Origin of the sequence: Mycobacterium sp. 1245852.3, assembly GCF_001669335.1 — a bacterium.
GTDB classification, from domain to species: Bacteria; Actinomycetota; Actinomycetes; order Mycobacteriales; family Mycobacteriaceae; genus Mycobacterium; species Mycobacterium europaeum_A.
In genome coordinates this window covers 1-45,436 of the sequence record NZ_LZLL01000508.1, presented here as the reverse complement: position 1 = coordinate 45,436, position 45,436 = coordinate 1, and the positions used below count along the sequence as shown (strand labels likewise).

The 45,436-nt window shown below is 67.9% G+C and carries 31 protein-coding genes; 17 read left to right on the top strand and 14 right to left on the bottom strand.

Annotated elements, in window-relative coordinates; genetic code table 11:
- The 7 genes from A9W96_RS22875 to A9W96_RS22845 form a co-directional block, all read left to right on the top strand.
- Nucleotides 1–1,331, top strand: a 1,331-nt coding sequence (locus A9W96_RS22875) for a VWA domain-containing protein (RefSeq protein WP_067143297.1), incomplete at its 5' end; no start/stop codon positions are given.
- Between the two features lie 268 nt (nucleotides 1,332–1,599).
- Nucleotides 1,600–3,027, top strand: a complete 1,428-nt coding sequence (locus A9W96_RS22870) for an amidase family protein (protein ID WP_197499610.1) — start codon at nucleotides 1,600–1,602, stop codon at nucleotides 3,025–3,027.
- A 67-nt stretch (nucleotides 3,028–3,094) separates the two neighbouring features.
- Nucleotides 3,095–3,763, top strand: a complete 669-nt coding sequence (gene nadD / locus A9W96_RS22865) for a nicotinate-nucleotide adenylyltransferase (RefSeq protein ID WP_082972548.1) — start codon at nucleotides 3,095–3,097, stop codon at nucleotides 3,761–3,763.
- Nucleotides 3,760–4,155, top strand: coding sequence for a ribosome silencing factor (rsfS, locus tag A9W96_RS22860; protein ID WP_066867105.1), 396 nt, complete (start codon nucleotides 3,760–3,762; stop codon nucleotides 4,153–4,155). The genes nadD and rsfS overlap by 4 nt, the downstream gene beginning before the upstream one ends.
- Entirely contained in the window at nucleotides 4,152–4,826 is a 675-nt protein-coding gene (gene gpgP / locus A9W96_RS22855; RefSeq protein ID WP_067143291.1) for a glucosyl-3-phosphoglycerate phosphatase, read from the top strand. The genes rsfS and gpgP overlap by 4 nt, the downstream gene beginning before the upstream one ends.
- Entirely contained in the window at nucleotides 4,816–5,640 is an 825-nt protein-coding gene (gene octT / locus A9W96_RS22850; RefSeq protein ID WP_066867109.1) for a diglucosylglycerate octanoyltransferase, read from the top strand. Before gpgP ends, octT begins: the two co-directional genes overlap by 11 nt.
- A 5-nt stretch (nucleotides 5,641–5,645) precedes the next feature.
- Nucleotides 5,646–6,479, top strand: coding sequence for a DegV family protein (locus tag A9W96_RS22845; protein WP_067143288.1), 834 nt, complete (start codon nucleotides 5,646–5,648; stop codon nucleotides 6,477–6,479).
- 20 nt (nucleotides 6,480–6,499) lie between these two features.
- Here the strand turns inward: A9W96_RS22845 and A9W96_RS22840 are convergent, their stop codons facing one another.
- From A9W96_RS22840 to A9W96_RS22805, 8 genes are all read right to left on the bottom strand, one after another.
- On the bottom strand, nucleotides 6,500–9,400 hold the full coding sequence (locus A9W96_RS22840; RefSeq protein ID WP_067143286.1) for an RND family transporter: 2,901 nt from the start codon (nucleotides 9,398–9,400) through the stop codon (nucleotides 6,500–6,502).
- On the bottom strand, nucleotides 9,397–9,864 hold the full coding sequence (locus A9W96_RS22835; RefSeq protein ID WP_197498087.1) for an MmpS family transport accessory protein: 468 nt from the start codon (nucleotides 9,862–9,864) through the stop codon (nucleotides 9,397–9,399). Before A9W96_RS22835 ends, A9W96_RS22840 begins: the two co-directional genes overlap by 4 nt.
- 137 nt (nucleotides 9,865–10,001) lie before the next feature.
- The gene (locus A9W96_RS22830; protein ID WP_067143304.1) at nucleotides 10,002–11,060 is read right to left on the bottom strand and encodes a dihydrodipicolinate reductase; all 1,059 of its coding nucleotides are present in this window, start codon (nucleotides 11,058–11,060) and stop codon (nucleotides 10,002–10,004) included.
- 69 nt (nucleotides 11,061–11,129) lie between these two features.
- Nucleotides 11,130–11,780, bottom strand: coding sequence for a GAP family protein (locus A9W96_RS22825; protein WP_067143301.1), 651 nt, complete (start codon nucleotides 11,778–11,780; stop codon nucleotides 11,130–11,132).
- A gap of 31 nt (nucleotides 11,781–11,811) precedes the next feature.
- Complete coding sequence (locus A9W96_RS22820; RefSeq protein WP_082972546.1) at nucleotides 11,812–13,548, bottom strand: AMP-binding protein; 1,737 nt, start codon at nucleotides 13,546–13,548, stop codon at nucleotides 11,812–11,814.
- A gap of 11 nt (nucleotides 13,549–13,559) precedes the next feature.
- Nucleotides 13,560–14,678, bottom strand: a complete 1,119-nt coding sequence (gene pe / locus A9W96_RS22815) for an acyltransferase PE (RefSeq protein ID WP_066877419.1) — start codon at nucleotides 14,676–14,678, stop codon at nucleotides 13,560–13,562.
- A gap of 56 nt (nucleotides 14,679–14,734) precedes the next feature.
- Nucleotides 14,735–17,758: an RND family transporter gene (locus A9W96_RS22810; RefSeq protein WP_082972545.1), complete on the bottom strand. Its 3,024-nt coding sequence runs from the start codon at nucleotides 17,756–17,758 to the stop codon at nucleotides 14,735–14,737.
- A gap of 118 nt (nucleotides 17,759–17,876) precedes the next feature.
- The gene (locus tag A9W96_RS22805) at nucleotides 17,877–19,298 is read right to left on the bottom strand and encodes a condensation domain-containing protein (protein WP_066877449.1); all 1,422 of its coding nucleotides are present in this window, start codon (nucleotides 19,296–19,298) and stop codon (nucleotides 17,877–17,879) included.
- A 295-nt stretch (nucleotides 19,299–19,593) separates the two neighbouring features.
- Here A9W96_RS22805 and A9W96_RS22800 point away from each other — a divergent pair, with 295 nt between their 5' ends.
- Nucleotides 19,594–30,627 (top strand): type I polyketide synthase, encoded by an 11,034-nt coding sequence (locus A9W96_RS22800; RefSeq protein WP_067143269.1) that lies wholly within the window; start codon nucleotides 19,594–19,596, stop codon nucleotides 30,625–30,627.
- A gap of 2 nt (nucleotides 30,628–30,629) precedes the next feature.
- Here the strand turns inward: A9W96_RS22800 and A9W96_RS22795 are convergent, their stop codons facing one another.
- Genes A9W96_RS22795 through A9W96_RS22785 form a run of 3 tightly spaced genes read right to left on the bottom strand, consistent with a single transcriptional unit; the run spans nucleotide 30,630 to nucleotide 33,330 of the window.
- Nucleotides 30,630–31,052, bottom strand: coding sequence for a PPOX class F420-dependent oxidoreductase (locus tag A9W96_RS22795; protein WP_066880991.1), 423 nt, complete (start codon nucleotides 31,050–31,052; stop codon nucleotides 30,630–30,632).
- Between the two features lie 3 nt (nucleotides 31,053–31,055).
- Nucleotides 31,056–32,162, bottom strand: a complete 1,107-nt coding sequence (locus tag A9W96_RS22790; protein WP_066867127.1) for an acyl-CoA dehydrogenase family protein — start codon at nucleotides 32,160–32,162, stop codon at nucleotides 31,056–31,058.
- Between the two features lie 7 nt (nucleotides 32,163–32,169).
- Nucleotides 32,170–33,330, bottom strand: coding sequence for an acyl-CoA dehydrogenase family protein (locus A9W96_RS22785; RefSeq protein WP_067143266.1), 1,161 nt, complete (start codon nucleotides 33,328–33,330; stop codon nucleotides 32,170–32,172).
- A 189-nt stretch (nucleotides 33,331–33,519) separates the two neighbouring features.
- Here A9W96_RS22785 and A9W96_RS22780 point away from each other — a divergent pair, with 189 nt between their 5' ends.
- The 3 genes from A9W96_RS22780 (at nucleotide 33,520) to holA (ending at nucleotide 36,961) form a co-directional block, all read left to right on the top strand.
- Nucleotides 33,520–34,383, top strand: coding sequence for a ComEA family DNA-binding protein (locus A9W96_RS22780; protein ID WP_067143263.1), 864 nt, complete (start codon nucleotides 33,520–33,522; stop codon nucleotides 34,381–34,383).
- Between the two features lie 50 nt (nucleotides 34,384–34,433).
- Complete coding sequence (locus A9W96_RS22775; protein ID WP_067143260.1) at nucleotides 34,434–35,930, top strand: ComEC/Rec2 family competence protein; 1,497 nt, start codon at nucleotides 34,434–34,436, stop codon at nucleotides 35,928–35,930.
- Between the two features lie 62 nt (nucleotides 35,931–35,992).
- Nucleotides 35,993–36,961 (top strand): DNA polymerase III subunit delta, encoded by a 969-nt coding sequence (holA, locus tag A9W96_RS22770; RefSeq protein ID WP_066862704.1) that lies wholly within the window; start codon nucleotides 35,993–35,995, stop codon nucleotides 36,959–36,961.
- 26 nt (nucleotides 36,962–36,987) lie between these two features.
- Here holA and rpsT read toward each other — a convergent pair whose 3' ends face one another.
- Nucleotides 36,988–37,248 (bottom strand): 30S ribosomal protein S20, encoded by a 261-nt coding sequence (rpsT, locus tag A9W96_RS22765; protein WP_066862701.1) that lies wholly within the window; start codon nucleotides 37,246–37,248, stop codon nucleotides 36,988–36,990.
- Between the two features lie 144 nt (nucleotides 37,249–37,392).
- On the opposite strand from rpsT, the gene A9W96_RS22760 reads away from it, so the two are divergent.
- From A9W96_RS22760 to A9W96_RS22745, 4 genes are read left to right on the top strand one after another with little or no spacing between them, the layout of a single operon-like run.
- Entirely contained in the window at nucleotides 37,393–39,081 is a 1,689-nt protein-coding gene (locus tag A9W96_RS22760) for a circularly permuted type 2 ATP-grasp protein (protein WP_067143257.1), read from the top strand.
- Nucleotides 39,068–40,045 (top strand): alpha-E domain-containing protein, encoded by a 978-nt coding sequence (locus A9W96_RS22755; protein WP_066862695.1) that lies wholly within the window; start codon nucleotides 39,068–39,070, stop codon nucleotides 40,043–40,045. Before A9W96_RS22760 ends, A9W96_RS22755 begins: the two co-directional genes overlap by 14 nt.
- Nucleotides 40,045–40,884, top strand: a complete 840-nt coding sequence (locus A9W96_RS22750; protein ID WP_066862692.1) for a transglutaminase family protein — start codon at nucleotides 40,045–40,047, stop codon at nucleotides 40,882–40,884. Before A9W96_RS22755 ends, A9W96_RS22750 begins: the two co-directional genes overlap by 1 nt.
- Before the next feature lie 41 nt (nucleotides 40,885–40,925).
- Nucleotides 40,926–41,660, top strand: a complete 735-nt coding sequence (locus A9W96_RS22745; protein WP_067143252.1) for a hypothetical protein — start codon at nucleotides 40,926–40,928, stop codon at nucleotides 41,658–41,660.
- Here the strand turns inward: A9W96_RS22745 and A9W96_RS22740 are convergent.
- A complete protein-coding gene (locus A9W96_RS22740) occupies nucleotides 41,639–42,481 on the bottom strand; it encodes a ribonuclease Z (protein WP_067143299.1) in 843 nt (280 codons plus the stop codon). The genes A9W96_RS22745 and A9W96_RS22740 overlap by 22 nt on opposite strands.
- Before the next feature lie 167 nt (nucleotides 42,482–42,648).
- On the opposite strand from A9W96_RS22740, the gene A9W96_RS22735 reads away from it, so the two are divergent.
- Nucleotides 42,649–43,077 (top strand): CBS domain-containing protein, encoded by a 429-nt coding sequence (locus A9W96_RS22735; protein ID WP_066862712.1) that lies wholly within the window; start codon nucleotides 42,649–42,651, stop codon nucleotides 43,075–43,077.
- 90 nt (nucleotides 43,078–43,167) lie between these two features.
- Here A9W96_RS22735 and A9W96_RS22730 read toward each other — a convergent pair whose 3' ends face one another.
- Entirely contained in the window at nucleotides 43,168–43,770 is a 603-nt protein-coding gene (locus A9W96_RS22730; protein WP_067143251.1) for a type II toxin-antitoxin system PemK/MazF family toxin, read from the bottom strand.
- A 140-nt stretch (nucleotides 43,771–43,910) separates the two neighbouring features.
- Here A9W96_RS22730 and lepA point away from each other — a divergent pair.
- The coding region (lepA, locus tag A9W96_RS22725) for a translation elongation factor 4 (protein ID WP_082972550.1) at nucleotides 43,911–45,436 on the top strand (1,526 nt) is incomplete at its 3' end.

Genomic DNA, 45,436 nt, shown 5'->3' with positions numbered 1-45,436 from the left:
CGGTGGACGCCGGTCGGGTGATGGCGACGCTCGGCCTGGGCGACCGCATGGTGCTGCGCGAGGGCCTCGCGTGCGCCGTGCTGCGCCGCCCGGATCACCGCGAGACCTATGACGCGATGTTCGATCTGTGGTTCCCGGCGGCGCTGGGCGCACGCGCGGTGGTCACCGAGGAGGAGGCCGACGACTCGCGCGACGACGGCGCGTTGCCGCCCGACGATGTCGAGGCGATGCGCCAGATGCTGGCCGATCTGCTGACCGAGAACCCCGACCTCGCCGACATGGACGAGCGCCTGGTCGCGATGATCGCCCGGATCGTCGAGGCCTACGGCAAATACAGCTCCAGCCGCGGCCCGTCTTTCTCGTCGTATCAGGCGCTCAAGGCGATGGCGCTCGACGAACTCGAGGGCAAGCTGCTGGCCGGACTGCTCGCCTCGTACGGCGACGAACCCACACCCAGCCAGGAAGAAATCGCCAAAGCTCTTGCCGCGCAGCGCATCAGCCAGCTGCGTAAGCTCGTCGACGCCGAGACCAAACGGCGCACCGCGGAGCAGCTGGGCCGCGATCACGTCCAGATGTACGGCATCCCACAGCTTTCCGAGAACGTGGAATTTTTGCGCGCCTCCGGTGAGCAGCTGCGCCAGATGCGCCGGGTGGTGGCGCCGCTGGCCCGCACGTTGGCAACCCGGCTGGCGGCGCGCCGGCGGCGCAGCCGGGCGGGGACGATTGATCTGCGCAAGACGCTGCGCAAGTCGATGTCCACCGGCGGGGTGCCGATCGACGTCGTGCTGGCCAAGCCACGTCCGGCGCGCCCGGAACTGGTGGTGCTCTGCGACGTGTCCGGTTCGGTCGCCGGCTTCAGCCATTTCACCCTGTTGCTGGTTCACGCTCTGCGCCAACAGTTCTCACGTGTACGGGTGTTCGCCTTCATCGACACCACCGACGAGGTGACCCACATGTTCGGCCCGGAAGCCGATCTGGCGGTGGCGATTCAGCGGATCACCCGCGAATCCGGCGTCTACAGCCGCGACGGCCACTCCGACTACGGCAACGCCTTCGCGTCGTTCGTGCAGGCGTTCCCGAATGTGCTCTCACCGCGCACCTCGCTGCTGGTGCTCGGCGACGGCCGCACCAATTACCGCAATCCGGAGATCGAGCTGCTGAGTCACATGGTGACCGCCAGCCGGCACGCGCACTGGCTGAATCCCGAGCCCAGGCACCTGTGGGGCAGCGGTGACTCGGCGGTGCCGCGCTATCAAGAGGTCATCCCGATGCACGAATGCCGGTCCGCCAAGCAGTTGGCCGCGGTGATCGACCAGCTGCTGCCCGTATAGCCTCGGCACCGAAGCGCTCGCCGCATGGCCATATGCTCCACTGCGGCGGAGGGCGCTCATCTTCCCGGGCGCCGGTCGCGGTGCGTTGCCGGGCGCCCGCGGCGCGGATCACGACCGCCCGCACGATCTCAAGCACCCTAGTCATCAGGCCGAGCCACGAAACCGACGTCAAAATCGACCCCGACTTCGCAAGTGTGCCCGCCCAATCGTCATTGCAAGTCGTCAAGTGCAACGGCGACGATTAGGGCGAGTCGTACGTGCAGCACCCGTGACGAACAAAGGAGTTTCGCCAGTGCGGCTATGGCAACTGCCCGCGACCGAACTCGCCAGCTTGGTCCGATCGCGCGAAGTCTCGGCGCGCGAGGTCGTTGAGGCGGCCTTGGATCGGCTCGATGACGTCAACGGTGCGATCAATGCGGTGGTTGATCATCACCGCGACGAGGCATTGGCCGCCGCAGCCATGATCGACGAACGGCTGCGCCGCGGCGATGAGGTTGGACCGCTGGCCGGTGTGCCGGTAACGGTGAAGATCAACGTCGACCAGGCCGGCTACGCCACCACCGACGGCGTGACGCTACAGCGTGACCTCATCGCCACAACCAACAGCCCCGTCGTCGACAATCTTCTGAAGAGCGGTGCGGTGCTCATCGGCCGGACGAATGCGCCCGCATTCTGCCTCCGTTGGTTCACCTCGAATCAATTGCACGGGGAAACCCGCAACCCACGGAACGCGGACCTAACCCCTGGTGGCTCGTCGGGCGGGGCCGCCGCGGCAGTCACGGCGGGCATCGGCGCGATTGCCCACGGAACCGACATCGCAGGTTCGATCCGCTATCCGGCGTACGCGTGTGGGATACACGGGTTGCGCCCGACACTTGGCCGCGTCCCCGCGTTCAACGCCTCTCTCCCCGAACCGACCATCGGCGCCCAGCTCGGGCGAGTTTCAGGCCCGTTAGCGCGCAGCGTCGCCGACCTCCGGCTGGCATTCGCGGCGATGGCGGCTCGAGACGCCCGCGACCCGTGGTGGGTGCCCGCGCCCCTGTCAGGTCCGCCCCCTGTGGCCAGGCGAGCGGCTTTCTGCGTGGCGCCGGACGGGCTTGGCACCAGACCTGAAGTGGCGCAAGCGGTCCGCGACGCGGCCGAGCGGCTCAAAGCCGCGGCGTGGGACGTGGACGAGCTGGCCACCACCCCGCCACTCGCCGAAGCAGCCGATGCGCAAACCAAACTCGCGTTCCTTGACGGGTACGACGACAAGCTTGCGGCCGCCCAACGGGAGGGCGACCCGGGCGCGTTGAATGTGCTGGCGCGTCTGCGCGAGCAAGCCGTCGCTTTCGACCTGACCGCGTTCTCCAAGTCGCTGAGTCGCCGAGCCACACTTCTGCGTGACTGGCTGACGCTGTTCGAGAATTACTCTGTCCTGGTGATACCGGTCAGCGCCGAGCTGCCCTTCGCGAACCATCTCGATATGCAAGGCGACGCCGCCTTCGCGCGGGTATGGGCCGCACAGCTCACCCAGCTCGGTTTGCCCTACCTCGGGCTGCCGGCACTGACCGTGTCGACCAGTCTGCTCGGCAGCACGCCGGTCGGCGTGCAGATCGTTGCGGGCCGCTACCGCGAGGACCTGTGTCTGGCCGCCGGAGAAGCGATCGAAGCTGTGGGTACACCAGTCTCACCGATCGACCCGATGCCGGGATAGGGTCGCAGCGCCGCCGCCCGACCAGGGAAATCGGGCCGTAACACCGGCTCAAGTAAGCTGGCAAATCGTGCAAAAGCAGCTTCGCAGGTTAGGGGTGATGGGTGGGACGTTCGACCCCATCCATTACGGCCACCTGGTTGCCGCCAGTGAGGTCGCCGACCTGTTCGACCTCGACCAAGTGGTGTTCGTGCCCAGCGGCCAGCCCTGGCAGAAGGACCGGCACGTCTCGGCCGCCGAGGACCGGTACCTGATGACGGTGATCGCCACGGCGTCCAATCCCCGTTTCACGGTCAGCCGGGTCGACATCGACCGCGCCGGCCCCACCTACACCAAGGACACTTTGCGCGACCTGCACGCTCTCAACCCGGACTCCGAGCTGTACTTCATCACCGGGGCCGACGCGCTGGCCTCCATTCTGTCGTGGCAGGGCTGGGAGACGGCGTTCGAGCTGGCCCGCTTCATCGGGGTCAGCCGGCCCGGTTACGAGCTGCGCCGCGAACACGTCACCGGCGTGCTCGGTGAGCTGCCCGACGACGCGCTGACCCTCGTCGAGATCCCGGCGCTGGCCATCTCCTCGACCGATTGCCGCCGCCGCGCGGCGCAGCGCCGCCCGCTGTGGTACCTGATGCCCGACGGCGTCGTGCAGTACGTCTCCAAGCGCCGGCTCTACCGCGACGACGTCGTGCCGCCGGTGCCGGCCAGCGAAACACGCCTGAGCGCAGGGGATCACCCATGAGCGCCACCCAGGAGGCCATCGACATGGCCACGGTGGCCGCCGGTGCCGCCGCGTCGAAGCTTGCCGACGATGTCATCGTCATCGACGTCTCCGCGCAGTTGGCCATCACGGACTGCTTCGTGATCGCCTCGGCCTCCAACGAGCGACAGGTCAACGCCATCGTCGACGAGGTCGAGGAGAAGATGCGCAAGGCCGGTTACAAGCCGGCGCGTCGCGAGGGAACCAGGGAAGGCCGCTGGACGCTGCTGGACTACCGCGACATCGTCGTCCACATTCAGCACCAGGAGGACCGCGACTTCTATGCCCTCGACCGGCTGTGGAGTGACTGCCCGGTGGTGCCGGTAGACCTCGATGAGGGCCGCGCCAACTCCGATGAGTCGGGTGCGTCATGAGGGTCCGTCGTCTGATCATGTTGCGGCACGGGCAAACCGAGTTCAACGCCGGCAGCCGGATGCAGGGTCAGCTGGATTCCGAACTCAGCGAACTCGGCCGGGCCCAGGCCGTCGCGGCCGCCGAGGTGCTGGGCAAACTGCAGCCGTTGCTCATCGTGTCGTCGGATCTGCATCGCGCCTACGACACGGCGGTCAGGTTGGGGGAGCTGACCGGCCTGCCGATCCGGGTCGACCAGCGATTGCGGGAAACCCATCTCGGCGACTGGCAGGCAATGACGCACACCGAGGTCGACGAACAGGCCCCCGGCGCCCGGCTGGCCTGGCGCGAAGACGCCACCTGGGCACCGCACGGCGGTGAGAGCAGGGTCGACGTCGCCGCTCGCAGCGTACCCTTGGTTGCCGAACTGGTGACCGGCGAGCCGGAGTGGGGCGAGCCCGACGGGCCCGATCGCCCGGTGGTGCTGGTGGCCCACGGCGGGCTGATCGCCGCTTTGTCGGCCGCGCTGTTGAAGCTTCCCGTCGCCAATTGGCCGATCCTGGGTGGCATGGGCAATGCCAGCTGGGTGCAGCTGTCCGGCCACAACGACGATCCGGCCGACGAATTCGACAGCATCCGTTGGCGTCTGGATGTGTGGAACGCTTCGGCGCAGGTGTCCAACGATGTCCTCTGAGCGGCCGCCGAAGCCCACCCTGCTGATATTCGCCGACTCCCTGGCCTACTACGGCCCGACGGGAGGGCTGCCCGCCGACGATCCCCGGATCTGGCCGAATATCGTCGCTGCGCAGCTGGGTTGGGACGTCGAGCTGATCGGCCGCATCGGCTGGACGTGCCGCGACATCTGGTGGGCGGCGACCCAGGACCCGCGGGCGTGGGCGGCGCTACCGAGGGCGGGCGCGGTCATCTTCGCGACCGGCGGCATGGATTCGCTGCCGTCGGTATTGCCCACCGCGCTGCGCGAGCTGATCCGCTATGTGCGGCCGCCGTGGCTGCGGCGCTGGGTTCGCGACGGCTATGGCTGGCTGCAGCCCAGGCTCTCGCCGGTGGCCAGATCGGCGCTGCCACCACACCTGAGTGCGGACTACCTCGAACAGACCCGTGGCGCAATCGATTTCAACCGGCCCGGTATTCCGATCGTGGCGTCGCTGCCGTCGGTGCACATCGCCGACACCTACGGCCGGGCCCACCACGGCCGCGCGGGCACGGCGGCCGCCATCACCGAATGGGCGCAAAACCACAACGTGCCCCTGGTCGATCTGAAAGCCGCTGTCGCCGAACAGGTGATGAGCGGTCGGGGAAACCCGGACGGGATTCACTGGAACTTCGAAGCCCACCAGGCGGTCGCGGAGTTGATGCTCAAGGCGCTCGCCGAGGCCGGCGTGGCAACGATGCAGCGGGGGCACCTCCCGCTTGCGGGGGACGCGCAGCGCGATGAGGAGGCGCCGCGCAATCAGGCCGGCGTGCCCAACGAGAAGCCCCGCGGGTAGCGCTGGTGACCGTCATGGTGGTGACCGACTCGTCGGCACGGCTGCCGGCCGACCTGCTTGAAAAGTGGGGAATCCGGGTCGTTCCGCTGCACATCTTGCTCGACGGCGCGGATCTGCGTGACGGTGTGGACGACGTTCCCGATGACATCTACAAACTGGCGGCCACCACCGCGGCGGCCACCCCGGCCGAACTCGCCGACGCCTATCAGCAGGCGCTGGCCGACAGCGGCGCCGACGGCGTTGTGGCCGTACACATTTCGTCGGCGCTGTCGGGAACGTGCCGGGCCGCCGAACGCACCGCGGCCGACTTGGACCCGAACGTGCGGGTCGTCGACTCGAAGTCGGCCGCGATGGGCACCGGCTTCGTCGCGCTGGCCGCGGCGCGGGCGGCGGCCGACGGTGCAAGCCTCGACGCCGTCGCGGACGCCGCGCACGCGGCCGTGGACCGCGGGCATGCCTTCATCGTGGTGCACCGCCTGGACAACCTGCGCCGCAGCGGACGCATCGGCGGGGCGAAGGCGTGGCTGGGCACCGCGCTGGCGCTCAAGCCGCTGTTGCGTATCGATGACGGCAAACTCGTTCTGGCCCAACGGGTCCGCACCGTCAGCCATGCCACCGAGGCAATGATCGACCGGGTCTGCCAGGTCGTCGGCAACGATGCCGCCGCCCTGGCGGTGCATCACGTCGACAACCCGGATGGCGCCCGGGAGGTGGCCTCAGCGCTGGGCGAGCGGCTGCCGGCGTGCGAACCGGCGATCATCACCGAGCTGGGACCGGTGCTCGCGCTGCATGTCGGTGCGGGCGCCGTCGCGGTGAGCGTGGCGCTGCCGCCGGAGTAGTTGCGGGCGCCACTAACCAATCAGGCGCTCACCGGCCGTCGTACGTTATCCCCACGGGGGTGCACCACCTGCGGCCACCAGAACCACCGTCCGAGCAGGGTGGCGATCGAGGGCATCAGCAGCGTGCGCACCACCAGCGTGTCGAGCAGCAGACCGATGCACACGGTCGACCCGAACTGACCGAGCACCCGCAGATCGCTGCCCAACATGGACGCCATGGTGAAGGCGAACACCAGACCCGCCGCCGTCACCACACCGCCGGTACCGGCCATCGACCGGATGATCCCGGTCTTGAGCCCGCGATGGATCTCTTCGCGGAACCGGGAAACGAGCAGCAGGTTGTAGTCGGATCCCACGGCCAGCAGGATGATGACCGACAGCGCCATCACGATCCAGTGGATCCTGATGCCGAATAGGTCCTGCCAAATCAGCACGGACAGACCGAAAGACGCCGCGATCGAGCTGGCCGCGGTGCCGACGATCACCAGTGCGGCCACCACGCTGCGGGTCAGCAGCAGCATGATCATGAAGATCAGCGTGAGGGCCGACACCACGGCGATCATCAGGTCGTATTTCTCGCCGTCTGCCATGTCCTTGAACGTCGCGGCGGTTCCGCCGAGATACACCCGGGCATCCGAGAGCGAGGATTGCTTCAGCCCCTCCTGCGCGGCGGTGCGTTCGGCATCGACCCGCGCGATACCCTCCGGCGACATCGGGTCGCCCTGATGGGTGATGAAGAACCGCGCCGACTTACCGTCCGGTGACAAGAACATCCGAAGACCCGTCTGGAAATCGGGGTTGTCGAAGGCTTCCGGCGGCAGGTAGAAGAAGTCGTCGTTCTTCGACGCGTCGAAGCTCTGCCCCATCACGATGGCGGTATTGCTCATCGCCTCCATCTGATTGATCATCGCCTTGAACGTCTGGTAGAGCGTCAGCGTGATGCCCCGGGTGGTCTTCAGCGTGGTGATCAGCGTGGGGAACAACGCATTCAGATCATGGGTTGCTTTGGCGGTGTGCTGGATGTCGCCCGTGAGGTAATGGAACTGCTCCGCGAGCTGATCGAAGCCATCCAAAGTGTCGAACAGGGACCGCAGCCCGTAGCACAGCGGGATGTCGTAGCAGTGCTTCTCCCAGTAGAAGTACGTGCGGACCGGGCGGAAGGTGTCGTCGAAGTCGGCGATGTGGTCGCGCAGGGTGTCGGTGATCTGCGACGTCACGGCCGTGGTCTTCGCGCTGTCGTCGGCGGCGTTGGCCAGATCCAGCGACACCTCGTATTGGCGCTGCGTGGTGTCGATCTGGGTTTGCAGATCATCGGCCATCTTGAGGATGTCGTTCATGCGCTCCTTGAGAAAGCTCATGTTCTGCATCGTCGTCTGGCTTTGGACGCTGTTCTGGAACGGGATCGAGCTGTGCTGGATCGGAATGCCCAGCGGCCGGGTGATGTCCTGGACCATGGCGATGCCCAGCGTGCGCATCTCGTTCTTGGCCACCCGGTCCAATACCAGCATGTCGGCCGGGTTGCGCATGTCGTGGTCGGACTCGACCATCAACAGGTCGGGGTTCATCCGCGCTTCGGAGAAGTGCCGATTCGCGGCCTCTTGCCCCTGATTGGACGGGGCTGACAGCGGCAGGTAGTGGCGGTCGTTGTAGCTGGTGTGGAAGCTCGGCAGGGCGATCATGCCGACCAGCACGATGGCCGCGCTGACGGCCAAAACCGGTGCGGGCCAACGCACCACGGCGGTGCCCACCCGGCGCCACAGCCGACCACGCTTGGCCTGCCTTTCGAACAGGTGGAAGCGGCTGCCGACAAAAACCACCGCGGGGCCCAGCGTGATACCGGCGAGCACCACGACCAGCATGCCGATCGCCACGGGCGCGCCCATGGTGTTGAACCACGGCAGCCGCGAAAAGCTCAGGCAATAGGTCGCGCCCGCGATTGTCAGGCCCGAACCCAACACCACCGGGGCGACGCCCTTGAATGTGGTGTAGTACGCCTCTTCTCGATCCTCGCCGGCGGCCAGCGCCTCCTGGTAGCGGCCGACGAGGAAGATGCCGTAGTCCGTTCCCGCGGCGATGGCCAGCATGGTGAGGATGTTGGCCGCGAAGGTGGTGAGCCCGAATGCGTTGTGATACGCCAGAACCGCGACCACCCCGCGCGAACAGGCCAGCGCGACAAAGGTCATGAACAGCTGCACGAGCGTGGTGACGATGGACCGGTAGACCAGCAGCAACATGATCGCGATGGCACCAAGGGTGAACAGCGTGATCTTGGCCAGGCTGGCGTTACCGATGATGTGCATGTCGTCGGACAGCGCAGCGGGACCGGTGACATAGGCCTTCACACCGGGCGGCGCCTTGTTCTCGTCGATGACCTTGCGCACGGCGTCCACCGACTCGTTGGCCAGCGTGGTGCCCTGGTTACCGGCGAGGTTCACCTGCACATAGGCGCTCTTGGCGTCGGCGCTCTGCGCGCCCGCGGCCGTCAGCCGGTCGCCCCAGAAGTCCTGAATGTGCTGAATGTGCTTGGGATCCTGGCGAAGTTGCCGGATCAGCTTGTCGTAATACTGGTGCGCGTCGGGGCCCAGCGGATGCTGACCCTCCAGCACGATCATGACGGTGCTGTTGGAGTCGAACTCGTGAAAGTTATGGCCCAGGCGCATCATCGCCTTCATCGACGGCGCGTCGAGCGGTGTCATCGGCGCCGAGTGCGCCTCGCCGACTTTCTCCAGCGTGGGCACGATGACGTTCACCAACACGGTGATCGCGACCCAGCCGATGATGATCGGTATCGCGAAGATGCGGATTGCGTGGGGGAGGTAGGGCCGATGGCCGCGCTCGGCCTTCGACAACCCCCTGGTGCCGATCGGGCCGGTGTCGGCGGCGCTCAGGTCGCGCTCGGTCTGATTGTGCACGTCGCTCATGCGGACTTCACCAGGCAGAAGGTCTGGGCGTTATGGCCGGCGGAGTTCTGGTTGTCCCGGACAATGCCGTCCACGGTGATTTTGCAGCTGATCGTGCTGCCGTCGCTCTGCGCCATGATGTTTGCGCTCACCGAGGGCAGCGTGGTCGAGATGGTGGTCGACCAGGGCAGGGCAGCGTTGTTGACCTGATGCGTGTTGGCGTTCTCGTCCCAGTAGTTGATGTTCGCCGTGGTGCCCGGGGCACCGGAGATTTCGTAGACGACGACCTTCGGGTTGAACTGCACGATTTCGATCCCCTTGCCGGCGTTTGCGTTGAGATCTTCCGAGCCGAAGATCTTGTGCAGTCGCGACACGATGAGCGCCGACAGTGACAGAACGACCACCAGCACCAGCGGGATCCACGCTCGTCTCAATACGCGGCTGAGAAGGCCGGGGCGGGTACCCGAGTCTGGACTAGCCACCACCTGACCGCCTTCCGCAAAGCTCACCAACCGTCGCCGACGACACCACTGTCAACGGAACATTTGCTCAGTTGGGGATATTAACCTTAGTGCACGCAAGCGTTCCTCCTGGGGCCACCACCTGTGGCGTACGGCATACGCTAGTGCGCGAGCCGACCGGTGACCGGCGGCAAATCCGCCAGCGTGACGATTCCCGGCTCGGCGGCCACCACCGCCGGGACGGCATTGGTAACCGGCATCGCGGTGTAGATCATTCCCAGCCCCATGAATCCGGGCTCTGTCCAGTCTTTGGGCGGCAGGCAGTGCAACACGGTTCGCATGTTGGGCAGCCCGAACACCTGAATGACGTGCCCGTGCTCCAGGGGCTTGGGCGGGACGACGTGACTGCCCATGGTCCAGTTGAACCCGACGCTGACGACGTTGCGGTCACCGACCCAGCCGCGGTGGTAGCCGTAGACGCTGCCGACCGTTCCGGCGGGGATCTTCATGAAGCCCAGATCGGAGTCGTCGGTGGCCGCGGTGAAGGTGACGTCGAAGGTCATCTTGTCCAGCTTCGCCCCGATCGCGTCGGCCATCATCGCCGCCGACTCCGCGAACACCTCGCTTTCGCGCCGGACGTTCTCGGCCAGCCCGGGGGTATCCGGATCCTGCGAAAAGCCCATGGCCGTCTGGGTTTCCGCCGATTCATAGGTCGAGCAGTCCACCGACTCGGTGATCCGGATCTCGTCGACGCGCTCACACGATGCGGACAGCACCATGCCCACCATGTTCGTCATGCCGGGGTGCGCACCGCTGCCGAAGATTGTCGAATTGCCTTTCCGGCAAGCATCTTCGATGCGTTTGCGGTCCTGCGGTGTCTGCTTTCCGCCGGTGATCCACGCGGCGCTGGTGCACACGTTGACTCCAGATTCCAGCAGCCGCACCAGCTCATCGATGTTGGGCCACAACGGGTTATAGCAACACGCGTCGGCGCCCAGGGCCAGCAGCGCATCGATGTCGTTGGTCGCCCGCACCCCAGTCGGCTCCGGCCAGCCCGCCAGGTCGGCGGCGTCGACGCCGACCTTGTCGGCGCCGTGTGCGTACACGCCGGCCAGTTCCAGGTCGGGTCGCCCGATGATGGCGTGCAGCGAACGCCGACCGATGTTCCCGGTCGTCCACTGGATCACGCGTAGCGGACGGTCGGTGCTTACCTTGCTCATCGCGGCTCCTTTGCCGGTGCGGATTGGACTCATTATCTTCTCAGCGGCGACGCGTCGGTTGGCGAAGGGTCAAAGGCCGGCCGCGCCGACCGCGAGGAAAGCGCAACCGGCCGCGGCGAGCAGGAGCGCAACGTCGACGCGCCGACGCGAGCGAATCCAGTCATGCAGCGCCGCCACCCGCGTGGCGGTCGCCTCGGGCGCCAGCAGGTGGGCCAGCAGCGGAATCTCGATCAGGGCGAAGGACACGGCGTTGAACATCAACAGCACCGCGACCTGCGTCAGGGCCGTCGCCCCGGAGGCCAGAATGACGGCCAGCGCGGCAAGGTAGTCGACCGACGGCAATGCGATGCCGAGACCGGCGATGCCGGCGACCGCCAGCGAATGCCGGCTCAGCAAACGTTGGACCGGCGAGGCCAATCCCGTCGGCCGCGCACCCAACCGCGCGGGGAGATTCGCGGCCACGACCGCCGCGACCGTCAGCGCCAGCAGGCCGACCACAATCTGCACCTTGGGCAACGCGAAGTAGTTCGAGCCCAGCATGGCGCGTCGGAAGGCGAACAAGACAACCAGCCCCACCGCCGTTCCCATGGCGAAACCGCCGGACAGGAACGCGAGCAGTTGCAGCGCCGGTCTGGGCCTGTTCAGCATGACCACGGTCATTCCGACTCGGAACGGTTCGACGCTGACGGCCAGCGCCATCACCAGGACGGTCACCAACATCGGCATCGTGGCGCGCGCCCGTAGCCCCGGCTCAGGCGTCCAACCGGGCGAATTGCTGCCGGCGGTACTGCTCGACGCAGGCGGCGCGCCGGATCTTGCCGCTGGTGGTGGTGGGAATCGAGCCGGGCGGCACCAGCACGAGGTCTCCCACATTCACACCGTGCGCATTGGAAATCGCCGAGGTGACGTCGCGTTTGACGGAGGTCAGCGAGTGCATGGCCGCCTCGGTGGAGTCGCCTCGCTTCTTGTACTCGATGACGGTGACGAGCTTCTCGGTGCTGTTCACCGGAACCGATATCGCCGCGACCCGACCGCCGGTGATCTCCTGGACCGTCGCCTCGATGTCCTCGGGATGGTGATTTCGTCCCCGGATGATCAGCAGGTCCTTGATGCGCCCGACGATGAACAGTCCACCCTCGTGGATGAAACCCAGGTCACCGGTCTTCAGCCATGGCCCGTCGGGCGTACCCGGCGACGGGTCGACGAGCGTCGCGCCGAAGCAGCGCTGTTCTGCCGGCGGCTTGCGCCAGTACCCCTCGGCCACGTTGGCGCCGCACACCCAGATCTCGCCGACCACCCCCGGCGGGCACTCGCTGTCGGTGTCGCCGTCGACGATTCGCAGTGCCGGGGATTGCGGCAGCTCGTATTTCACCAGCGACGAGCCGGCGCCAGCCGCGCACGGCTTTGCCCGGCCCGCGGACAGCTCGTCGATATCGAAGTGAACCGTCGCCTCGTCACTCCAGGTGCCACTGGCCACGAAGACGGTTGCCTCCGCCAAGCCGTAGGACGGACGCATCATGTCGTCCCGAAAGTTGAAGTGCGCGAACCGATCGACGAAGCGGCTCAGGGTGGTCGGCTCGACGCGTTCGGCGCCGCTGATGATGCCCAGCACCCCGCCGAGGTCGAGTCCGGCCAGGTCACGGTCGCTGGTCTTGCGGGCCGCCAGGTCGAAGGCGAAGTTGGGGGCGGCCGACCACGAAGACGTGTTCGCGGCCAGGGATCGCACCCATCTGGCCGGCCGCTCCAAGAACGCGACGGGACTCATCAGCTCACCGCGCCAGCCGCCCAGGATCGGCGCGCACACGCCCAGCACCAAACCCATGTCGTGGTAGAAGGGCAGCCACGAGACGATCGTGGTGTCCGACGGGGCTTTTCTGCGGGAGTCGGCGAAGAAGCTGCGCATCAGCTGCTCGAAATTCACCTGCAGGTTGTGGTGCGAAATCATCACACCGGTCGGGGTTCGGGTCGAACCCGAGCTGTATTGCAGATACGCGACGTCGGGCAAAACGGTTGCCGGAACGGCGGTTTGGCGATCGGCGTCCAGATTCATCGAATCGATTTCGACGATCTTCGGGACATCATCCATGCGCGCCCGATCGACGTACTCGGCGACATCTTCGGCGACCGCGGACGTGGTGAGCACGATCGACGGTGACGTATCGGCGAGGACGGCGCTGACCCGCTCGTCGCTCGAGCCGCGATGCGGCAGCGGAAGCGGAACCGCGATGAGCCCGGCCTGCATCGATCCCAGGAACGCCGCGATGTAGTCGAGGCCCTGCGGCGCCAGGATTACCGCCCTGTCACCGACCGAACCGTGCTGGCCGAGCTCGCCCGCCACGTTGAAGGTCCGGCGGGATAATTGCGACCACGTGAGGCTCTGCGCAACGCCGTCGGCGTCGTCGGAGTAATCGGTGAACGTGTACGCCACGTCGTTGGGCCGCAGGCTGGCACGCCCGTGCAGCATGGCAAGAATCGATGATCCAGACATAGGCGCGTTGTCTAGCCGGTGCCGTGGGACAACACCGAAGTGGCGCCGCTGAGGATCTGGGAAAGGGGATCGGCGCCGCCGCCGAAGGTTGCCTGGTTGGCCGGCGCGGTGACTTCCGCCGGGTCGAAGCCGTGCACCGGGTCCACCTGGACCGGGGCCGTCGCCGGGTCGTCGTTTCGCGCGTAACCCGCATTCACCCGGGGAATCAGGATGGCGTCCAGCTTGTCCAGCGTGCCTTCGTCGATCCCGATGTATTTGAGCGGCATGACGAGCGGAAGGTGCTTCTCCGGGACCATGATCGTCGTGTCTTTGGCGCCCCTGGAGTTGATCGTGGTCCTGATGTTTTGCGGGGGCACCATGCTCGGGTTGGTGAAAGCCACCGCCGTGTGACCGGTGGCCAGCCCTAGCAGCGTGTTCGCCAAAGCGAACATGTTGTCGGGCCGGTCGGGGAAGTCCGCGATCGAGTCGTACGCCGCCACGAATCTGTTTGTGTCGTACTGGCTTTCGTACTGAGGCGGCATAGTGTAGTCGAGCGCGGGAACCACACTGCCGACCGGAAACATGGCGGTCAGGAAGCTCTGCCCGAAGGCGTGATGCCCAATGGGGTCACCGAACGTGGCGAAGTTCAGTCTGTCCGGCGGGGGAGCGGCCGGGTCATTCGCCAGCCGGGCCTGTTCGCCGTCGACCACGAACCCGCCCTCGGACAAGCCGATCGCCGTGCCCGGGCGGCCGGTGCGGATCGCGGCATCGAGGTTGTTCACCCCCACGTCGACCGACTCGCCGACGCTTGGGCCGTCCAGACCCAGTCCGGGCAACAGCCCCTCACCGATCTTGCCGATACCCGGGAAGAGTCGCTCCAGCACGTGCCCCTGCACCTGTCCTGCCGGGTAGCGGACGATTTCGCGCTGCTGGCCGGGGAACCACTGGGCGCCCTCCTGCCGGATGTACTCGTCGTAGGGGATGCCTAGGACGTGAGCGCCGCCGAGGGCGAATGCCGTCTGGTCGCCCGGCGCCCCCGGGGTCGGCGGCCCGCCGATCGGCGCGTCGTCAGCCGTCGCGGTATTGACGCCGAAACACCCTGTGGCAGCTACGGTTACCAGCGCCGTAACACCTGCGAGCAGTTTCTTCATCCCAACTCCTACCGCTCGAATCCGCCTCGTAGTCTCACACACATCCCCTACGGGTGCTAACCGGGCTGCGCCTCGGCGCGTCCCTCCGGTAACCGCGGCGCCGGCCGCCGGGCTCCCACTGGCGCGCCCGCTCGGGAGGGCCACCAATTCGCCCGGCCGACCAGGGCGGCGATGGCGGGAACCGTGATGGTGCGCACCAAGAAGGTGTCCAGCAAAATTCCCACCCCGATCACGAAACCGCCCTGGACCACGGTGCTGATGCTGGAGAACAACAGGCCACACATCGAGGCGGCAAAGATCAGACCCGCCGCAGTGATCACCCCGCCCGTCGAACCCAGGGTCCGGATGATGCCGTAACGCATGCTGCGCGGCGACTCCTCCCGCATGCGCGAGACGAGCAGCATGTTGTAGTCGGCACCCACCGCGACCAGCACCACGAATGCCAGCGGCGGCACACTCCAATGCAATTGCTGACCCAGCAGGTATTGCACCACCAGTACCCCGATTCCCACCGCCGACAAATACGAAATAACCACGGAGGCAACGAGATACAGCGGAGCGACGATCGCGCGCAGCAGCGCGATCAGGGTCACCAGCACCACCAGCAGGGTCACCGTGATGATGAACCGGATGTCGTGCTGGTAGTAGTCGCGCGTGTCCTTGAGCGCGACGGTGTATCCGGCCATCGACACCGTCGCGTCCGCGAGCGCGGTGTTCGGCTGGGCCCCCCGCGCGGCCGCTTCGATCGCGTTGACCTGATCCATGGCCTCGGTGCTGAACGGATTGAGTTTGGTCTGAACCAGGTAGCGCACCGAGTGACCGTCCGGCGAGATGAATGCCTTGGCTGCCTTCTGGAATTCCGCCAAGTGCAGGAGCTGGGGTGGGATGTTGAATCCGGCCATGGCCGGTTGCGCCGCGTCGCGTTTCAGCGACAACAGAAACGCCGCTGAGTCGTTGAGCCCGCTGCCGAGCTGTTTGACTTGGTCGACGACCTGAGCCACCGCGTCGGCGATTTGCCGGCTGCCACCGGCGAAACGGTTAGCGCCATCTTGCAAGGTGTTCAGGTTCGACTGCAGACCACCGGGTTTGTCCATCCCCAGCGAATGCAGCACGGTGGTGAGCTTTGCCAATGCGGCGCGCAGGCGGTCTGCCGACGCTTTCAGCGCGTGCTTGTCCGGGTATTCCTGCAGCTGGTGCGCCAAGTCATTGATGGCGTCGAGGTCTGCTTGATCGCGCGAACCGACCAGTTGCTCGAATGTCCCGCGGGTGGCGCTGCACGAGGGGTCGACGTCGCATCGGGGGTTGCCCTGTAGCGCCCCCAGCACCGGGCCGATCCAGGCGAACATGTTCTTGGCCGCCGAGAAGTTCCAGCCCATGTTGTTGCTGAGCGCGTTGACATGGTCCACGAGCTGGGCCGCGAGATCGACCTCTTTCACCAGCGCGTCGCCGGTGTACTGGTTCTTCGTCGACGAGAAGGCGGTCTCCAGCTCCTGGACGCCGGCGGCGAGCTGGATGACCTGGCCCCGCATGTTGCCGAGGTTGTCGGCCAACGTCCCGGCCCCATCTACCAGCCGGTTGAGGTCGCCTGTGTGGTCTTTGATCAGCGTGGACCCGCCGGCCAGCAGGGTGCCGATAGCGCCCGCTTGATAGGTGGCCCTGAATTGTTCGGGCACGTTGCCGGTGGGACGCGTAATGCCGCTGACCGCAGCAACATTCGGCAATTGACTGACCCGGTCCGCCATTTGCTCCAAGTCCGCGAGCGCCTTCGGCGTGCGAAGGTCGTGCGGGGACTGGACCAAAATGTACTGCGGGATCGACTGATTCACCGGGAAGTGACGATCCAGCGCGGCATACCCGATGGAGCTCGGGGCGGACGCCCGCAGCGCCTTGCGATCGTCGTAGTTGTATCGCACCAGGCCGGCACAGCTGGCCAGGATGATCAACACGAGCACGCTGGCAACCAGGTTGACCCTCGGTCGTCGCACGATGCGGATGCCCGACCGCCGCCAGAACCGGGCGGTCAGCTCGCGCCGCGGCTTGACCAAGCCGCGCCGTCCCGCAAGCACCAGGACTGCCGGCAGCAACGTCAACGCGGCGAGGAATGCCACACCGATCCCGATCGCCGACGACGCGCCGACCGTTTTGAACACACCCATCCGGGCGAAGCTGATCAGCAGGAAGGTGACACCGACGGTGGCCGCGGATGCGGCGATCACCTTTCCGATCGAGAACATGGCGCGCTTGACCGCCTGATCGGGAGTCGCGCCCGACCGCAGGTAATCGTGATAGCGGCTGATCAGAAAGACGGCGTAATCGGTTCCGGCTCCGGCCATTATGGCGCTCAAGAACACAACGGACTGGTTCGAGACGCCCGAGCCGGTCAGTTGGGAGTAGCCCGCTACCACCGCCTGCGCGATCACCAGGGATATCCCGATCGTCAGCAACGGCAGCAGCATGGTGACCGCGCTGCGGTAGATCACCAGCAGGACGATCAGGACCATCACCGCGATCGCCAACTCGATCGGCATCCGGTCCCGAGCGCCCGCGTCGGTGAGGTCGGCGACGGTCGCCGCGGGGCCGGTGAGGTTTGCCGTCAGCGATGTGCCGGTGAGCGCCCCCTTGACGATTTCGCCGATCCGGTTGAAGGCGGCGTACGAGCGGGGCGTGCCCAACTCACCAGCGACGCCGACCGGCAGCACCCACGCCTTGTGATCCTTGCTGGTGACGACGGAGCGCAACGCCGGCGTGCTGGCGAAGTCCTGCAGCATCACGACATCTCGCGTGTCGCGGCGCAGCGCGTCCACCACTTTGCCGTAAGCGGCCTCGTCGGCCGGGCCAAGCCCCTTGTCGTCGGTCAACACCACCAACAGCAGGTTTTCTGAGCCCGACTCGTGAAACGCCTCGGTCATCTTTCGAGCGGTCACGCTCGAGGGCGCATCGCTGGGCAGGATGGCAAGCGGATGCTTCTCGGCCATCTCGCCCAGCGACGGAAAAGTCAGGGGTAGCGCGGCGGCGATCGCAATCCAGATCCCCACCACTGCCCAGGGCCACCGCACCACGAAATCGGCTAGCCGTCGCATATCGCCCTCATCCCCGCTCGGCGCCGTCGGGCGTGCCCGCCGGGGACTCTCGGCCGCACCCGCCCGAGCCCGGTCACACCACGCAAATTCGCCTCACGAGCCATCGAAGTGCTCCACGCTACGCGACGCGTCCCCAGCTCCCGCTGCCGGCGACCCGCACGCAGACCGACTTCATCGCCTCCAGGTAGCGGACAACCGATTTCCGGGCGACCGGGTTGTCCGGGTGCATGATCGCCATGAACGTGCCTTCCCCGTAGCGGAATATGTAAATGGTCAGCTGGTATGAATATCGGCCGTCGGGATAGATTCCGATGTTGTTCGCCAACCCCATGTCGGCCGCGGCGAGAATGGCATTGAGCGGAGCGGCGCCGCCATGAAAGAAATTCGACACCGGAAAGTTTGGTTGCGGCCAGCGCAACCACGGCGCGAGTTCCAACACGCGGTAATAGGGAACTTTCGCCATATCCAGATTCGAATCGAAGGACGCCTGCGCCGCCCACGCGGCATCGCCGAACGAGGCGGCAGCTATGGGCACGGTGATGGGGATCAAACCGGTGAACCAACCCTGCGTCATGAAATTGTCGGTGGCTTTGCGGGAATCCCTGGGAGTAAGCCCGTAATACGTGAGGGCACCCGTGAATTCGTGCTCCACCAAGGCGAGGCAGGCGAACAGGCCGCCGACAAACCGTGCGCCGGCCGCCGCGCAGGCCGATTCGAACCGTTCGGTCTGTGCCGCGTCCATCAGGAGTTCGGACGTCATGTCGCTGCTACTGGAGTCCTGCGGGTCGCCCAGCGGGAGCGGGAACTCGGGAAAGCCGCCATCGTTGTTTTCGGCGAAGTCAATCCACGCGCGCACCTCGGGGGAATCTACGGTCAGCGTTGACGTGTACTCGCGTTCGCGGGTGCAGAAATCATCGAAGCTGCCGGCATCGGGAAGGGTGAGGGCCTGCCCGCCGCCGCTCAACGCGGTGTACATGCCGTTGGCCTCCATCATCGTGGTGCCAATCAACGTCGCGTCCCCGTGGACATGATCCATGGCGGCAAAGAATGTGAAGCGGTCTTCGCTTTGAATGATCCCGAAGGTGAAGCAGCCCCACTCCAGCGGATTCGGAATGGCCACGACGTGAGCGTGTATTTCGTCGGGAGTCATCTCACCGTGCTCGATCGGGGCGAATTCGATAGCGTCGGCATCGTCGACGGTATGCCTGATGAATTCTCCGTCACCGGTGTGCTCGAACCAGCTGCGGAACGTGTCGTGCCGGCGCAGATACGCGTTGACGGCGTGGTTCATGGCGGCAACGTCACACGTCCCGGGCACTTCACAGGTAGCGATGATCTGGCGGGAGAAATTCAGCCCCGCGGCGGTCCGTTCACAGTAATTGCGAAGATGCTGGCTCTGCATGTAGCTGACCGGCACGGAGCTGACCGGCGCGTGCCTGACCTTTTCGGTCGCCGCGGCCGTCGGGTGCCAGGAGATCACCGACCCGGGCGTCACCGTCCAATCACCGAGTGCGCCGATCGTAATCTTCCCGATGCGCAAAACTTCGTCCTCCTCGGTTGCAACGACCACGGCCACCCTGGCGGCGAGACCAAGATAAACCCTCCGAGTGATCGCCGTCGCAGGCGTGCGCGAGCCACCGCCTACACTCGCTCACGGATCCGGCAGGCCGTTGTGGCGATCGAACGGCCGGACGGGGACGCAGGGCGGCAGTCACACCGGCTGTCGTTGCGCGGTGCGGCGCTGCGGGGACGGCGCCGGCCTCCGGAAAAGATCTTCCGAGCGCAACCGGCGTCCCGTGGGGATCGATCGTGACCGGCCAGGAGAGGACAAGCGCATGGCATCCGTCGAAGGTCTGGGCAAGCCGGCATCGGGCTTTGCGATCATCGGTTACGCGGCGCGATTCCCCGGAGCCGCCGATGCCGACGAGTTCTGGGATCTGTTGCAGCACGGCCGCGACGCGATATCCGAAGTGCCGCAAGACCGCTGGGACGTCGACGAATTCTTCGACCCCGAACCGGGGGCGCCCGGTAAGGTCGTCACCCGTCGTGCCGGCTTCGTCGACGACGTAACGGGATTCGACGCGCCGTTCTTCGGCATGTCGACCCGCGAGGTCAGGCTGATGGACCCGCAGCACCGCATCCTGCTGGAAACGGCATGGCGCGCGGTCGAGCATTCAGGCACTGCGCCAACCGATCTGGCTGAGACCAACACCGGGGTCTTCGTCGGTTTGGCGACGCACGACTACCTGGGAATGGCATCCGACGAGCTGACGTACCCCGAAATCGAGGCCTACATGGCCATCGGGACCTCGAACGCCGCGGCCGCCGGCCGGATCAGCTATCGGCTGGGACTGCAGGGTCCGGCCGTCGCCGTCGACACGGCGTGCAGCTCGTCGCTGGTGGCGATCCATCAGGCGTGCCAGGCGCTGCGCCTCGGGGAATGCGACCTGGCGCTGGCCGGCGGCGCGAACGTGCTGCTCACCCCGGCGACCATGATCACGTTCTCCAGCGCGCACATGCTCGCCCCTGACGGCCGGTGCAAGACATTCGATGCGGCCGCGGACGGCTACGTGCGCGGCGAGGGCTGCGGCGTCATCGTGATCAAGCGCCTGGAGGACGCGATCCGCGACGGCGATCGGATCCGCGCCGTGATCCGCGGCAGTGCGATCAACCAGGACGGCGCCTCGGGTGGCCTGACCGTACCCAATGGCGTTGCCCAGCAAAGGGTTATCGCCGATGCGCTCAAGCGGGCCGACCTCGAACCACGCGACGTCGGATACCTGGAAGCGCACGGCACCGGGACGTCGCTGGGTGACCCCATCGAAGCGCAGGCCGCGGGCGCGGTGCTCGGCGCCGGGCGCGAACCCTCCCGGCCGCTGCTGATGGGTTCGGTGAAGACGAACATCGGACACCTGGAAGCGGCCGCGGGCATCGCCGGGGTGATCAAGGTCATCCTCTCGCTCGAGAACGAACTGATCCCGCAACACCTCCACTTCGAGAACCCCTCGCCCCACATCCCCTGGGACCGGCTCGCGGTGCAGGTCGTCGAGCAGCCCACCGCCTGGGAACGCAACGGAGAGCCGCGCATTGCCGGCATCAGCTCGTTCGGCTTCGCCGGCACCAACGCTCACGTCATTCTCTCCGAAGCTCCCGAGCAAACGGAACCCGTTTCCCCGGCACCGCTTCCGGTCGAGCATTCCGGGCACCGCCGGTTCAGCATCCTCCCGCTTTCGGCGCGAACGCCCGCCGCGTTGGCGCGGCTCGCGGCCGACTACCGCAGCTGGTTGAGCGCGCACCCCGAGGCCACCCTCGCGGACGTGTGCTTCACCGCCGGGGCGGGTCGGGCACACCTGGAGCAGCGGGCCGCGCTGGTGGTCAACTCGCGAGAATCCGCGCTGGAACTACTCGGCGCTCTGGCGGACGACCGCCCGGCACCGGGGTTGTTCCGCGGAGAATCGCAGGAGCCACCGAAGACCGCGTGGCTGTTCACCGGTCAGGGCAGCCAATACCCCGGCATGGCTCGAGAGTTGTTCGACAGCGAGCCGGTGTTTGCCGAGACGCTGAATCGGTGCGCCGCCGCGGTTGCCGACGTTCTCCAAAGGCCTTTGCTGGACGTTGTTTTCGATGCGGACGGCCAGGACGGCGAAGCGACGCTGCAGCAAACGTCCTACGCGCAACCCGGACTGTTCGCGGTGGAGATGGGCCTGGCCCGGCTTTGGCAGTCGTGGGGCTTCGAGCCCGACGTGGTGCTGGGCCACAGCGTCGGCCAGTATTCGGCGGCCTGCGTGGCGGGCGTGTTCAGTCTCGAGGACGGTGCCCTGCTGATGGCCGAACGCGGTCGTCTGTTCGGCAGCCTGCCTTCGGGTGGCCGGATGGTCGCGGTCTTCACCGCCGCCGAGCGGGTCGAGCGACTCACCGACGAGTTCCCCAGCCTGTCGGTGGCCGCCTACAACGGCGCCAACACCGTGTTGTCCGGTCCGGTGGCGGACCTGGAGCGGGCGGTGGCCGCAGTGTCGGCCGACGGTGTTCGGTGTGACTGGCTGGACACCAGCCACGCGTTCCACTCGGCGCTGCTGGACCCGATCCTCGACGAATTCGAATCGTATGCGGGGCGGTTCGACTTCAAAGCGCCGCAACGAATCCTGATCGACAACCGCACCGGAGCGGCGCTGGGCCGCAGCGTGAAGCTCGATGGCGCTTACTGGCGCCGTCACGCGCGCCAGCCGGTGGAATTCGCCAAGAGCGTGCGCACCCTCGCCGAGCTGAGCTGCAAGGTATTGCTCGAGATCGGCCCACGACCGGTGCTCACCGCCTCGGCCCTGAGCGCATGGCCCGACCCGGCCACCGCACCGCGGGCGATCACGTCGCTGCGCCGTAACACCGCCGACCACCGGCAGATCACCGAAGCGGTTGCCGACGCGTATGTCCTGGGCCACCTGCCCGACTTCGCGGCCTTCGGGCAGGCGCACGCACGCAAGCTGGACCTGCCCACCTATCCCTTTGAGCGGCGTCAGTACTGGTTCCGCGACGACCGCGAGCGCCCCGACCAACGCCGCGACGTCGGTGGGCCGCGCACCGAAGCGGTCCGCCTTCTCGAGGACGGCCGGATCGAGGAACTCGCGACGCTGCTCGACGGCGCGAGCGGCGATCATCAGACCCTGCAGGTGCTCACCAAGCTTGCGGCACAACACAATCAACAGCGCACCACCCGGTCCATCGAGAACGACCGCTACGAGATCCGCTGGGACACATCGACCGCCGAGCCGTCACCGGCAGACGGAGTGTCGCGGTGGGTCATCGTCGCCGACGGTACCGACGCGGTCCAGCCGTTGGTCGACGCGCTGACCGCACGCAACGACCGATTCGAGGTCATCGGGTTGCCGGTGTCCGACGCGGACGAGGAACACCTCGTGGGCGTGTTTCGCGCTGCCGCCGCGGACGATTCGACGCTTCGCGTCGTGCATGCCGCGGCCTTGGAGGCGGGGACCACGCCGTCGATGCGCTCACTGTTGCGGATGCAGCACCGGATCCTCGGCGGGACACGGCGGCTGTTTCATGCCGCGGTCGCCGCGCAGTTGCGCAGCCCCATCTGGGTCGTGACGCGCGGCGCGCAGCGCGTCACCGATACGGACACGGTGGCGCCGCACCAGAGCAGCCTGTGGGGCTTCAGTCGCGCCGCATCGCTGGAGCTGCCGCAGGTATGGGGCGGACTCGCGGACTTGTCAGCGGGGACCGCCGACGAATGGACTGCGCTCATCGACCGGATCGCCCCCGCGGACGACGCGGCGATCAGGGAAGACCAGCTCGCGCTGCGTGATCGGGCGGTCTACGTTCCCCGGTTGGTTCGGCGCATCGAGACCCCGAGCGGCACGTCGCTGCAATTGCGAAATGACGCAACGTATTTGGTGACCGGCGGGCTGGGTGCGATCGGGCTGGAGATCGCCGGGCACCTGGCCGCCAACGGCGCCGGGCATCTGGTGTTGACCGGTCGGCGCCCGCCGACCGATGCGGTCCGACAGCGCATCGACGCACTCGGTGAGGCGCACGGCTGCCAAATCCGGGTCGTGGCCGCCGATGTCGCCGACGCGCACGACGTCGCACGCCTGCTGGCGGGCGTGCAGGCCGAGTTGCCGCCGTTGGCCGGCATCGTCCATGCCGCGGGGGAGATCGGTACCACGCCCCTGAGCGCCTTGGACGATGCCGAGGTCGATCGCGTCTTCGCCGGAAAAGTCTGGGGCGCCTGGCATTTGAGCGAGGCGGCGACGGACCTGAAGCTCGACTTCTTCCTCAGCACGTCCTCGATCGCCTCGGTGTGGGGTGGATTCGGCCAGAGCGCCTACGGCGCGGCGAACGCCTTCCTGGACGGGCTGGCGTGGCGGCTGCGCGAACAGGGCATCCTCGGCGTGAGCGTCAACTTCGGGCCGTGGGCGGCCGGTATGGCCGACGCGGAATCTCGTGCGCGACTGGATCAGCGCGGGATCCGTACGCTGGCACCGGCCGATGCGCTTGCGGGGTTGTCCGATGTGGCGGCGGCCGCCGCGGCGCGGGGCGCTGCCCACGGAGTAGTGGCCCGAATCGACTGGACCCGCTTCTTGCCGCTCTACCAGCAAGCGGGTCGGCGGGCGTTCCTGGCGGAGCTGGAGCGCGAGGTGCCCGCTGCGGTGCCCGCGGCGACGCCGGCCGGGAACACCCCGTTGGTCGACCGGCTCACGGCCGCTCCGGTACAGCAGCGCAAGAAACTGTTGACCGATTATCTGCGTGATGCGGTCGCGGAGGTGACCCGCGTCGACGCCGCCGAGATCCGCGAGGACGCAGGGTTTTTCGATCTCGGCATGGATTCGTTGATGGCGGTCGAATTGCGTCGGCGCATCGAGGAAGGGGTGGGTAAGCAGGTCCCGGCCACCCTGGCGATGGATCACCCACGGCTGTCCGACGTGGCCGACTACCTGCTCGGCGACGTGCTCGAGCTCCGCGATCAAACGTCCTCGAAAACGCGGTCCCAGCCGGCAACGGTGGTGACGACCCGCACGGACGAACCGATCGCGATCGTCGCGGTGTCCTGCCGTTTCCCCGGCGCGCCCGACCCGGAAGCGTTCTGGCAGGTGCTGTCCGAAGGGGTCGACGCGATCCGGGAGGTCCCGGAGGACCGATTCGACATCGACGAGTTCTACGACCCGGATCCGGACGCCCCAGGCAAGACCTACACCCGGTTCGGCGGATTCCTGGACGAAATCGACGGATTCGATCCCGAATTCTTCGGCATCTCGCCCCGCGAGGCCGTCTGGATCGAGCCACAGCAGCGGCTGATGCTCGAAACGGCGTGGGAGGGCCTGGAACGCGCTGGGTATTCGCCGGCCGCATTGCGCGGCAGCCGAACCGGAGTCTTCACCGGTGTGGCGGCCAACGAGTATGCGCATCTGCTGTCGTCGGAGTCGGTCGACAAGATCGAACCGCACTTCATCACCGGCAATGCGCTCAACGCCATCTCCGGTCGGGTCGCCTTCGCGCTGGGACTCGAGGGACCGGCGGTGGCGATCGACACCGCATGCAGTTCGGCGCTGGTGGCCGTCCATCAAGCCTGCCAGGCGTTGCGGTCCGGCGACTGCGACATGGCGCTGGCCGGCGGAGTGAACGTCCTGCTCAGTCCTGTGACGGTCATCGCGGCCTCCCGCGCGCGGATGCTTTCCCCGGTGGGCCGATGCAAGACGTTCGACGCCTCCGCCGACGGTTACGTGCGCAGCGAGGGCTGCGGAATCCTCGTACTGAAGAGGTTGAGCGACGCGGAGCGCGACGGCGACCGGATCTGCGCGGTGATCACCAGCAGCGCGGTCAACCAGGACGGCGCGTCCAGCGGTTTGACTGTGCCCAATGGTGGTGCGCAGCAACGGCTCATCGGGACGGCGCTGGCTCGTGCGGGTCTGGCCGGCGGGGACGTCGACTACCTCGAGGCGCACGGGACGGGCACCCCGCTGGGTGATCCGATCGAGGTGCAGGCCGCGGCCGCCGCCTACGGCGCCTCGCGCGACGCCGACCGGCCGCTGCTGATGGGCTCGGTGAAGACCAACATCGGTCACACCGAATCCGCTTCGGGCGCAGCCGGTCTGATCAAAGTCGTGCTGTCGCTGCAGCACGAGGTCCTGCCGCCGAGCCTGCACTTCGAGCAGCCGTCGCCGCACATTCCGTGGGACTCGCTGCCTGTGCGGGTGGTCGACAAGACGATGCCGTGGCAGCCCAACGGCAGGCCGCGGCGCGCGGGCGTGAGCTCGTTCGGGTTCACCGGAACCAACGCGCACGTCCTGGTGGAGGAGGCACCGGCCCGCGCCGTATCCGCCGACCCGAACCCCGCCAACGACGCCGCCACGGGCTCGGCGTCGCACGCTCAGGGCGCCACGGTGCTCGCGCTGTCCGCGCGGTCACCCGAAGCGCTGGTGGCGTTGGCGCAGCGTTACCAGGCCTGGCTGGCCGCCCACCCGGATGCGGACCTCACCGAGGTATGCCTCACCGCCGGAACGGGCCGGTCACACTTCGAACACCGCGCCGCCCTGGTGGTGGACTCGCTCGAGAGCGCGCGCGACGCCCTGGCCGAATTGGCCGAGAACCGCCTGCGGCCCGGCGTTGTGCGTGGCGAACACACACACCACCCGATGACGGCATGGTTGTTCACCGGCCAGGGCAGCCAGTACCCGGGGATGGCGCGTGAGTTGTTCGACACCGAACCGGTTTTCGCCGAAACGGTGACGCGGTGCGCGGACGCGGTCCGTGACATCCTGCCGCATCCCTTGCTAGAGGTGCTGTTCGCCACCGATCGCGAAACGGGGGGCAAAGCCGGAGAGAGGCTGCGGCACACGTCGTTTGCCCAGCCGGCGCTGTTCGCCGTCGAAATGGGCCTGGCCCGGCTGTGGCAGTCGTGGGGGATCGAACCCGATGTGGTGCTCGGGCACAGCGTCGGCCAGTACGCGGCGGCCTGCGTGGCGGGGGTGTTCAGTCTCGAGGACGGCGCCCGGCTGATGGCCGAGCGCGGCCGGATGTTCGGCAGCCTGCCCGAGGGCGGACGGATGGTGGCAGTATTCGCCGACGCCAAGCACGTCGAGGAGGTCGCCGGCGGATTCCCGCGAGTGTCGGTCGGCGCGTACAACGGACCGAATACGGTGCTGTCGGGTCCGGGTGAGGACCTCGAACAGATCGTCGCCAAGTTCGGCGACGAGGCGATCCGCTGCACGTGGCTGCAGACCAGCCATGCCTTCCACTCCGAGTTGTTGGATCCGGTGCTCGACGAATTCGAGTCCTACGCAGCGCAATTGGAGTTCGCCGCCCCGACGATGCCGTTGATCTGCAACCGCACCGGGGCCGTGCTGACGGGCCAAACCCCGCTCGACGCCGCGTACTGGCGGCGCCATTCCCGCCAGCCGGTGCAGTTCGCCGAAAGCGTGCGCACCGCGGCGGCGCTGGGCTGCTCGGTGTTGATGGAGATCGGTCCGCAACCGGTGCTGACCGGTGCCGCGGTGCAGGTCTGGCCGGAGCACCTGACCGCACCGCGGGCGATCGTCTCGCTGCGTAAGGGCGTCGGCGATCGGCGCCAGATCGCCGACGCGCTGGCCGCGGCCTACGTCGGCGGCCATCGTCCGGATTTCGCTGCGCTGCATGGTCAGCGACGTCGCAGCATCGAACTGCCCACCTATCCGTTCCAGCGCCGCCGGTTCTGGCCCAAGACATCCGGCACCGCCGTCGTCGGAGGGGCCGGCCCGTCTTCGGGCATCCTGGGCAGCGCGAAGGACCTCGCCTCGGGCGACTCCGTCTACACCAGCAGGTTGTCCGTCAAATCGCAGCCGTGGTTATCCGATCACGTCATCTACGGCACGGTCGTGGTGCCCGGCGCAACCTACGCGGCGATGGCGTTGGCCGCGGTCGGCACTCCGGCACGGGCGAAGGACGTCTTCTTCTACGAGCCGATCATCTTGCCGGAGAAGAGTTCTCGCGAGGTACAGCTGACCTTGCACCCGGTGCAGGCAGGTCGCGAATTCACCTTCCAGGTGCACAGCCGTCCCTACGGGGAACGCGGCGCCGAGTGGTCGTTGAACGCCGAAGGCACCGTGGTCGCCGGCGCGGACGACGTCACCGACGAGCCGGTGTCCGACGACGGTGATCCGATCGACGAAGCGCTCGAGCGGCTGAACCGCATGCGTCCACAGGAGTTGTTCGAGACCTTCGCCGACTTGGAGCTGGCCTGGGGACCGACCTGGTCCGGTTCCCTGAAGTCACTGTGGCTCGGTGACGGCGAGGCGGTCGGCGACATCCTCGTCGGTGCCGAACTCGCCGAACAACTCGGCAGCGAGCCGATGCACCCGGTGCTGATGGACCTGTGCACCGGGGTCGCCTTCCCGGCCTTCCCGGCGCTCCTCGCCGCCGAACAGGGCGTCAACGATCTGTTCCTGCCGCTGCGCTACGGGCAAGTGATGTTGCGGGAGAAGATGCCGCGGCGGTTCTACTGCCGTGCGAGGTGGCACACCAGCGAACTCAACAGCGAGACCCAGGTATTCGACCTCGATTTCGTCGACCGGGACGGCCGCCGGCTGGGCGGGATTCGCGAGTTCACGGTGAAACGCGCACCGCGCGAGGCGTTGCTGCGCGGCCTCGGCGGCGATGCCACCCGGCTGCTGTACACCCTCGGCTGGCACGAGGTGCCGGCGCCGCCCGCTGAAGAAGCCGCAGAGATCGGCGGCACCTGGTTGATCGCCGGATTCGACGAACTGGCCGCCAAGGTGCCGGGCTGCATCCCGTTCGACCGGAGCGCAGATCCGCAGCCGTTGGGGCAGGTGCTGACTCAGGCCGCCGAGCGGGGGCTGCCGTTCGCCGGCGTCGTCTGGCGCGGCGAAGCGCCCAACGCGGGCAAAGGTGGCGCCGACTCAACCAATGGGGCGGCGCGCCTCGAGACCGAGATCGCCAATCTGCTCAGCGCCGTGCACGCGGTGCAGGGCGGCGGCGTGAATTTGCCTGGGGGACTGTGGATCGTCACCGAGCGGGCCGTGGCATGCGAATCCGGCGAGCCGGTCGACCCGGTGCAGGCGGCGCTGTGGGGGCTGGGGCGCACCACGATCAACGAGGAACCGGCGCTGCGCGCCAAGTTGATCGATTGCGACGGATCACCGGAGGCCGTGCACGCGCTGGCCAACCTGTTGGCCACCCCGGTGGACGAACCGGAACTGGCGGTGCGACAAGGAAAGCTGCTGGCATCCCGGTTGCTGCCGTGGGCGCGCAGCGGTCATCTCACGGTGCCGCGTGCGGGCGACTACGTCCTGGCGCCCACCGAGCGCGGCGCGATCGACAACCTGCGACTCACGGAAGTGGACGTCGCACCTCCGGGCGAGGGCTATGTGCAGGTCCGGGTGGAGGCCTCGGGCCTCAACTTCCGCGACGTGCTCAACGTCCTCGGCCTCTATCCGGGCGACCCGGGACCCATCGGCGGTGATTTCGCCGGCGTCGTCACGCAATTGGGCGCCGGCGTCACCGGGCTCGAGGTCGGTCAGCGCGTGTACGGCTTCATGCAGGGGGCGTTCTCCAGCCGGTTCAACGTGCCCGCCCAGCTGCTCGCGCCGATCCCCGACGGAGTCAGTGCGGTCGAGGCGGCCACCATTCCCGCTGCGGCGCTGACGGTTCGGCTCGCGTTCGACTGGGCACAGCTGAAGCCCGGCGACCGTGTGCTCATCCACGCCGCCAGCGGCGGTGTCGGCCTGGCGGCCATCCAGATGGCTCAGCAGTGCGGTGCCACCGTCTTCGCTACCGCCAGCACCTTCAAGCGCGCGACGCTGCGCAAGCTGGGTGTGGAGTACGTCTATGACTCGCGCACAACGGATTTCGCCGACCAGATCCTCGCCGACACCGACGGTGCCGGCGTCGACGTGGTGCTCAACAGCCTGACCAGCGAGGGGTTCCTCGAAGCGACCGTGCGGGCGACCGCCCAGAACGGCCGCTTCGCCGAGATCGCCAAGCGCGACATCTGGACACCCGAGCAGATGGCGCAGGCCCGTCCCGACATCGCCTACGAGATCGTGGCGCTGGACACGGTGACCTTCCAAGAGCCCGAACGTATTCGGGGCTTGCTGACCGAGGTGTCACAGGGATTGGCCGACGGGGACTGGACACCGCTGCCGGCCGAGATCTACCCGCTGACCGAGGCGCGGGCCGCGTTCCGCCGCATGCAGCAAGCGCGGCACATCGGCAAGATCGTGGTGCAGATACCCAATCCGCTGCAGCCGCGGGCGGATCGGAGCTACCTGATCACCGGTGGACTGGGAGCCATCGGTCTGCACACGGCGTCGTATCTGGCGCAGCTCGGTGCCGGTGACGTCGTGCTGACCAGCCGACGGGAGCCGGGTGCAGACGCGCAACGGTTGATCGAGGAGATGACCGAGCGCTACAAGTGCCGCATCCATGTCTTCACCGCCGACGTCGGCAACGAGTCCGAGGTTGCCGCGCTGCTGGCGCGCATCCGCGCGGAGCTGCCACCGTTGGCCGGCGTGGCCCATCTGGCCGGCGTGCTCGATGATGCGCTGCTGTCCCAGCAGAGCCTGGAACGGTTCCAGACAACGTTGGCGCCCAAGGCATTCGGCGCATGCCACCTGGACAGGTTGACCCGAGACGACGAGCTCGACTTCTTCATCGTGTCCTCGTCGGTGTCGAGCTTGTTCGGTTCGCCCGGTCAGTCCAACTACGCGACCGCCAATGCGCTGCTCGACGGCCTGGTCGCGCAGCGCAGGGCGCAGGGCCTGCCGGCCACCGGCGTCAACTTCGGTCCCTGGGCCCAGGGCGGTATGGCCTCCTCGGAGGCCGCGACCGCCAACATCACTGCGCAGGGCCTGATTCCGCTGGAACCGTCGGCGGCCCTGGGTGCCCTCGCCGAGGTCGTCGCGAACGGAACCGGCCAGGCCACCGTCCTCAAGGCCAACTGGCAGCGCGCCGCGAAGGTGCTGGGCAGTTCGCGACCACCGATCCTCGACGTGGTGTTGCCCAGTGCGGTCGGAGAGGTGACCGGTGACAGCGAGTTGCTCAAGCAGCTCATGGAGATTCCGGTGCCACAGCGCGCCGGTTTCGTGACCGAATTCCTGCAACGAGAGGTGCAGAACTTCCTGCGGCTCGCCTCACCGCCGGCGGCGAGCAGCCGGTTCCTGGACCTGGGGACGGATTCGTTGATGGCGATCGAGCTGCGCAACCGGCTGCACAGTCAGTTCGGCGGTAAGTTCACGATCAACGCGACTGCGGTGTTCGACTATCCGACCATCGGAGGCCTGGCCGAATACCTCGTGGGTCAGCTGCCCGACGCGGACACCGAGCCGGGCCAGCCGGAACCGGTTGCGGCGCAGGAGCCGCAATGATGTCAGGCGCTGATGTCGAACCCGGTGATGACCTTGGTCGGACGCAGCCGCACCACTAATTCGCCGGGAACGGCGTTGCGCCTGCCGAATTCGTCGGCGCGGTCGGCGCCCATGTAGCGGCCCCCGGTGCGGGTCGCGATGTCCAGCACGTCCTGCGGATCCTCGCTGACCGTGGCCACGCCCTGCACCTGGACGAACGAATACGGCGGATGAGGGTCGTCGACGCAGATCACCACTCGCGGATCGCGGGCCAGGGCACGGCCTTTCGACGTGTCGCGACCGGTGTTGAACGCCAACTGCCCGTCGTCGACGACGAACCACACCGGGGCGACCAGCGGCCTGCCATCGGCGGCGACGTAGCCCAGCATCCCGGTACGGGTGCCGGTCGAGAGGAACTCGATGACCTTTTCGGTCAGCTCGGCCATGCGTTAGAGGCGGGCCAGGTCGTAGTCGCCGAGGTGGTCGATCAGGTTGTGCAGGTGCTCACCCGAGGTGCCCAGCGTGTGCTCGATCGCGGTGAGCCGGGCGGCATAGTGGCTGACCGGGTATTCCGCGGTCACCCCGATGCCGCCGTGCATCTGGACCGACTCCTGCGCGATGTGCCGTCCCGATCGGCCGACCTGCAGCTTGGCGCGCGAGGCGATCACCGGGTCGATGTTGCCGTCAGCGATCGACATGGCCGCGTACAGGGTCATGCTGCGGGCCAGTTCCAGCGAGACGTACATGTCGGCCGCGCGTTGCGTGAGCGCCTGGAATTTGTTGAGCGTGACGCCGAACTGCTTGCGGGTCTTGAGGTAATCAGTGGTCAGGCGCAGCGATTCCTCCATGGCGCCCAGCGCTTCGGCGCACAACGCGGACTGGATGCGCACGATGGCGTCGCGGATCGCGCCCGACGCGTCGACCGCCTCGCCGAGGGGTTCGGCGGCAGTGGAGTCCAGGTCGATCTGGGCGCCGCGCTGTCCGTCGAACGTCCGGAACGGGTGCCTGGTGACCGATGCCGCATCGACCAGGAACAGGCCGGCGCCGCCGCTCGGCAGGGCGGCGCTGACCACCAGGGTGTCGGCGGCGTCCCCGGCCAGCACCGGGTTCTTCCGACCGCTCAAGGTCCACGAATCACCTTGCTGCGCAGCCTTGGTGCTCAACTCGGCGGACGGATCGCGCTGCCCCGGCTCGAGGTGGGCGAACGCCAGCAGCCGCTGCCCGCCCGCGACCTCGTCGAGCAGTTCCTTCTGCGCGTCGGTGCCCAGCTCGGCGATCAGCGCACCGGGTCCCAGCGCGGCGTGCAGTACCGGTTCGGGGGCGAGGCGGCGCCCGACCTCGTTGAGCACCACCATGATCTCGATCTGGCCGGACTCGTCCGGATCGAATCCGAGGCCGAGGATGCCGGTGTCGGCGAGCTGGCTCCAGACCTCGCGGCTCCAGCCGAGATCGGAGCCGATGATCTTGTTGCGGCTTTCCGGGTCGTAGGTGCGCGACAGCAGGTCGCGCGTGGTGTCGCGGAGCAGGGCCTGCTCGTCGCTCAGCTGAAAGTCCATGACTGCCTCACAATCCCAGAATCGTCGACGCGATGATGTTGCGCTGCACCTCGCTGCTGCCGCCGTAGATCGACGTCTTGCGGTAGTTGAGGTAGTGCGGCGCACTGTGTTGGGCCCAGTCCGGCGAGGCGATGTCTTCGCCGTTGGCCGGCAGCGCGTCTGGCCCGGCCACCTCGACGAGCAGTTCGGTGGCCACCTGCTGCAATTGGCTGCCGCGCAGTTTGAGCACCGACGAGGCCGGATTGGGCTGCCCGTCCGCGGAGTCGGTGACGACCCGCGACTGGGTGAGTTCCAGTGCCAGCAGCTCGTTTTCGGCCTCGGCCAGCCGCGCCGCGAACAGCGGGTCGCCCAGCACTCCGGTGGCCTTGGCGTGTTTCTTCACCTCGGCGAGGCGCACCTTGGTCCGTCCCACCCCGGCGATGCCGGTGCGCTCGTTGCCGAGCAGGAATTTCGCGTACGTCCAGCCCTGATTCTCTTCTCCGACAAGCTGATTGGCGGGAACCCGGACGTCCTCGAAGAAGATTTCGTTGATTTCGTGGCCGCCGTCGATCGTCTTGATGGGTCGCAGGGTGATGCCCGGCGTCTTCATGTCGAAGAGCAAAAAGGAGATGCCGGCCTGCCGCTTGGGCGCTTGCGGGTCGGTGCGGACCAGGCAGAAGATCCAGTCCGCGTACTGGCCGAGCGTGGTCCAGGTCTTCTGGCCGTTGACCACGTAGTCGTCGCCGTCCCGCACCGCGGTGGTGCGCAGCGAGGCCAGATCCGACCCCGCCTCGGGCTCGGAGAAGCCCTGGCACCACCAGATGTCGAGGCTGGCGGTTGGGGGCAGGAAGCGTTGTTTGACTTCCTCCGAACCGAATTCGGCGATCACCGGGCCCACCATCTTGGTGTTGAAGTTCAGCGGCTCGGGGACGCACGCCAGCTGCATCTCGTCGGCCCAGATCTGGTGCTGGGTCGGGGTCCAGTCCTTGCCGCCCCATTCCACCGGCCAGTTCGGTACTGCCAGGCCGTGCTCGTGCAGGATCTTGTGGCTGGTGACGATGTCGTCGTGGTTCACTTCGGCCGAGCCGCGGCGTACCCGCTCGCGCAGCTCCTCGGGAATCTTGGTCGTGTAGATGGTGCGGAGTTCGTCGCGGAACGCGGCTTCCTCGGGCGTGAGCGCCAGTTGCATGGCAGCCTCCTGTCGTTTCGGGGTGACCGTGACGACGCAGCGCCCCGAGCTGTTTTCTGGCGGTGCTGGTCGTTCGCTCGACTTCCATCTTGACCCATCCCTCGCGGGCCCCGTGCACAGCCTCGGGTTAATCCACAGATCGCCGTTGAGCGGTGCCGGTGCGACGGTCCGCGGACCTACCGTCGGCCCATGCGAACAGAACTTCCGGCGGAGCGCCTGCACCGGCGGCTCAACGCCGAACCGGAGACCGATGGCGCGGCCGAGCCCGCGGACGCCGGGTCGGCCTCGCCGCAGGACACCCCGGACGACGACCAGAATTCGCTGTTGCCGCGCTGGCTTCCCGACGCCTCGCAGGACCGCGGCTGGGTGGCCAGGGTGCGCGCCGACCCCGGCCGCGCCGGCGCCATCGGGTTGGCGATCGTGGCGGCGCTGGCGGTGCTGGTCACGGTTTTCACCTTATTGCGCGACCGGCCGGCGCCGGTGATGTCAGCCAAGCTGCCACCGGTGGAGAAGGTGTCGGCCGCCAGGTCGTCGGCCAGCCCGGGTGCCGCGCCACCCGCAAGCCCCGACCGTCCGGTGGTGGTGAGCGTGGTCGGCTTGGTGCACACGCCGGGTTTGGTGACGCTGGCGCCGGGGTCGCGCATCGCCGATGCGCTGCAGGCCGCCGGCGGCGCGGTGAACGGCGCCGACACCATCGGACTGAACATGGCCCGACCGGTCGGTGACGGCGAACAGATCGTGGTCGGCCTCGCTCCCGTGCCGGGCCAGCCGACGGCGCTGGGCAGTTCGGTCGCCACCGCAACGACGCCGACCTCCAAGGCGCCGGCGCCCGGGTCGGGATCGGTCAAGCCGAAGCCGGGCCAGGCGGTCGACCTGAACACCGCGACCGTCGCGGAACTCGACGCTCTGCCCGGCGTGGGGCCGGTCACCGCCGCCGCGATCGTGGCGTGGCGGCAGGCCAACGGCAGATTCACCAGCGTCGACCAGCTCGCCAATGTCGAGGGCATCGGGCCGGCGCGGCTGGAGAAGCTGCGCGCGCTGGTCCGTGTCTGACCCCGGTGCTGCCTCCCGGGCTAGGTGGATCACCGTCGGGGCATGTCGATGTGCGCCTGGTGCCGGCCGCGCTGACCTGCTGGGCGGTGACGGCCGGCGGGATCTGGTGGTCGGCCGGGCGGATCTTCGCCTGGTGCTGCGTCGCGCTGACCGTCGCCGCCGGTGCGTTGGCATGGCGCGCGGCGCGCCGGCCCGGCCGCGCGGCCCGGCTCCGCACGATCAGCGCCGGCCTGGCCGCCGTGGGTGTGGTGGGAGCGGGCTACGGCTTCGCGATCGCGCTGCGCGCCGACGCGGCCGCTCACCACCCGATCACTGCGGCCTTCGGCACCAGCGCCCCGGCTACCGTCACCCCCACCGAGAGCCCGGTGTCGCTGGGCGGCAGCCGGCTGATGTTTCGGGCGACCCTGCAACGCCTGCGCGACGCCGAAATGTCAGGCCTCGTCGTGGTTTTCGCGCGCGCCTCGGACTTCGCCGCGGTGACGGTGGGCCAGCCGGTGCGGTTCACCGCGCGGATCACCCGGCCGACCCGCCGGGACCTGACCGTCGCGGTGCTCAATGCGTCGGGCCCGCCGGCCATGGGCACCGCGAGCGCAGTGCAGTCGGCCGCGCACGGCGTGCGCAGCCGCTTTGCCGCCGCGGTCCGCGCCACGCTGCCCGGCGAGCAGGCGGCGATGCTGCCCGCGCTGGTGCTCGGCGATACCTCGGCGGTGCCAAGCGACACCAACCGCGACTTTCGTGCGGCCGGCATGACGCACCTGATGGCCGTGTCGGGGGCCAACGTGACGATCGTGTGTGCGGCCGTGCTGTTCTCGGCCCGGCTGATCGGCCCGCGGTCGGCCGTCGCGCTTGCCGCGCTGGCGCTGGTGGCCTTCGTCATCGTCGTGCAGCCGACGGCGAGTGTGGTGCGGGCGGCGGTGATGGGTGCCATCGCGCTGACGGGCATGCTGACTTCGCGTCGGCGGCAAGCCATTCCGGCCCTCGCCGCCACCGTGCTGGTGTTGCTGGCGGTCGCCCCCGCGCTGGCCGTGGACGTGGGGTTCGCGCTGTCGGTGCTCGCCACCGCGGCGCTGATCGTCGTCGCGCCGGTCTGGTCGCGGCGCCTGGTCGCCAAGGGATGGCCCAAGCCGCTGGCCGACGCGCTCGCCGTCGCGTGGGCCGCGCAGGTGGTGACCGCGCCGCTGGTGGCGGCGATCTCCGGGCGATTCAGCGTGGTTGCCGCCCTGGCGAACCTCGCGGTGGCCGGTGTGATCGCCCCGATCACGGTGCTGGGCACCGCGGCGGCCGCGCTCTGCGCGATATGGCCGGCCGCCGCGCGGCTGCTGATCCGGTTCACCGGCCCGGAGTTGTGGTGGGTGGACGGCATCGCCCACGCGGCGGCCAACATGCCCGGCGCCACGGTGCCGGTCCCCGAGGGGATGCCCGGCACCCTGATCGTCGGCGGTGTCACGGTGCTGGCGGTGGTGCTGTGGCGGTGGCGACCGTTTCGCGTCGCGGCGGGGGTCGGGGCGCTGGTCGGGCTGGCGTGGGCGCTGTCCGGGTTGGGGTAGGCGGGGTGTCGCGCCGTCGATCCCCGAGCGGCGCGGTCGGTGGGGCGTGACACCATCGTGGGGTGACCGAGATTTCGCCGTTGCACCTGGTCCTGGGAGACGAGGAACTGCTGGTCGAGCGGGCGGTGTCCGACGTGCTGCGGTCGGCGCGCAAACGAGCCGGCACCGACGACGTGCCGGTCAACCGGATGCGGGCGGGCGACGTCAGCACCTATGAGCTCGCCGAGCTGCTGAGTCCGTCGCTGTTCGCCGACGAGCGCATCGTCGTGCTGGAGGCCGCCGGCGAAGCGGGCAAAGACGCTGCCGCGGTGATCGTTTCGGCCGCGAGCGACATGCCGACCGGCGTGGTGCTGGTCGTGGTGCACTCGGGCGGCGGGCGCGCCAAGGCGCTGGCCACCGAGCTGCAATCCCTTGGCGCCGTGGTGCATTCGTGCGCGCGGATCACCAAACTGAGCGAGCGCGTCGATTTTGTCCGCAAGGAGTTTCGCGGCCTGCGGGTCAAGGCCGACGACCAGACGGTGACCGCACTGCTGGATTCGGTCGGTTCCGACCTGCGGGAGTTGGCCTCGGCCTGCTCCCAGTTGGTCGCCGACACCGGCGGGGTGGTCGACGCCGACGCGGTCCGCCGCTATCACAGCGGCAAGGCCGAGGTGAAGGGCTTCGACATCGCGGATAAGGCGGTGACCGGTGACATCGAAGGGGCCGCCGAGGCGTTGCGGTGGGCGATGATGCGCGGTGAGCCGCTGGTGGTGCTGGCGGACGCGCTGGCCGAGGCGATCCACACGATCGGCCGGGTCGGCCCACTGTCGGGGGACCCCTACCGGCTGGCGTCTCAGCTCGGGATGCCGCCCTGGCGGGTGCAGAAGGCGCAGAAGCAGGCGCGGCGTTGGTCGCGTGACTCTGTGGCGACCGCGATGAAGGTGGTGGCCACGCTCAACGCGAACGTGAAGGGAGCGGTGGTGGACGCCGACTACGCCCTGGAATCCGCGGTCAGGCAGGTCGCCGAGCTAGCCGCCCAGCGCGGCCAGTAGAGGGGCGCGTCGGCTGAGTAAAAGCCTTAGATCTTGTTGAGGACCTGCGCCAGGGCCGACTTCTTGTTCGCCGCCTGGTTCTTGTGGATCACGCCCTTGCTGGCGGCCTTGTCCAGCTTGCGGTTGGTCGACACCAGCAACTCGGCGGCCTTCTCCTTGTCGCCGGCGTGGGCCGCCTCGCGGAACGCGCGGACAGCGGTACGCAGCGACGACTTCACCGACTTGTTGCGCAGGCGAGCGCGCTCGTTCGTCTTGTTGCGCTTCTGCTGCGACTTGATGTTGGCCACGCGGGAGTTCCTTCTTCGATTAGACGTATTGTGGGGCGCCGGATATCACCACAGCGATTGCCCAGGTTATCAGTGAGTTACGTTTTCTCCCAAAACGGGAACACGTGGGCTGCCAGAACGTCGACTTGAGGCAGCATCTGAACAGTGAGTCTTACCAACCAGCTTGACCACACCAAGCGGGGTTTTCGCGCTGCGCGCTCTGAGCGCATCTTCGACGGATACAACGCGGCCTCCGACGCCTACGACATGGCGTTCGACGAGATGTTCGATGCCCAGGGCAACGTGCGCGGCCCGTATAAGGGCATCTACGCCGAGCTCGCGCCGTCGGATGCCTCGGAGCTCAAAGCCCGCGCCGAAGCGCTGTCCCGCGCCTTCCTTGACCAGGGCATTACCTTCTCGTTATCGGGCCAGGAGCGGCCGTTTCCGCTGGATCTGGTGCCGCGGGTCATCTCGGCCGCCGAGTGGACGCGCCTGGAGCGCGGCATCACCCAGCGCGTCAAGGCGCTCGAGCTGTACCTCGACGACATCTACGGTGACCAGGAAATATTGAACGACGGGGTGATCCCGCGCCGGCTGATCACGTCGTGCGAGCACTTCCACCGCCAGGCGATGGGCATCGTCCCGCCCAACGGCGTGCGGATCCACGTCGCCGGCATCGACCTGATCCGCGACGACAAGGGCACCTGGCGGGTCCTCGAGGACAACCTGCGGTCGCCGTCGGGTGTGTCCTATGTCATGGAGAACCGGCGCACCATGGCGCGCGTGTTCCCCAACCTATTCGCCAGCCACCGGGTGCGCGCGGTCGATGACTACGCCTCGCACCTGCTGCGGGCGCTGCGCAACTCCGCGGCCACCAACGAGGCCGACCCGACGGTGGTGGTGCTGACCCCGGGCGTCTACAACTCGGCCTATTTCGAGCATTCGCTGCTGGCCCGCCAGATGGGGGTCGAGCTGGTCGAGGGGCGCGACCTGTTCTGCCGCGACAACCAGGTGTACATGCGCACCACCGAGGGGGAGCGCCAGGTCGACGTCATCTATCGGCGCATCGACGACGCCTTCCTGGATCCGCTGCAGTTCCGCGCCGATTCGGTGCTGGGGGTGGCGGGGCTGGTCAACGCCGCCCGTGCGGGCAACGTGTCCATCTCCAGCGCGATCGGCAACGGCGTCGGCGACGACAAACTCGTCTACACCTATGTGCCCACGATGATCGAGTACTACCTCGGGGAGAAGCCGCTGCTGGCCAACGTGGAGACGCTGCGCTGCTGGCTCGACGACGAGCGCGAAGAGGTGCTGGACCGCATCGACGAGCTGGTGCTCAAGCCGGTGGAGGGGTCGGGCGGCTACGGCATCGTGTTCGGGCCGGAGGCCTCGGAGAAAGAGTTGGCGGCCGTCGCCAAGAAGGTGCGCGACGATCCGCGGAGCTGGATCGCGCAGCCGATGATGGAGCTGTCGACGGTGCCGACCCAGATCGGCAACACCCTGGCGCCGCGCTACGTCGACCTGCGGCCGTTCGCGGTCAACGACGGCAACGACGTGTGGGTGCTGCCCGGCGGGCTGAGCCGGGTTGCGCTGGTCGAGGGGTCGCGGGTGGTCAACTCCAGTCAGGGTGGCGGCTCCAAGGACACCTGGGTGCTGGCGTCGCGGGCGTCGGCCGGCGATCACGAGCTCGAGGCGGCGGAGGTGGTGCGCTCGTTGCCCACCTCGATGCCGGACCCGATGCTCGACGACGCCCCGCGGGTGACGTCTCAGCAGGCGCAGCCCACCGAACTGCCCCAGCGCGAGCAGCCCGAGCAACAACAACAGCAAAAGGCGGTGCACGATGTTGGCACGTAACGCCGAGTCGCTCTACTGGATCGGCCGGTACGTCGAACGCGCCGACGACACCGCGCGCATCCTGGACGTGGCGCTGCACCAGTTGCTCGAGGATTCCAGCGTCGACCCCGACCATGCGTCGCGGCTGCTGCTGCGGGTGCTCGGGATCGACCCGCCGAATCACGACCTGGACGTGTGGTCGCTGACCGATCTGGTGGCCTACAGCACCAACACCCAGGGCGGCTGCTCGATCGTCGATGCCATCACCTCGGCGCGCGAGAACGCCAAGTCGGCGCGCGAGGTGACCTCCAGCGAGATCTGGGAATGCCTCAACACCACCTACCACGCCCTGCCCGAACGTGAGCGGGCCGCCAAACGCCTTGGGCCGCACGACTTTCTGTCGTTCATCGAGCGGCGGGCGGCGATGTTCGCCGGCCTGGCCGACTCGACGCTGTCCCGCGACGACGGCTACCGGTTCATGGTGCTGGGCCGGGCCATCGAACGGGTCGACATGACGGTGCGGCTGTTGTTGTCGCGGGTCGGCGACAGCGCCTCGTCCCCGGCGTGGGTGACGCTGTTGCGTTCGGCGGGCGCCCACGACACCTATCTGCGCACCTATCGCGGTGTGCTGGACGCCGGTCGGGTGGTCGAATTCATGTTGTTGGACAGGCTGTTTCCGCGTTCGGTGTTCTATTCGCTGCGGCTGGCCGAACACAATCTCGACGAGCTGGTCCACAACCGGCAGAGCCGGATCGGGGCGACCGCCGAGGCGCAGCGACTGCTCGGGCAGGCCCGCAGCGAATTGGAATTCGTGCAGCCCGGCGTGCTGCTGGAGTCGTTGGAGAGCCGCCTGGCGGGGCTGCAGCGCACCTGCCACGACGTCGGAGAGGCGTTGGCGCTGCAGTACTTCCACGTCACGCCCTGGGTGGCCTGGTCGGACGCGGGCCAGCGCGCCCGGCTGGTCAGCAGGAAAGGGGACGGCTGATGTGGCGACTGCGGGTGGTGCACACCACCGGGTACGCCTACCAATCCCCGGTGACCGCCTCCTACAACGAGGCCCGGTTGACCCCACGGTCGAACAGCCGGCAGAACGTCATCCTCAACCGTGTCGAAACCATCCCGGCGACCCGGTCCTACCGCTACGTCGATTACTGGGGCACCGCGGTCACCGCGTTCGACCTGCACGCCCCGCACACCGATCTCACGGTGATGTCGACGTCGGTCGTGGAAACCGAGCGGGCCGAGCCACTCTCGGCGGAGGCGGGCTGGAGCGACCTGCAGTCCGAGGCCGTGATCGATCGCTACGACGACCTGCTTCGCCCCACTCAGCACGCCCCGGCCAGCAAGCGGGTGGCGTCGGTCGGTAAGAAGATCAGCAAGACCCACAAGCCGGCCGAAGCCGTTGTAGCCGCGGCCAATTGGGTGCGCGAAGAACTGGAATACCTGCCGGGCACCACCAGCGTGCACTCGTCCGGCCTGGACGCGCTCAAAGCGGGCAAGGGCGTGTGCCAGGACTTCGTGCATTTGTCGCTGATGTTGTTGCGCAGCATGGGGATTCCGGCGCACTACGTCTCGGGCTACCTGCACCCCAGGCGCGACGCCGTCGTCGGCGACACCGTCGACGGCCGAAGCCACGCCTGGATTGAGGCGTGGACGGGTGCCTGGTGGAGCTATGACCCCACCAACGACACCGAGATCACCGAGCAGTACGTCGGCGTGGGCGTGGGCCGCGACTACGCCGACGTCTCCCCGCTGAAGGGCATCTACTCCGGGGAGGGCGCCACCGACCTCGACGTGATCGTCGAGGTGACCCGGCTGGCCTAGCCCGGGGCGGGGTTCGTCGCCGCAGGGATACCGTTGCAGGAATGAACGATCCGGCCGAAGGCGCGCCGCGCCGCGATAAGAGCCGGCCCGGCTCGCCCCTGGCGGCGCTGGCCCTGCTCAGCATCGCGCTGCTAGTCGGCGGCATCGCCATCGGCGTCGCGGTGGGCGGCGTCATGCCGTTGCCCTACGGCCCGGCGGGCGCCGTCACCGCCTACGTTCGCGCCCAGCCGACCGCCGTGCGCATCATCGCCGTCGCGACGTTCGCGTCCTCGGTGCCGCTGGCGATCTACGGGGCAAGCGCCGGCGCCCGGCTGAGCCGACTCGGGGCCGGATCCGGCGCGGTCACGTTGAGTGGCGGCGTCTTGGCCGCCGGTGCGCTCGGCCTGGCGGGGTTGCTGGGTTGGGCGTTGTCGATACCGGATGTCGCCGCGAACGCGGCGGTGGTCCGGGCGCTCTACTTGTTGGTCTTTCTCACCGGCGGCCCGGGGCACATCGTGGCGCTGGGCCTGCTGGTCGGCGGGATCGCGGTGCCCGGCCTCACCCGCGCGTTGATGCCCGGACCGGTCGCGCGGCTCGGTCTGGCCACGGCCATCCTCGCCGAATTGGCGACGGCGGTGCTGATCTGGCCGGCGCTGGGCGTCATCCTGCCGATCGCCCGGGTGCTGGCGCTGACCTGGCTGATGGTGGCTGGCGTTGCCCTAACCCATGCGGCGCAACGAGATTCGGCCGCCGGGCGAGCGGCCGCGGGCGGCCATCACGCGGACGCATCGACCTGAACGCGGTGCAGGTCGTCACCGAGTTCGACCCGCCCACCGAACCGCGTGGCCGCCAGGGCCCGCCACTGCTCCTCCTGGCCGGGCACCAGCGCGGGCACGTAGTGCGTCATGACCAGGGTGTCCACCCCCGCGCGCGCCGCGGTCGCCGCCGCCTCCTCCACCGAAGAGTGGTAGTCGCAGATGTCCTGCAGCCGCTGCTGCGGGATGGTGGCGACGATGTCCTTGCGGATCACGGTGTGCACCAGCGCACCCGCCCCTGCCGCCAGGTCGTCCAGGCCCGCGCACGGGACGGTGTCGCCGGCGAGCACCACCGAGGCGCCCTGGTAGTCGATGCGAAAGCCGATGGTCGGCGCCACCGGACGGTGATCGGTCGGGGCGACCCGGATGGCCACGCCGTCGCGGTCCCAGACGGTTCCCTCGGTGTATTCGTGCACGTCCACCGCCGGCGGCGAGTTGATGTCGGCGTGATGGGCGATCCGGTAGCCGATGTCGTGGCGGAACGCGTTCAGCGTCGCCGCGACCGCCTCGGCGGTGCCGGGCGGACCGATTATCGGCAGCGGCGCGGGGTCGGGCGTGAAGGTGCTGATCCACCGGGTGATGAGGACGTCGCCCAGGTCGCCGATGTGATCGCTGTGCAGGTGGGTCAGCAGCAACGCCGACAATCCGGCGGCGCCCACCCCGACCGCGGCCGCGCGCTGCAGCACGCCGCGCCCGCAGTCCACCAGGAACACCTGCCCGCCGGCCCGCACCAGAGTTGACGGCCCGGCGCGGTTCGGATCGGGGATGGGGCTTCCGGTTCCCAGCAGGGTGACCTCGATCATGTCCTTATCTTGCAAGCCCGCGGCTCCCGCAGTGGTCCAATCGCGCGATCCGCGCGGCCTGCACCGCTAGGACACGATCTGTTTGCAGCTTCTCTTAGTGGCTTTTGCGCCGCGCGAGGAAGCCGTAGCCTGATGTGAAGCGGATCACAACCCGGCTGGAGGCCCCGATGCGGATAGCGGACGTCTTGCGGAACAAGGGCGCGGCGGTGGTGACCATCAACCCCGACGCGACGGTTCGCGAGCTGCTTGCGGGGCTGAGCGACCAGAACATCGGCGCCATGGTGGTGGTCGGTGACGAGGGTGTGGTCGGCATCGTGTCGGAGCGCGACGTCGTGCGTCAGCTGCATACGCACGGCGCCAGTGTGCTGTCTCGCCCGGTGTCCAAGATCATGACGTCCATGCTGGCGACCTGCACCAAGACCGACGAGGTCGACGCGATCAGCGTGTTGATGACCAAGAACCGGGTGCGGCACGTGCCGGTGCTCGACGGCAAGAAGCTGATCGGGATCGTCAGCATCGGTGACGTGGTGAAGAGCCGACTGGAAGAACTCGAGGCCGAGCAGCAGCAGCTGCATTCCTACATCACCCAGGGCTGATCGCCCGACTCCGCTCGCCGAACGTGCACTCACGGCGAGAATTGTGCGTTTTCTCGCCCTGAGTTCACGCTCGGCGCAGCACCGGTGCGTTCAGCGCCAGGAGTAGTCGGCGCGCAGGCGGGCGGCCACCACGTCGAAGATCTCGCGATCCAGGATGGCGCCCTCGCGGCGGATGCCCTCCTCGGGCACGTCGAGCACCCGGTCCAGCCGGACCCAGCTCTGCCTGCCCTCGTAATCCCAAGGGCCGGAACCGATTCCAACCCAGTTCGGGTCGGCGGCGTGGCGCTCCTGGCTGGACACCATCAACCCCAGCAGGACGCTGCGGTCCCGGCCCACGACCAGGACGGGCCGGTCCTTGCCCCGGGTGGGGTCGTCCTCGTAGACCACCCACGTCCAGACGATCTCACCGGGATCGGCCCGGCCGTCCAGGCTCGGCGCGTACACCAGCTTGCGGGCGCGCTGCGCGGTCGGGAGGCTGCCGCTGGTCACCGGCCGGCCGGTGACGGGCGCGTCGGGAGGTGGTGGCGCCACCGCGGCGATGACGTTCGCCGTGATCTTCACGGCCTGCTGCAGTTCGCGCAGCACGGTCTGGGAATTCTGCACGGTCCGGACCAGGCGCGGAGCGCCGTTGAACACCAGATTCTCCGCGAACCGCTGAAACGTCTTCCACTGGGATTTCCGGGGAGACGACATATTCGCAGCATAGACGCGAGCGGCGGGGTGCGACTGTGTCCAAGTAGGTCCCGGCGGCCCTGTCTGGATACGCTGGACATACCCGCGAACCGCGCCGGAAACGGCCGCAAAGCGCCCCGTCTAGTTGCACGCACCAGGAGATTCCCATCAGCAGTTTCGCCGACAAGACCTTCACCGCGCCGGCGCAGATTCGGAACTTCTGCATCATCGCCCACATCGACCACGGAAAGTCCACGCTGGCCGACCGGATGCTCCAGCTCACCGGTGTCGTCGACGAGCGGTCCATGCGCGCGCAGTACCTGGACCGGATGGACATCGAGCGCGAGCGCGGCATCACCATCAAGGCCCAAAACGTGCGCCTGCCGTGGAAAGTCGGTGACACCCAGTACGTGCTGCACCTGATCGACACCCCGGGCCACGTCGACTTCACCTACGAGGTGTCGCGCGCGCTGGAGGCGTGCGAGGGCGCGGTGCTGCTGGTGGACGCCGCCCAAGGCATCGAGGCGCAGACCCTGGCCAACCTCTACCTGGCGCTCGACCGCGACCTGCACATCATCCCGGTGCTGAACAAGATCGACCTGCCCGCCGCGGACCCGGACCGCTACGCCGCCGAGATCGCGCACATCATCGGCTGCGAGCCGGGCGACGTGCTGCGGGTTTCCGGCAAGACCGGAGCCGGCGTCGCCGACCTCCTCGATCACGTGGTGCGCGAGGTGCCGCCCCCGCAGGGCCAGGCCGACGCGCCGCTGCGGGCGATGATCTTCGACTCGGTCTACGACATCTACCGCGGCGTGGTGACCTACGTGCGGGTGGTCGACGGCAAGATCACCCCTCGCGAACGCATCGCGATGATGTCCACCGGCGCCACCCACGAACTGCTCGAGGTCGGCATCGTCTCGCCCGAACCGAAGGCCAGCGACGGCCTGGGCGTGGGCGAGGTGGGCTACCTGATCACCGGCGTCAAGGACGTCCGCCAATCCAAGGTGGGGGACACGGTGACGACGGCACGCCACAGCGCCGCCGAGGCGCTGACCGGATATCGCGAGCCCAAGCCGATGGTCTACTCGGGTCTGTATCCCGTGGACGGCTCCGACTACCCGGATCTGCGCGACGCCCTGGACAGACTGCAACTCAACGATGCGGCCCTGACCTACGAGCCGGAGACGTCGGTGGCCCTGGGCTTCGGATTCCGTTGCGGCTTCTTGGGTTTGCTGCACATGGAGATCACCCGCGAACGGCTGGAGCGCGAGTTCAACCTGGACCTGATCTCGACGTCGCCCAACGTCGTCTACCGGGTGGTTAAGGAGGACAACACCGAGATCCGGGTGACCAACCCGTCGGACTGGCCGGAAGGCAAGATCCGCGAGGTCTACGAGCCGGTGGTCAAGACCACCATCATCGCGCCCAGTGAATTCATCGGCACCATCATGGAACTGTGTCAGTCGCGCCGCGGCGAGCTCGGCGGCATGGACTACCTGTCACCCGAACGCGTCGAGCTGCGCTACACCATGCCGCTGGGCGAGATCATCTTCGACTTCTTCGATTCGCTGAAGTCACGCACCCGCGGCTACGCCAGCCTCGACTACGAGGAGGCCGGCGAGCAGGAGGCCCAACTGGTCAAGGTCGACATCCTGTTGCAGGGCGAGGCGGTCGACGCGTTCAGCGC

Excerpts from the sequence above, each read along its gene's own strand:
- rsfS (WP_066867105.1), top strand. The coding sequence starts at position 3,760 with ATGAGCGCCACCCAGGAGGCCATCGACATGGCCACGGTGGCCGCCGGT.
- gpgP (WP_067143291.1), top strand. The coding sequence starts at position 4,152 with ATGAGGGTCCGTCGTCTGATCATGTTGCGGCACGGGCAAACCGAGTTC.
- octT (WP_066867109.1), top strand. The coding sequence starts at position 4,816 with ATGTCCTCTGAGCGGCCGCCGAAGCCCACCCTGCTGATATTCGCCGAC.
- A9W96_RS22840 (WP_067143286.1), bottom strand. The coding sequence starts at position 9,400 with ATGAGCGACGTGCACAATCAGACCGAGCGCGACCTGAGCGCCGCCGAC.
- A9W96_RS22830 (WP_067143304.1), bottom strand. The coding sequence starts at position 11,060 with ATGAGCAAGGTAAGCACCGACCGTCCGCTACGCGTGATCCAGTGGACG.
- A9W96_RS22825 (WP_067143301.1), bottom strand. The coding sequence starts at position 11,780 with ATGTTGGTGACCGTCCTGGTGATGGCGCTGGCCGTCAGCGTCGAACCG.
- A9W96_RS22820 (WP_082972546.1), bottom strand. The coding sequence starts at position 13,548 with ATGTCTGGATCATCGATTCTTGCCATGCTGCACGGGCGTGCCAGCCTG.
- pe (WP_066877419.1), bottom strand. The coding sequence starts at position 14,678 with ATGAAGAAACTGCTCGCAGGTGTTACGGCGCTGGTAACCGTAGCTGCC.
- A9W96_RS22810 (WP_082972545.1), bottom strand. The coding sequence starts at position 17,758 with ATGCGACGGCTAGCCGATTTCGTGGTGCGGTGGCCCTGGGCAGTGGTG.
- A9W96_RS22800 (WP_067143269.1), top strand. The coding sequence starts at position 19,594 with ATGGCATCCGTCGAAGGTCTGGGCAAGCCGGCATCGGGCTTTGCGATC.
- A9W96_RS22795 (WP_066880991.1), bottom strand. The coding sequence starts at position 31,052 with ATGGCCGAGCTGACCGAAAAGGTCATCGAGTTCCTCTCGACCGGCACC.
- A9W96_RS22790 (WP_066867127.1), bottom strand. The coding sequence starts at position 32,162 with ATGGACTTTCAGCTGAGCGACGAGCAGGCCCTGCTCCGCGACACCACG.
- A9W96_RS22785 (WP_067143266.1), bottom strand. The coding sequence starts at position 33,330 with ATGCAACTGGCGCTCACGCCCGAGGAAGCCGCGTTCCGCGACGAACTC.
- A9W96_RS22780 (WP_067143263.1), top strand. The coding sequence starts at position 33,520 with ATGCGAACAGAACTTCCGGCGGAGCGCCTGCACCGGCGGCTCAACGCC.
- A9W96_RS22755 (WP_066862695.1), top strand. The coding sequence starts at position 39,068 with ATGTTGGCACGTAACGCCGAGTCGCTCTACTGGATCGGCCGGTACGTC.
- A9W96_RS22750 (WP_066862692.1), top strand. The coding sequence starts at position 40,045 with ATGTGGCGACTGCGGGTGGTGCACACCACCGGGTACGCCTACCAATCC.
- A9W96_RS22745 (WP_067143252.1), top strand. The coding sequence starts at position 40,926 with ATGAACGATCCGGCCGAAGGCGCGCCGCGCCGCGATAAGAGCCGGCCC.
- A9W96_RS22740 (WP_067143299.1), bottom strand. The coding sequence starts at position 42,481 with ATGATCGAGGTCACCCTGCTGGGAACCGGAAGCCCCATCCCCGATCCG.
- A9W96_RS22735 (WP_066862712.1), top strand. The coding sequence starts at position 42,649 with ATGCGGATAGCGGACGTCTTGCGGAACAAGGGCGCGGCGGTGGTGACC.
- A9W96_RS22730 (WP_067143251.1), bottom strand. The coding sequence starts at position 43,770 with ATGTCGTCTCCCCGGAAATCCCAGTGGAAGACGTTTCAGCGGTTCGCG.